This window comes from Mycoplasma milvi, assembly GCF_048284715.1.
In the GTDB taxonomy this organism is placed as follows: Bacteria; Bacillota_I; Bacilli_A; order Mycoplasmatales; family Metamycoplasmataceae; genus Mycoplasmopsis.
This window is the reverse complement of sequence record NZ_JBLWAH010000004.1, coordinates 57,672-101,286: the sequence shown is the minus strand read 5'-3', so window position 1 is coordinate 101,286 and position 43,615 is coordinate 57,672. Positions and strand designations below refer to the sequence as shown.

The following is a 43,615-nucleotide window of genomic DNA, read 5'->3' as shown; positions in this document are numbered from 1 at the left end:
CTCGAAAAAATTGACTGTCATGTACATTGTATATATCTAGTTTTCAAAGAACTTTTTTGTGTTTGTTATTCGTGATAACAAGCGATAATATTATAACACCAAAATATTTTTTAATCAACAAATTTTTAATTTATTTTTCAAAATATTTTTTAGCTTTTAAGGCTATGTGTGTTGGAAATATTGATTAAATAATACCACTATATTATTACATTCCTAATAAAAAAATAAAAAATAACCAAAATGGCTATTTATTATTATTTTGATGCTTCTTCGGCTTTAAATCCACTGATAGTAGACACTAATTCGTTTGATTTAGAATTAGTTTTTAAATCTATTATTTCGTATTTAATAGATATAGTTGTTGCTAAATAAGATTCTGGTTCAACGTTTTTAATAGTTATTTGGAATTCTTCTTTATTGTAGCCCTTAATTTCGATGTTTTCAGCTTTAGCATCTTTAGCATATGTTTCGGCTTTATTACCCTTATATGTAAACTCTAGTTTGCTATATAAAGAAAGAAAAGGTTTGACATCTGGTCCCTTAACTTCTGTGTCTTTAGTTCCACAAGCAACTACAGAAAGAGCTGGTAAAGCTAAAAAAGTAGTTCCAATAATTGAGTTTAATAATAATTTAATCTTTTTCATATATCAAATATTACATTATTTATTGTAAAAAATTGAATATTTGCTAAAAAAAATAAATGTGGAAATTCTTTTTTTCACATTTAAGCTTTTTTTAGGTTTTATTTAAATCTTAGCTAATTACAATGTATAATAACATAACAAAACAATAAGAAGCTAGTGGCTTTTTTTATATTATATGGAGGAACAACATGAAAAAAAACACACATTTAATTATTTTAATTAATGGTAAAAGAAGAAGTGGAAAAGGACTTTTAAGTACTGAACTATCAAATAAATTAAAAGAACAGTTCAATGATAATATTCATATTTTATCATTCGCTCAACCAATTAAGCAAATTACACAACCCATCTTAGATGAAATTAACTGAGATGGTATCGATAAAGAAATTGTAAGACCTTTATGAATTGCAATGGGTGAAGTGGGAAGAAAAATTGACTCAAACGTTTGATGTGCTAAAGTGTTTGATAAGATTAGAGAAACTATGGAAAAATCATCTAAAGAAAACTTAAACAGTTTATTTATTATTGATGACCTTAGATTTCCAAATGAATTAGATTACTTCAAAGGTAATAAAGCATCACTAGAAAAACATGTAAAAGAAGGTGATGAAGTTAAAGTTTTAGCTATCAGAATTGAAAAGTTTATGGATGCAACTAAATTCGTACCCGGAGTTGATGATAACTCAACTGAAACAAGTTTTGATAAATTAGTAAATATTTGTTTCGATGAGATTGTTCCTCAAAACACACTAATCGATTTAGAATGATATCCAAAATTTGACAATGTAAAGGTTATTGCTGATGTTATAATTCGTAATCACATTAATAAATAGTCATAATGACTATTTTATTTTTGCCTTATGTTAAAATTAAATTATGCCTAGAAAATTTTTTAATAAAACAGATTACTTTATAGATTATGAAAAGCAAATTTTAATCTTAAGTGACCAACTATATGACAAGCTCCATTCTGCTGGACAATTTGATAAATATAAGAAAATGGGAGGGAGCTCTATTTCAGACATTTTAATTAAGGATGCCTTTAGAAATGAATTTAGTGCCTTTTGTCACATTACTCGTTTAAAACTACCAGTTCTGACACAAAAATATGTACATGCCGGAGTTGTGCTAGAACCTCGTATTTTTGATTACTTGCGTAGTAAAATGCCAAATACAACAATTGAAAATTATGAAGCAGCAGCATACAATTATGATTTCTTTGCCTCAGATCCAATTATTGGAGGGGTACCTGATGGATATTTACCTGCTAAAAATATGATTTTAGAAATTAAAACTGCTGGTGAAAAGAAAAAAGACCTTTGAGCTAAAGAAGGTGTCGATCCTTCTTATCGTAAGCAAGCTCAATTATATTCATACTTAAAAGGAGCAGATTCTTACTCAATTGTAGCCTTATTCTTACGTCCTGAGGATTATGAACATCCTGAAAGTATTGATTTAAGTCAACGTAGTTTACAAACTTATGCTTTTAAATTAAATAAACAAGATGCCCTTGATGATATCGCTAAAATTAAGAATTGATACAATTTTTATACTAATACCAAAATCTCTCCTCGTTTTGATCTATCAATTAATGCTGATCAAATTGAATATTTAGAATGCGAAAATTTTGCTCAGTGAGAAGCTTTACTTGAAAAATGAAAAGCTCAAGGTAAGGCAGATCCTGATATCAAAGCGTAAAAAAATCCAGTGCTAACAAAATTGTTAGGCTGGATTTTTAAGTTATATGTTACCATTATTAACAGTACTTTTAGCAATATTAATAATGCTATCAACACTATAAGAATTAGATTGATTGAATCCATCTTTTTTTAGTGGTGAATTAAATAATTGATATAGCTCTGCTTTAGGTGTTGTTGCATAATATTGTCTATCAATAGTGAATAAAATTCATGTTAAGAATGTTCTATGAGTATTTCCTAAATTAGGGACAATCATTAAAGATCCGGTTCCATCAGATGATTTTACAAATAGATTTTCAATAATTTTTTGACGTAAATCTTTATATTTGGATTTTATATCTTTGTAAGGATCATTATCATTAATTGGATCTAAGTCTTTTTTAAGAAATGCAGTAACTGCATTAGGGTCTTTTTTGCCATTAACTGTTTTATGATATTGAACTTGTAGGTATTTTGCGACATTTGGAAATTCTGGTCTGGTTGGGTCAGATTCAACAGTTTTTGCTAATGGTGTTTTAGAAATACTTCTTGAAATGTCAGGAAATCCTTTAGTGATTTCATATTCACCCACACCTGTAATTTCAGAATTATTTTTTGCAGTTAACTGGAATCTAACTTTTAAACTCATTTTAGCATATTTAAATGGATCTAATTTAAATTGTGGTTCTAATGCTGGCTTATCTTGCTCATTTAAAATACTGAAAGTAAATAGTTCAGCATCATATTTACTTGCCACAATATTTTCATTTTTAACTTGTGATGGGAAAAGTTTCTTATCATCTACAGTTAATTCAATATCTTTAATATTAGCAGATAATGCTTCTTTTAATTGTTCATCATTTAAAGTTGTTTTATCAGCCTTAAATCCTTCAATATCAAAATTAACAGTTTCTTTTGCATCACTTTCTTTAGATAAAATTAACAAAGTAACTTCTAAAACAGTGTTTATTGCTTTCGGTCTAAAGCTTTCAATTTCAATTTCATATAAATCTTTATATTCTGCATCAGGACTAATTGAAACTATAATTTGTTCTTTTGTAACATCTTTTGTTAAAATTTCAGATTTATTTTCAACACTTAAAGTAATGTTTTTAGCAAAATTGTGAATATTCTTGTTAGCGATTAATGCTTTAACTTCCTCGATCGCAATATTGAAGCCAGATAATTCTCTAAACTTTCTTTGGAACGAAGTAATTTGAATATTTTCTTTATTAAACAATTGAATAGTTAAATCTAAATCATAAGCTGTTGCATCTTTATTTAATTTTTTTTCAGCTTTTGTTACAGTTACACCATATTTTTTACTATCATATTCAGGTGCTGAAATTTCGATTAGATTCGATAATTCTTGTTTATCCATCCCTACCAATTGATCAACAGTATATTGTGATTTATTTTTAATTTCTAAATTAGTAATACTATTAATCATTCTATTTAATTCTGTTTTTAAACTAACTTCTGTTTTTTCTTTATCTTGTGGTTCTTTAGTTTCTTCACCTGGCTTTTGCTCAGGTTTATGGCAACTAATAGCTAGTGCGGGTGTAGCTGCTAGCGTTAATCCACTTAAGGTTAATAAAATTCCTTTTAGTTTCATAATATATCTCCTTTTGTATTTATATTATTTATAAATTCCTCTGCGTCACTCATCTAGCTCTTCTGGCGTTGCTAAAATATAGTGATCATTATTAATTTTAATTCATTGTGGTTGTTTTAAAGAATTATAGCCATGAATTGCTGGGTTATAAGTATACCCAATTAAGCTCCCTTTTTCCCCTTCAATTGAAGGAACAGCATCTAATAATGATTTTGTATAAGGGTGTAATGAATGGTTCATAATTTCATCAGTTGTTCCAATTTCAAGCAATCTTCCTTTATTCATAACTGCAATACGATCTGAAATATATTCAACCATACGTAAATCATGAGCGATAAATAAGATAGTTAAGTTATATTTTTCTTTAAGTTCATTAAAGATGTTTACCACTTGAGCTTGAATAGAAACATCAAGCGCTGAAATAGGTTCATCCGCAATCAATAATGAAGGGCGGAGCACTACAGCACGTGAAATACCAATACGTTGTTGTTGTCCTCCAGAGAATTCTAGTGGATAACGTTTAAGTACAGAGTCATCTAGTCCTACTGATTTTAAGATGTCACGGACTAAAATTCTTTTACATTCAACTTCGCTTAATTTGTTTAATTCTTCACGATGTATTTTGGCTTGCTCTAAGTATTCGCTCGCTTGATTTAATTCTGCATAATTTGATAATTCATTAGCAAGTTTGATATATAGAGCATCAAAAGCTACATTTTCATTTAATGCTATATCAGCATCTAATTGTTTTTTGTATTCACCATAAAATTGTGAATAATTTTCTTCAGGTAGTCATCTTGTATATATTTCTTTTTCAACATCTTGATCGATATTAAATAAGTAAATTTCTTTAGCATTTTTGATGTTTGTTAACCCTTCAGAAACTACTGCTTCAACATTAATGTGTGGGTTTAATGAGTTAGCAGGATCTTGGAAAATCATTTGAACTTTATTAACCATAAAGTTTTCAATTTCTTTATATTCTTTTAGTCTTTTTCCAAATTTAAATCCTCTAGTCATCTTTTTAGGCACAACTTTATCAAAAATTTTAATTTCTCCAAAACTATGTGGCGTTAGTCCGATAATTGCTCTTCCAATTGTACTTTTACCAGATCCAGATTCACCAACAAGACCTAAAACTTCTCCACGATAAATGTTCATATTCATGTCAGTAACTGCACGGAATTCTTTTGAGCCAGAACCATAAGTAATATCAACATTTCTTAAAGTAGCTAGTAAGGTTTTTCCTTTTGGAACTTCAAGCATACCTTCAACGCCTGGTGTGTTAAAACGAATATATTTTTGTTTAAAGAAAAGGAATTTTCTTTTTGTTTCATAATAAGGTTTTTGAGACATATTATTTAGACTTAGCTAAAAACTCCTTTCATAATTTTTGAATGTGTTTAGGTGGCTCATATTCTGGAGCACGTTCATCAAGAAGTGCTGATTTAACTCTATGAGTTTCTGACAAGTAATAGAATTGAGGTTCTTCTACAAAGTCAATTCCTAAGGCGTAGTCATTTCTAACTGCAAAGGCATCTCCAACAATATTATTTAAGTTTGATGGAACCGAACCTCTAATTGTTGCCAAACGATCACCTCTATTAACATCAGGCATACTTAGAATTAGTCCTCATGTATAAGGGTGTTGAGGGTATTGCAAGATTTCTTTTGCAGTTCCCTCTTCAATAATTTGTCCAGCATACATAATTGAAATAAAATCACTAATTGAGGCAACTACTCCAAGGTCGTGGGTAATAAAGACAATTGAAAGATTTAATTTCTTTTGTAAGTCTTGAATAACATCAAGTACTAAAGCTTGTACAGTAGGGTCAAGAGCAGTAGTAGGCTCATCCATAACTAAGATCTTAGGTTCAAGAGCCACAATAGCTGCAATAACTACCCGTTGGATCATTCCCCCTGACATTTCGTGAGGATAAAGTTTCATAACCCCTTCAGGGTCTGAAATTTTAGTTAATTTTAAGAATTCTACAGCTCTGTTGTAAGCTTCTTTTTTATTTTTGACAACTTTATTAATTAGCATACCTTCCATGATTTGCTTTCCAACTTTCATAGTAGGGTTTAAAGTTGACATTGGGTTTTGGAAGACAGCTGAAACAACTCTTCCACGGTAGTGAGATTTTTCTCAATCTTTAAATGTAAATTTCTCTACATTATTATTATATAGTTTTACTTCACCACTATCGATAACAGCATTATCACCTGTTAATCCATAAAGTAAAGAAGTAATAACTGATTTTCCAGATCCTGATTCACCAATAATAGCATGTACCTTTCCTTCATAAATTTGAAGTGAAGGTCCTCTTAAAACTTTATTTTTTTCACCAGGTCTAGATGGGTTAGTAAATGATAACTGTACATCATTGATTTCAGCAGCTATTTTTACTCTTTCCCCATTAGGTAAGACTTTATATTGCACATTCTTTTCGAATTCTTCTCAATCAAATAAGTTGTTTTTTGATGAGAAGAATGAAAATTTATTAGCTAGATAAACAGTAAACTTACGTCATAATTTATGTCCAATTGTGTGTCCTGCAGCTATATCACGTGCACGTTGAATTTCACGTTGACGTTTAGCGATATTTTTTTGATCTTGTGATAAGTGTTCTGATTTCATAATTTCCTATCTTTGTCTTCTTAATGAGTCTTGCACAGAAGCACCAATAAGTTGGACACTAGTTGTAATTAAAATTAGGAAGGTTGCAGGTACAAAGACATATCTTACATAGTCTGGGAATAATTTTTGACCATCTGAAATTAAGTTACCAAGAGTAGGCACATCTTCGATTGCAAGTCCAATGAAAGCAAGAGAAGTTTCAGATAGCACAACTCCAGGAATAGTAAAGACTAATTGAGTAATTAATATCGGTAAGATTACTGGAATGTAGTTTTTAAGAATTTTTCAAGTAGGAGTTCCTAAAATTTTAGAAGCTGATACTCATTCAAAGTATTTAGCACGTTTTACTTGGGCTCTAATTTGGTTGGCCATTCCTGTTCAAGAAGTTAATGAAAGTGAAAAAACAATAACTCAGAAACTAGGTGAAATAATAATAGTCATTAAGATTAAGATAATAATTGTAGGTACAATTGAGATAACCTTAATAATAAATGTCATTATTTTGTCAAACATTTCAAATTGACCCATCATGATTCCGATAGTTAGTCCAATTACAACTTCAATTGCAGTTACCACAAAGGCAAGTGCAATTGAGTAACGCAATCCTCATCATAATCTAGCTCAATAATCTCTCCCAACATCATCAGTTCCAAAGAAGTGATAAATATTGTTTGAATCATATGAGTTAAATGTAAGTGATTTAGCTGAAATATTTGTAGTTGTTGGATCTTGAGTAGTAAATGGAATAATGATTGCTAGTAAAACTAATGTTACTAAAGTAACTAGTCCAAAAACACCAGCAAATGAACGCGAAAATCTATTAATAAATTCTTTAAAAGCTTTAGTTTCTGACCCCATGTGCATGTCAGATTGATAATCCATAATTTTACCAACCAATTTTCAACTTTGGTAGTTAAATGGTTGAGTAATTGGATTAGGTGCTGATAAGTCTTGCATGTTAGCTTCATTTTGTTTTCCAAGTGAAGCACGTGCTTTAATGTTGTTTGCTCATTTTTCGAAGAAAGCTTTAGCTTTAGAAGGTTTTTTTGACTGTTGGTTTTGTTCGTTTTCTTGATTCATTCTAAGCTCCTCTTCTTCTAATTCTTGGATCAATTGCTTCATATAAAATATCACGGAAAGCATATGAAAGCACTGTTAATAAAGCAAACATAACAATTAAGAATAAGATAACATTATAATCTTTGGTTTGAATTGCTTGAAGCAATGTGTCCCCAGACCCAGGAATTAGGAAGATTTGTTCAATAAAGATACTTCCGATAAATGATCCAAAGATAACTGCTGGGAAGAATGTTGCAATAGGGAATAAAGCAGGTTTAAGCGCATGCATTCAAACAAATCTATTTTTTGATACACCTTTTAAGTAAGCAAATTTAGCATGTACAGAATTTAATTCTCTATTTAATTCTGTACGAATGTATTTAATATAAACAATGATACTTCCAAGTGAAAGGGCAAGGCCAGGTAGAATGAAAGTAATAAAGTTGGTGTGATCAAATACATATGGCATACCAATAGCACGACCTAAAAAGACAAGTACTAAAGCAAAAATGATTGAAGGGACTGATGAAAAAATACTTACTATAATAGTTGAAATATTGTCAACTCATCCACCTGGATTTTTACCAATTCAAATCCCAAGAGGTATACCAATCCCTACAGTTAGGACAACTGAAAAGATTCCAACTAAAAATGATTTGTAAAATCTATCTCAAATAAATGAGTTTATTTCTTGACCAGGGAATAATGAAAGTGAAATTCCAAAATTTCCTGTAAATAAGCCCTTTAAATAATTAAAGTATCTTTGAATTAAAGGTAAATTTAATCCATATTTTTCTTCAACAGCTTTTCTTGATGCTTCATCTAAGCCTTGTGTTAAAGGATTCTCTCCAGGCACTGAGTTAATTAAGAAGAAAGTAATAGAGATAACAATAAGTCCAATAATAAAGAATTCTAAAATAATTTTAAATACTCTTCAAAAGGTTCTTAAAAATGGAGAATCAATTGCGAGTATTTTTTGCATTAAAGTTAGTTCATTGCTTCTTTTATTTCTAAAAGAAACTTTTGCATCGTTTAATGCGTAAGTTTCATTATTATATTTTATTTTCTGCATTATTATCCTTCCCTTGTTGTTGGTAGACCATTTCTTGGAGGTCTGGTCATATCATAAGCATATTGAAGTGAGAATCTAAATAGTGAATCTACTCCACCAACTTTTGTAACTTCTCAGTTAGTATCCACCTCCATAAGTGGAACTACAATAGCTGAATCTCTAATCACTTTTTCAAGTGAGCCTATAAATTGATATACAACACTTTGCTCTCAATTTTGATTAATTTCTTCGTCAGAAAAGTTCCCTGTAAAGAATGATGACAATCTAGAAGTGTATTCAAAAGTCGATTCTTCAAATTTAGGTAAAGCTAATTCAATGAATTTATCTCAGAATTTTGGTGCTGTTCTTTGTGCTTGATCATCATCACCGGTGTTAAAAATGTTATCTTGATTAAATTCAAGTCTTTCTTGAGTTGCATTTGTTAAATCAGAAATTTCTTGCACACTCATAAAAGTAGGTAAGAAAAGATTAAAGGCTGAATGTAATCTTGCTTTTCTAATATTAGATTTATGTAATCTTTGTTGGGAACTATCTTCTTTTTTATCAATCAACATTAAGTAATCTAATAAAGCTTTAATGTATTGTTTTGAATATCTATTAGTTATAGAAGCATTAGCATTTGCCACTTCATGTGTAATTTGTTCTAAGTATGCATCACTAAAAGCTAATATTTTATTTGTCTCATTGCTATTTAGCACATCATTAAAGGCATTAGTTAAATTATCATTACTATTAATTACATTCATTATAGAAGCAAGATCACTTTGCAATAAGTTTAAACGAGATACATTTGGATCTTGTTTTCTTAGTTCCTCTAGGACTAAGTCACTTAAATAATCTGCATAAGTAAATGAGCCAACTGGGTTTTCTTTAAAGGCAATGGTTTTTTGGTTAATTGTATCAATTTCGTCTTTTTTAAAGAAAGCCATTACATAATCTTGTGCACCATTTCCACCAATTCTGTCATAGTTTTGATAAATAATATCATACTCTCCTTTTTCAATAAAGCTTGCGAAGATATTTTCTGGTAAACTCTTTAATTCAATATTAATAAAGCCACCAAATGCTTTGTTCATAGCTTCTTTTAAGTATGAACCAGCTTTCTTTTGTTCTTCTTGTCCATTATTTAGAAAACGTAAAGTAATTTGTTTTACTTCAGGATGTTCTTTTTTGAAACGATTGATATAAAACTCAGCTGTAGGAATATCATAAGCTAAATCTCTACGCTTTGTTTTCTCAAAATTAAATCCTTTAGCCATGTGAACTACATATTCATAGTTTTGCAGTGGAAATTCTTTATCATTTTTAGCCTTAGCCTTCATTCCCTCAAAAAACATTTCAAGATTTTTTCCATCAAATGTTTTATATTGACCATATGCTGTTCAAGTGTTTACAGGGAATGAGAAATCTCAACCAACAAATTTTAAGGCGTCATCACGATTAATTGCATAATAAATAGCATTTCTAATATCTTGATTTTGTAAATAGCTATCTCCATTAGTTTCTTGATCTAAATTAAATCCAAAAGCGATAGTTCCATATCCTTGGTTTTTGTTTAAGTACTTTTTAATGTTTTCGTCAGCTCAATAAGTTGTCATCTTAGATGCTGGAATATAGGTTTGTGAAATGTAACCATCCTCGAAGAATAAAGCATTAGTATTCTTATTTGTAGAGAATAAAATTTTAATCTTATTTGACATGGTATTTTCAGCATCATAATATTCTTTATTTTTAACTAAGTTGATGTAACCATTAGGACCAAGCAAGATCCCATCTGCACCTTTTGGTATCACAAAAGGACCTGTAGTTAAGAATTTATCAGGTTCTGAACCATATTTATCAATTCCACCTGCTTCAGTTTCGATATACTTACGGTTAATTGGATATAAGTTATATAAAATGGTGAATAATAAATATGATAAGTCAGGTGTATGATTTTCATCAAAAATTAGGTTGAAAGAATTTTCATCCTTAGCTAATGATTTAATACCACCTTCCAGACCTTTGGAATCTACTGAAAAAGTTTGATATGGGTTAACATAAGGATTTTTAACAATTGTTATGGTTTTTAACTTCTCATCAGAATCATTTTCCTTAAATTTGAATTCTTGAATTTCTTTATCTAGTCTAAAGTTAGGATTATACTTGAGATTATTGGCAATAAAACTATTGTCATAATCTAAGAATAATTGTCCTGTATAGAAACCAAATTCTAAAGCTGCTTGCTTAATAGCTGCAACTTCTTTAGTATCAATTGCTTTACCATTTTTATCAAAAGTTTGTGATTGATAAACTAATGCTTTCGGATCTTGCACATAGGTGTTTACTTCCTTATTTCATACATATGGACGACGACCAAATGGATTTTTGTATGTTTTGTTAAACTTAGCTAAGTAATCTTTTTGTGCATCAATAAATTTATCAGCAGCACGGAAACCATATTTCTTAATAGTATCTAATTTTTGAGAACCTGTATTTAAATCTAAAACATATTCGAAATAATCTCTAATATCTTGTGCAGAAACATAATCACCGTTAGATCATCTATTTTTCTTTGCATTAACAAAACCAGTAATAGCCATATAGTTGTTAGAGTTTCTTGGGTTTCTAAATGCAAAAATAGTTGATTTGTTTTTTAATTCATTCCCGCTAGCAGAATCATCAGCTAGACCACCAACTGTATTAAATTGGTCAATTGAATAATATGAACCTGTAATCCCTCTTGTTCCATTATCTTGAGTTAAAACATTAGCATTCTCTTCCATATATTTGTCAAAATTAGCTGAACTTTTATCTTTTGGGTTGTCCATTACAACAAAATTATAACTTCTTTTAGAAGCTAAAACTCTCTTTAAACTTGTAGTTGGTCCGGTTTTAAGAAAACTATCTACAAGTGAAGGCAAGATTTTGTCCATTGACTTGTATTTTACATAGTTTAAGTTATTAATTGGTTCAGTTGCTAATCCTAAGTCGTAATCAACTTTAATTGATTTATTTCCAATTCCTGATCCTTTTGATATTGCGGATGCCTTTTTATCAGCAGATTGATATCCGCATGCAACAGTTGTAGCAATCAATCCCAAAGGAGCTGATGCTAACAGCAGATATTTTGATATTTTTTTAATTTTTTTAGTCATCACTCTCCTTTCTAATGTGTGATATTAAATTGATAATCAATACTAATAATTGATTTTCCAGTTTTTTCCTCAACTTCAACACCATTTTTAACAACTGTTACCATTTCAGGAATAATTTTAATTGGTGATTGCTGTGAGGCTTTAGCATTTTCAGAAATCGCATCTACATTTCCAAGATCTACATCTTGAATTGCTTTTTTATCATCATTTGCAAATTCGATGTAATATCTATGTTTTGGTTTTAATAAAGCATCTCTATATTTAGCCATTAAAGCATAATCTGTTAATCAAGATGTATAACCATAATCTTCAATTGTTTTCTTAGTTGTTACATCACCTTGTTTTTCGAGTCAGAATATGTTATTTGTTTTATTTGTATTTACTTTTAAGAATTTTTCTTCTTTGGTGTCAACATCTGTAAATTTAATGTATTTTACTTGCGCAGCTAAATCCTTTTTAATATATCCATACATTGCTAATGCATCTAAATCTTTGTTTCTAAAGATACCTGAAATACTTCTTTTTGAAACCCCATAGTTTAATAATTGAGAAATAAAGAAAGCTTCAGGACGTTTTGTAATTTTATTTCCTTCAAAGTCTTTTAATCTGATGTTTTCATCAATTATTGGATTTCTATCAGTATCATATAATTCCATACCGATGGTTTCTTTTTCAAATCTATCCTTGAAGAATCCATTACTGTTTGAAATAAATTTTCCAAAGTAGTTAGATGAAAGATATGAATCTGCATTAAGAAAGTCTTTATCACTAATTTCTTTAAAAATTGGTGTTTTTAAGTCGAGATTTGCTTTAACTTTATTAGCTGTAGCGTTTAAATATGCTTCTTGTTTACTATGTAAATAATTAGAGTAGATATTATATTCGGTAGTATTAGGTTTATATTTAGCTAGTTGTACAATGGCATCTTCATACTCATGTTTTAATTTTGCAATTTGTTTATTTGCTAAAATTTGTGAATCAATGCTTTGTTCAAAATATTGACTTCATCTGCTTGCTTCCAAAGTGGCTTTTAGTCCTTTTGCAATACCTTTAATATCATTACGTTTATCATTTAAATAATTTAATTTAGTTCCATCTACAATATAATCAAGCCCTGTAATAGCTTCGTTTAATCCTGAAAGATAGTCAGGGGTGTTACCAAAATCTTTGGTATCAGGTGAATATACTGTTTGCACATAATCTCTTGTTAAAGTTTCGGCAATACTGTAAATATAATCAGTGAACTTATCATTTAATAAAGGCTCAACTCTTGTATCGTTATAGTTTATTACATCACTTGAAGGTTCTCCTGAAGTAAATCCACCTCAGAAAACATTAAATAATGTAGCATCTTTAGGTTCTAGTAAACCATGGTCTTTTCACATCAAACTATTACCAACTAAACTTAAGAAGTCAGAAAGACTTAAATATTGTGCTTGTTGAGCAAAATTGTGTTCTTTTAATAAGTCTTGTATAAATGTTTGTAATTTAGTAACATCAAAGACTAAATGAGCATTTTCAGTCGCTTTACTTGTATCCTCCATGTAGTATTTATTAAATACTGGATCAATAATAGTAATCCCATATAGTTTTGAAAATACAGCACGGTTAGCAACTAAATCAGTTGCTGGTGAAAAATCAACAACTGAAAGAACTAAATTAGAATGTCTAAATCTATACATTGCATAGTTAGCTAATGCTTGTTTTTTATCCGTTTCACTTCCAGCTTGTTTAATGGCTTTTACTAATTCAGCAGCTTCTTTATTATTATCACTTGCAGATAATGCTTGAATTTCATTCAAATCAAATTTTGATTCAACATAAGCGATGTCTCAGTTGTAGCTTTCACTATCAATTGAGTAGCTAGCTTTAGCATAATTAATTGAAGCAAAGTTTAAAAGTTCATGGAATGAATCAGCACGATATGTTTTTTCAGTTTGTGAGCTACCTGGCAATGATACATTTGCTTGATGTGCATTGTTTTTACCTCTATTAATTGCTTTAAGTAATGCACGATCTGAAGCATTAATTCCAGATGAAAATGGATTAATTACCATTCCACGTACTTGATCTCCAAATTTGTTAAGTGGGTTAGCTGCTAAATCTCTAACTTGCGATGTAGACATTAAAACATCACTTCTGTCAATATATCCAAATAATGTATCTGTTCTTCCTGTAGGATTATTATTGCTTCTAGCAGTTCAGCCACTTGCTTCAAGGAAACTGAATAAAATATGGTTAGATCATCTTGCTTTTGTATCATTTGTCCCATAGTCAGTTGCTAATGATGAAATTCTATTGGCAAATGAATCACGATAATTAGCAATATCACCAAGGAAATAATTTCCACTCATATATGGAAAAACAAATTTATCTATAGTTAATACAGTGTCGTCCTGTGATTCTCTAAAAGCTAAAACTGGTTCAAGTCCGCTATTTCTGTAAATAGAAATCTTAACTGCGTCGCCATTTAGGCCAGTAGCCATATCTGAAATATATCTATTAATATCGTTTATTTCATTTCTTAATCCTGCTCTTAGGGCAAAATAAGTATTAGATTGACGAACCTTATTTTCGCCTTTTGCTAAAGCATTTGCATTAGTAGATGGTTCAATTTCAATTTTGTTTTCACGACCTGTTAAACTTTGTAAAAGTTGATTAACATTATTATCTTGGTTAAATAATGAAGTTGTAAAGAAATCAAACTTACCACCAATTCTAGTTGCATTAGTGTCTCAACCAGAATCGAACATGTCTCTGTTAATTGTAGCTCTAATTGACTCTTCAATCACATGAGCCTGTGTATGTAAGTAATTTAAGCTTTCTTCATCAAGTGGAATATTTAATGGTACATTAATTACTGGTGTATTATCCTTTTTATACATATTAATTTTACGTATAATACTTGGATTTTTTTCATCTGCTTCATAAATCTTGATTGTAAAGTTATTATCATCGCTAAATGTCACAATATTTGTTAGTGGATTTCCATATCCATCTTTCATTTGAGAGATTACTTCACGAGCAGTAATTGGAACTAATTTATAATTATAGTTTCCACTAGCATTTTGTATTTTTTCAAACGCTTTTGCAATTCCTGAAATTCTAGGGTTTAATGTTCCTGAATCAGCATCAAAAGAGTTAGCTATAAATAAGTCACCTAATGCAACATTTCTTTCTTTTGCTGCTTTAACCATACCAGCAAAGTCTTGTAGGAAACGACGTTTTTCATTTTTAAGAACATTAAAAATATCATCATTTGATTTTTTAGTTCCTCAAATATCAGATAAAGCTTCAGTTTCGAATTTTATCACTTTGCCATTTTCATCTAAGATACCAAATCTAAAACGAATAAATTTACCATATTCTGTGGGTTGATTATTAGCATTTACTCTAATTACTTCAATATTAGTTCTAGCCTCTAAGTAATTAACTAAAGCTTCATAAGAATAGTATGAAGATTCATTTGCCCCTCCACGAGTTGATAAACCACCAACAATAATAGGGTTTTTATCATTAATTCAAGCTTGACCTTGATCAAGAGTATAGTGGTGTCCATATTCATGAGTTGCAACATATTTTAAGAAATCTGTTGGTACACCCTTAAAATCTGGAATTAATGCTCCTAATACTAGAGGTAGTCCAATTCTATCTCCTGGTGTTAAACCACGATATGGCCCATCTTGCAATTGATATTGATATACACCATTTTCATCAACAGTTTTTACAATGTGAGGTCCATTTAATTTTCTAAGTAAGTGAGGATATTTGGCAGTTACCTTTTGAATTAATCCTGCATAAGCTTCGTTGTAAACTTGATACTTTCTAGCTGCTAATCCTTCAATTGAATTTCCATTTTCATCAACTAAAGTCTTATCTTCTGGTGTATAAAATAATGTAACAGGACTAATAGTTCCTAAATATCCTAAAGCATCTTTAAATTGTTCGAATCCTTCAGGTTGATAATTATTTGCCTCACTGGCAGAAAATGATAAGTATAGTTCTCTTTTTTGACTGTCATCACTTTGTAATGTAACATTTAAAGTATGCAATTTTACTTCAGGGTTATTTACAATATCCATTTTAACAATTGAATATTTTTTAACTAAAGCTTTTTGTTTTACATAACTTGCTTGTGCTAGTTCAGGAACAGTGTTAATTGCTTCTAAAAAGGAAGCAAAATATTGCATAGGTTGTCCATTACGTGGTTTATAAACAAAGATTGAATCATGTCCATCAGCGTATGAGTCAATATCGTAAAAGTCTAGAAAGTTTCTAATTTTGCTATTTGCAACTTCCTTAAATAGTTTGTAACTTTCATATGATCTACCTTGGATCGTTGCAAAACTAATTGAAGATGAGTAAACATTATTAATTTCTTCTCTTTTAAGTTTTTTCTCAGCAAGCATTGCAGGTGTATCACTTGCAAGATCCTTAATTTTAGCTAGTTCTTCTTCAATTGCTTCAGGAGCTAATTCAGTTACATCTAAATATTTAAAAGTGATATTTAGATGTAAATCTCTTTCAAGCTCTTGAGGTTTATCTTCATTTTTATTATCAACAGCTGTTGTAGCTGAAATAATTTCAACTGGGCGTAATTGTTCAAAAGTAGCATTTTCTAACTCATCTGGGTATTTTGCCTTTAACTCATTAAATTGATCTTTTGTAACATCAAATGGTAAGAATAAAGTTTGATTTCTAATAATTTGACCTTTACTATTAATATTTTGATCAAGTAATGCTTGGAATTTTTCCCCATTAAGTTTACTTGTAATTAAAATTTCTCTATATGAGCTGTAATTTGGTAAGACACTAGCATTTTTAATCGCTGAAGCTAGAGGGATATTTTTCAAGTAATCATCAAGTACTGCTTTAGAAACTTCGTTTTTAAATGTTGTATAAGTTAAAGCATCAGGTGCATTACCTCTTCCTCCATTTAGTGAATGAATAGGTAATGACCCAAAGAAGGCATCTGGGAAGAATTTTATTTCACTAACTTCTTTATGTAATGTTGAGTGAGATCCTAAAGTAATGGCATTTCCATTTTGCTCAACTCCAGGCACAATTCTAAATGAATCTAGAGTTAAAAGATCAGGTCCTCAAGCAACATTTTTAATAAACCAGTTTGAAAATTCAATAAATTGTTCAGGATGCACAGCTAAAACGTACTCATTGTAGAAACTAAATGAGCCATATTTTACTTCTAGAACAAATGCTTCATTGAACTTTTCAAAGTATGCATTAAAGAAATCAGTAAAGTTGTATTTCTTAGATGGCTCTTGAATAAATCAGTATTCAGAAGCATCTGGAGAAATTACAGCAACTTTATTTTTCTTTTGAGGGTCTAAAATTGCTAATTCCGGTTTTAGATTTCCTTCTTTGTCATAAATCTTTGCATAGTCATTGTTAAATAGCATCTTATTTGCTGGTGATAATGGTCCTAATTTTTCATCAGAATTTTCTGCATAGGCAATCATTGAACCAATTGCAATACCAGCGCCAACTGATAAAGTTGCTAATGATAATAAAACTTTTGTTTTTAATGATCAATTTTTAATCATGTTCACATCCTTTTCATAATTTATTTCGGTTTATCTTATATTAATATAATTAATATAAGTATTTTACCATAATTTACAAAATAGGTGGTAAGTAAATTTCCGGTTCTCTTTGTACTAAATTTAATTTATATAGTGGAGGAAAAAATGAACAAATGAAGTAAAAGATTTTTAATTACAGGTGGTGTTACTTTTGGAGCATCTATAATCGTATTAGCCAGTGTGCTAGGCGTATATGGTCAAAAGAAGGCTAAAGTTATTCCACCTGATAATTTACATTTAGATAAGGAAAGAAATGAACCAATAACCCCAAGTGTTGATGAACTTGATGATATAACTTTTAAACCAAATAAAATTCACATCCCACAAAATCCTAAAAAAGCCTTTGAAAATAGAGAATTACTTTATGTTGATTTAGAGTCAAGTACTCCAGAAAAAATCACATGGGTAAGGGATGCAAAAAAGACATACGAAAATATCAGCAATAGTTTTTCTGTTCTTAGTGAAACATCTGATAAGAATTTTAAAGTGATGGAATCTCGCTTATTAGCAATTGAAAATATTAGTCAAAATCGTAATGTATATTCAAAATTAGTATCAGATATTTATTGATGAAATAATAATTATAATTCATTAATAACTCAAGGTACAAATAACATTATCTGGGATAAAAAATACCTACAAGATAGGCTTATTAATACTGATCTAAATAGTAAAAATAGACTCAAAGATGACTTAGCTCGCTATATTATTAGTTTGCATCAATATCTAAGCATTTTTCTAAAAATGCTGCAAACTGGAGATCTTTCTAATGTGCCAAAGATTAATATAGACAATAAAACTATTGATCTAAATAAGTCACTTTCTGGTGTTTTAACCTATCAGACAGCAGCAAAAGAATTTTTAAGCTATCTACAATCTATTGTAATTACAAGTAACAACATTGAAGATGTAATTTGAGAAGTGGATGATAGGATGCTAAAATTAGAAAACTTATTGGCTGATTTATTAGCAACTTTATCAGTTAATGCTCACTATTTATCAATTATAGAAAATCGCGAATTAGCAGCATGATTTAATTTAGCTTATGACAATGCTTTTTTATCAATGTCCAATACACTGGAAACCAAAAACTCTATCTGAGAGCAAAATCTGATTCAAAATCTACAATATGATATTAGTCTATATAACAGGAACTTGACAAATGAAAAGTTTAATTTAGAAGCTTACTTACACTTTTTGAACATTAAATATAAGAAATTAGGTGAAAGTTATATTTCACTTATGCGAAAGAATAATCTTGGAAAAGAAGTTAATGCAGTTATTGAAGAATTTAAACAAAATCAAGACAAAATTGATCAAATTGATCAAAAATATATTAAAAATAAAGTTATTGATCAAATTATTAATTTAAGATATTTAGCCTCAGCTCTAGGGCAAAAAGGTTTAGATACTATTGAACAAAGTAAAAATAAATACTATAACTTTGCAGGTAACAAATTAAAAGAAGCATATCAATTTGCAAAGGAAAATAATGATAAATATTATGAAAATATAACTGAATCTTCACCTATTCAATATACACTTATGTTGCTAAAAGCAAGGCTTAAAACTATAGACTCCTATCTTGAAGGATTAAAGGAATTACAAACAAATGCATCACACTTATCTAGTGAAGTGCCAAGTATTTCAATTAATGTAAAAGCAAAGATTGAACAATATAAGGGCTATAGTGATCGCCTCAAAACAATGATTGAGGAAAATGAAACTATTTTGAAAAATGTTCCAAATGATGATTTATGCAATAAAATAGAAAATAACAACGAGGAAATAGAAACATTGATGGTGGATAGCGAATATGGAATTGATTTTCCAGCTGAGGGCTCTTATGCAATGTTATCGAATAACATCAATAACTTACTAGATAATATAGCCATGGTTAATATGCATATAACTCATGAATTAACTAAAGATTGAAAATTGAGTTGTTCTGTATCAGATATTGATATCGACTATATCTTTAAAGCCTATGAATCAGGCTTAAAAGCTTCTCAACATGAGTATGTTGAATTTCTCAAAAGAACATTTAATAGCATCAATTCAAATAAAGATGAGTTAAATAATCAAATTGAAGCACATAGTGCAGCTAGCAAGGAATTTTTGGCTAAATCATATGAAGTTCAACGTCAAAAAACCTATGCACAGTTAGCACCTCTTGAAAATAAGTTAAGACAAGCACTTGATAAAATGCCTAAAGAAATTAATAAAAAGAAAGTTGACCCACAAACTGCTGATTATTTAGTTAAAGGATATAAAATTATTCTTGATTCTGCTATAGCCTTTCGAACTGAAAAATACATCTATAATTATGGAGAATTAGACGCAAACAAAAAACTGGCAAGCGAACTCAATCTTTATATGAAAAGAGTTGATTTGAATAAAAAGTTAGCTTCTGATCTGATGTATTCATTAATTAAAAATGTTTAAGTACAAAAATATCCCAGCACTACGCTAGGATATTTTCTTATTCATATTGAGGTTGTGAACTTTTAATGAATTCTAATAAATCTTTAACTGAATTGAAATCAGCTAATGCAATTAAAATTTTGGCAGGGTTCTTGCTAATGTCTTTTGAATCAAAATTATAATTTGCAAATGGGTTTAATTCACCAATATATACAATTCCATCTAATTTTGGATTTCTTAATTGTGTATAGTATGCTTCACGAGCAACTTTTAAAGCTTGTTTTAATGGTTCTAGGTTTTGAGCTTTACTATCTAACGCTTTAAAATACTCAATGTTTGCATTGTAGTAAGCTTTTTCTAACTCATTTAGTCGTTTAGCCTCTTCAACTGGATCAAAATCATATTCTGAATCTGGTGTGGTATCAGCTTTAACACCTGTAATATTTCTATATAATTCATTATTTTGTTGAAGATTCTTAAGTTGTCCAGTTGTTAAATCATAAGCAACAGCATCTAGATCTTTATATAGGTCAGTTACTGAATTATTAGTAAAGAAATCAGAATTTGCGATCGCACCTTGTCTCATTAAAATGTAAACTTCGTTTAAAGGTATAAGAAGTGAGTTTTGCTTGTATTCTTTAGCTTTTTTCTTTTGCACACGAATTTGAGTTTCAGCATTATCTTTATCATCTAAAATGTTTCTAATAGGAGTAGAAGTAATATTTAAGTTTTCAGCAGCTTCATATTCATTATCATCTTCATCATTAACATAGAAACTAAGTCCAAGTTTAAAAGCAAGTTCTTTATATGTGGCATATTTTGCACTTATTTCTGCTTCAGGAGTTGATTCAAGTCCAACTAATTTTTCTTTTAATTCATCCACTGAAACAAGTAACTTATCTATTTTTTCATCCATTTCACTATCACCGGCAGCAAAATAGTATTTAGTTTCGCCAAATCCCTCTACTGTAGCTTTAGAAGCTTCTAATTCTTGTTTAAATTTATCAATAATCGCAACATTTGCTTTAGCTTGTTCCTTAATTGCACTAGCTTCAGTTGCATCGAATTTCATTGATTTAAATTTGTTAACAACTTCTACATAGGCATCAATAATTTTTTGCGCATTGTTAAGTTGTTCTTTAAATTGTTCAACTTTAGCGTTAGCTTTTTTACTTTGAGCTTCTAATTTAAGGAATTTACTCATTGTTTCATCATCCACAGTTATATTTAAGTTCTTAAAGTAATTTAGCATTCTGTCAAATGTGTTAACTTGACTTTCAATTTTCTTGAATGCTAGTAACTTATCAAAAGCAGATAATATGTCATTTTCAAATCCATTGTTAGTCTTTGATCTTAAACTAGATAAATGAACTGCAATAGCTTTATACAACTGAGCAGGTACTGTTTCTTCCTTTCCTTCTTCCGCTAAGTCATAGTACATTCTATTATATTTAGAAATAGCTTGATTTGCTTTCACACGTGATTGCTCAATTTGATCTTGAATTTTCTTTAGCTCAGCTTCTGTATCAATTTTATATGAAGCAATTTTGTATTTAAATTGATTTAAGTAAGTAATAATTGATTGCTTACTAAAGAAGTCTTGAATTAAGTTAAATCTTCTTAAGTCAACTAAATCCTTGCTAAAAGCAGTATAGTAGTTTGCATACATTACTGATTTTAAAGCAAATTGGTTTTCTTTATAAAACTTACTGTATAATGGTGCAATTTTATTAGCAATATCTTCAAATTCTTTTAAGGCTTCTTGATCTGTAATTTTGTTTAAAAGTGGAAATACTGAAATTCTGTAGTTAACATCATATTTAGCTTGGAATTCATCTGCAGTTGAAGGGTTTTTAATTTTCTTTTCGAAAGCTTCAACTTCTAGAAGCATATATTTGGCAATTTGGTCTTTTAATGTTGTACCTTCACCTTTAGCTTGTTTATAAGTTTCAAGAATGCTATCAACCACCTTGATATTGTCATTTAATTTATTAATTTTAGTTTCTTTAGCTTTAATATCTTTTTCTTCAGTTGGATTTATTTTTTCTACCTTAGCTAAAGCATCCTTTTGAGATTGAAGTAATTTAGCTAAATCAGCAATTCTTCAGTCAAATAATTGATCCATAAAGGCTTGCTTTGGAAATGGTGATTCAACTTGGATTGCATCTCCTAAAACAATTCTTTGAGCATTACTAAAGGCCATAGCATCTTTAAGTGCATTATATACACGAATTGAGTTAGCGTATGATAATTCAATAGAGTCAGCATCCTTAATAGTTTGTGTAATTTGACTTCTTTGTAGTTCAAACATACGTTTGTTTTCTTCTACATTATATAGATCAGGTTTTAAATTTTTAACACTGTCAATCATAAATAGATTTAAACGACTAACCATTTTAATAGCATCAATGGCTGATGTACCTCTGGCTAAAAGTTTTTTACTTAAAGTTTCTACCTTATCTTTAGCAACATCTAATAAAGCTCTTTGTGTATTTAATTCTTGAGTTAATTCTTGAATTTTTTCAGATGAAACTAGTTTTAATTCTCCACTTTCATTGCTATTTAAAATAGCATCTACATCAACTCCTAAATTCTTAAGTTCTTTAGTAAGTTTATCTACTTTACCTTGTAAAGTAACTACATCACTTTGTGCTTGATCTAATTCATCTTGTACATGTCCAATGACAGTGGTACTCAATGATGAAATTTTGTCGTTTAGTTCTTTAACAAAGTCACGCAAGGTTTTAACATCAAGCTCTGAAATGTTGCTTTCATCTTTCTTGCTTAATTGTGCTTGTAAAAGATCTTTTCTTTGTTTTAGTGATTTGTATTCTGATGGAGATAAGACATTAATTGTGTTTAATTTTCCATCCAGTGTAGCTAATGTAGCTTCTTTTTCAACATTTAATTCTTTTCTTCTTTGAGCACTTTCACCATTGTTGCAAGCTAATGCAGTAAATGGTACTAGTGTTAAACTACCAGCACTAAGGGCCAGTAAAATTGATTTAAATTTTGTCATGATTCTTCCTTATGTTTTATCTTAATATCTTCTGTATATTATATAAAAAGTAAAAAACGCATATACTGAAAAAGTTCAGTAATATGCGTTTACACATAAAAATGTAGTTTTATTATTTAACTACCATACCAGCAACTTCTTCAGCAAAGTTTGATTGAACTTTTTCAATCCCTTCACCTACTTCATATCTAACAGCGCTTACTAATTCACAGTTGTGGTTTTGTAAGTATTTTGCTACAGATAATGAGTCTTCCATAACGAAAGCTTGTTTTTCTAAAACAAATTCTGATAATTGTTTGTTTAATCATCCTTCTGTTATAGAAATTTGAATTTTTTCAGGTTTATTTTCGAAACCAGCTGGTTTAACAAATCCTTCTTTGATTGATTCAAGTCTGTCAGCTGGAATTTCGTTTACAAGAATAAATTCAGGATTCATAGCTGATACATGCATTGCAACATTTCTTGCTGCTTCTGTGTTATTTCCTTTAACAGTAACAACTGCAGCAACTTGTTGGTTTGCGTGAACGTATATTCCTAAAACTTGGTCTTCTTGAGCTTCTACTCTTGTGAAACGACGTAGAGAAATTTTTTCTCCAATAACTGCTGTAGCGTTAACTAAAGCTTGTTCAACTGTTTCACCATTTGCTAATTTAACATCTAACCCTTCTTGTAATGTGTTAGCTTTTGAGTTAAATAAAGCTGTAGAAACTTCACTTAATAATTGCATAAATTTGTCGTTTTTAGCAACGAAATCTGTTTCTGAGTTAATTTCAACTAAGATAGCATGCTTGTCATCTCCAAGAGCTGTTACAGCACCTTCAGCAGTAATACGTCCTGCTTTCTTAGCAGCTTTAACAATTCCATTTTCTTTAAGCCATGCAATAGCAGCTTCAATTTCGTATCCTGTTGCTTCTAAAGCTTTTTTACAGTCAACAAGAGCTGAGTTTGTTCTAGTTCTTAGTTCTTTGATTAATTCCATTTTGTTATCTGCCATGATAACCTCCTAAATTTTTTAATTAGTTTGCTTCTGTTGATTGAGCTTCTGTTTCAGATGTTCTGTTTGAGTTGTTTCCAAATGATGGTAACACAACTTTATCGTCTTCTTGGTAAGCAAATTTAACTTGTCCACCACGAGCTTTAACAATAGCATCAGCTAAAATTGTCATAATTAACATAATTGATTTAGCTGAATCATCATTTGCAGGGATACCAAAGTCAAGTAAATCAGGATTTGAATTTGTATCTAAGATACCAATAACCTTAATTTTCTTTCTTTTAGCTTCTTTAACTGCGATTTCATCTTCGTTTGGATCAGCCACAATCATAACTTGTGGTAAACGTTGCATATCACGAATACCATTTAAGTTTTTGTGTAATTTATCTAATTCTTTATTGAATTCTAATGCTTCTTTCTTTGTATATCCAGCAAAGTTCTTAGCAGCTTTTGCTTCAAGGTCTTTCATTTTTTGTACACTTGACATGATTGTTTGGTTGTTTGTTAATGTACCACCTAATCATCTTTCTGTTACATATAAAGAACCTGTTCTTTCAGCAGCTTCTTTAACAGCTTCACGAGCTTGTTTTTTTGTACCAACAAAAATAAATGATGCACCTTTAGATGCTAATGTGTTTACAAGTGAGTAAGCATATTCTAAGTATTTTTGTGTTTTAGTAATGTCAATAATGTGTGACCCTTTGTTCTTTTTGTTTGGAACAATGAATTCTTTCATTTTAGGGTTTCAAGCATGAGTTTTGTGTCCAAAGTATGCACCAGCTTCTAATAATTTAGTTTTTGATACAATTGGAGTTTTTTGTTCTTTTTGAACTTTTTCTTTTTTGTTTTCTGTTGTCATTGTAATTTTCCTTTAGTTTGTTTTTGCTAAATAAATATTTCGAACACCTAGCACTATGATTAGCACACCCAAGTGAATCCATATTTATTGATTTAGTTATGTAAGATTTATCTAATAAATAATTCTTGTTTATATTTTATAAAAAAGTTTATTTTTTTAAAGCTACTTTTTATTTTTTTTACTGCTACACTATAGTAAAGAAAATAAAAAGGCTATTTCTAGCCTTTAAATTATTTAGCTTCTTTAGCAATTTGAACTAAAACAGAAAATGTTTTTGGTTCATTGATTGCTAATTCTGAAAGCATTTTACGGTTAATTGTAATATTTGCTTTTTTAAGACCATTGATAAATCTTGAATAACTCATTCCTTCAGCTCTAACTGCTGCATTAATACGAGCGATTCATAATTTTCTAAAGTTTCTTTTAACTTGTTTACGGTCTCTGAATGCATATGTTCATGATTTAACAACTGCTTGTTTTGCTACTTTGTAACCGATTGATTTGTGTCCAAAGTATCCCTTAGCTAATTTTAATCACTTTTTACGTCTTGCTCTTGTAACTGTTCCACCTTTAACTCTTGCCATAATTATTCCTTTCTAATAACGTAATTATCTATGTATTTGAAATCTAATTGATTAACAAGATTAGATTAATGCTTTAAATCTTTTAAGATCTGATTTTGACATTTGAGCAGATTTACGTGATTGACGTTTTTGTTTTGTTGTTTTGTTTTGAGCTAAGTGAGAACGATATGCTTGTTCTCTTAAAATTTTACCTGTTCCTGTAACTTTGATACGTTTTTTTAACGCACTTTTAGTTTTCATTTTTGGCATTTAATTCTCCTTCTTTAGCTTCTTGATTTGAATCAAGATTCTTTTCTTTTAAGTATTTTTGAATTTTTTGTTTATTTGGTTGGAGATTCATGTCAAGGAAACGATCGTTAACTAATTTAGGTTCTGATGTTTTTTCAGCAATATCTTGCACTAAGGCAAAAAACTTTTCAATTGTTGCAAAACCTAAATCTTTTCTTCCTATTTCGCGACCTCTTAGTTTTAAAGAAACCTTAATTCTGTCACCTTTTAAAAGAAATTCTCTAGCTTTTCTTGCTTTAGTTTGCAAGTCATTTTCACCAATCATTGCAGTTAATCTAACTTCACGATTTTGAATTGTTGTTTGCTTTTCTTTGAGTTCCTTGTTTTTCTTCTTACGGTCATATTTGAATTTTCCGTAATCTAAAATACGACAAATTGGTTTAGGTTCAACACTAATTAAAACTAAGTCCATTTTATAGCTTTTTGCTATCTCAATAGCTTCAGATGTATATTTAACACCAAGTTTTTCACCATCAGGTCCTAATAAAAAAACTTGTTTAAATGGGATATCTCCATTAATGTAATGTTCTGAAACTGGTTTTTTTCCTTTTGTTTGAATAATAACTCCTTAAATAAAATTTAAATTTAATAAAAAGTGGTTTCCCACTTCATCTACTAAAAAAGGTATCAGAATTATGATACGTTTAATTGTAGCTAAACCCAAGACTATGGTCATCAGGTGAGAAGTGTCTTCTACTTTTCTGCAATTAACTCTATTGCTTTTTAATTTTAACAAAAAAATTCTGATTGTGAAATTTATAAATTGCTTGATTTGGATTTTTTAATAACTTATAAGCCTATATTTAGGTGGGATTCATTTTAACAGTCATTTTGAATGAAAAAAATTTAAAAAAATCAATCGTTTTGAATACAAAAATAATTTTTTATAATTGATTTTATGAAAAAGACACATTCAACTTCATTTAGTTTTGAAGTCAAAAAAGAAGTAATTAATAGTATTAGTAAAAAGCCTGAAATCGTCTCATTTATTAATGGGTTAGTTTTTTGCTCTGGTGAACTAGATAAAAATAATAATTATGTTTTATCCATTAAAAATGAATATTTAATGGATAAGGTAATTCGCAAACTAGATAAAATTCACATGCCTTATCAAAAGCAAGCAAATTGAAAATCCAAACTTGTTATTTTACCTAATGCAATGATTTCTCCAGTTCTTGACTACAAAGACTATCTAACATACTTCTTTGCTGGTGTCTTTTGTGGTGGAGGTAGCATTTCTGGTAAAAATTCAACTTCATATCACTTAGAAATTGCTTCTCACAATCAAGCTCATTTACAACAAATACAAGCAAAACTAAATGAATATGAGTTTAATTTTAACTTTTTAGCACGTGGAACTAAATTTATTATATACAACAAAAATAAAGAAAAGCTAATTGATTTCCTAGCAGCAATTAATGCCAAAAACTCATGATACGATTTACAAAATTTAATAATAAAACGGGATTTTGAAAATGTAACTAATCGAATCAACAATATTGATCTAAGCAATATTAATAAAATAGCCCAAAGCACAATTCGCCATATTGAAAATATTAATTATATCTTTGAGCATAATTTGGAGCAATATTTTGACGAAAATCAACTAGTTGCTTTCCGCATAAAGTCAGAAAATAAATGAATTTCATTAGCTGAATTATCTTATTTATTACAGCAGCAACATAATATTTATATTTCTAAAAGCGGTCTGAATCACTGATTTCGAAAGCTTGATATGGTTGTTAAACAAGATAAAAATTCATTTTAAAAATAGGAGCACTCTAAGGTGTTCCTATTTTTAAAAATTTCCTATTTTTTAAATTTAAGAGATTGTTTTATTATTCTGTGAAAATCTCTAGAAAAGATTATTTTATTTAAAATACGTGTGGGCATAATGCGTTTATTTCTATTAATAAAAATACTTCTTTGGTGACTAAAAGTAATAAAGCCAATATTACCATGATACTTTCCAATTCCACTATTGCCAATACCACCAAAAGGTAAGTTTTGATTATAGATAAATTGAGAAGTTGCATTTCAAGCAATGCTTCCGCTTGATATTCACATTTTTATTGTGTCAAATATTTTTTTATCTTTTGAAAAAACATATGCAGATAATGAATCATCAAGCAGTCTCAATTCATATGCTAATTCATCAAGGTCGTGATAAATTCTTATTGGAAGTATAGGACCAAAGATCTCTTCTGTGGCTAATTTGCTCTCTTTTTGCAATTGGCAAAGGTAAATTTTATGGGCATTATAGTCAATGTCTTGCTCTAACATTTGATTTAAACGACTGATACTATTTGCATTTATCAAGTGTGCAAATTGTCCTTTACCATTCAATTGATTGTCTAGCAATTGACGCAACTGAAGAGTAAACTCTTTACGAAAGCTTTCAGCTATTGTTGCATCAATCAAAATAAAGTCTGGTGCCAAGCATGTTTGACCAGCATTCATTAATTTGGAAAAGATTAACTCTTGACATGTTAAAGCTAAGTCTGCATCCTTAGTAATGATAACTGGATTTTTGCCACCTAATTCAAGCACACAAGGAATCATCTTGCTAGCTGCTTTTTGATACATGATCTTTCCAACTGCCTGAGATCCTGTGAAAAATAAGAAATCTGTTTCATTATCAATAATTCGATTAGTTTCTTCTATGCTGCATTCTACAACTTTTACTTCATCCTCTGCAAAGACATTAGCTATAATTTGCTTGATAATTGCATTAGAATGCTTTGAATGTTCAGATAGTTTTAAGATTACCTTATTCCCAGCTGCAAATGCATTAATTAATGGAATAAATGCTAATTGTAATGGGTAATTTCAGGGAGATATAATAAATACCGTACCATATGGTTCATACTCTATTATAGATTTTGTGCCTAAAAGAGAAATTGGTGCAGCAACACTCTTAGGTCTTGCTCATTTATTGATCTTTCTTATGTATAAATTTAATTCATTAATAATTGGCAAAATCTCTGTCATGTTAGCTTCATTTTTAGATTTTCCTAAATCTTTTTCTAATGCTAAGCACATATCATCTAAATTATTGTAGATTGCTTTTTTTAAATTCTTTAATTTGTTTTTTCTTTGTTTAATATCCATAGTATAAATATTAACAAATTTTAAGAAATAAAAAAAATAACGTTAGAAGTTCTAGCGTTATCTTATTTAAAACTTTTTATAAGATAATTGGTGCGCGAGAAGGGACTCGAACCCTTATGCCGGAGGCACTAGAGCCTAAATCTAGCGTGTCTGCCAATTTCACCACTCGCGCATAAAATAAGGTTTAAAAATTATTGAACATGACGTCCAATAATAGATAAATTTTCCAATTTAAACCAGTTATTGGTGCCGTTTATAGGACTCGAACCTACGACCTACTGATTACAAGTCAGTTGCTCTACCAACTGAGCTAAAACGGCATGGTGGAAGATAAGGGACTCGAACCCATGACATTCGCCTTGTAAGGGCGACGCTCTCCCAACTGAGCTAATCTTCCAAATGGCAGTCTGTACGGGGCTCGAACCCGTGCATGCATGGATGAAAACCATGTGTGTTAACCACTTCACCAACAGACCATAAATGGCGCCGATTATTGGGATTGAACCAACGACCAACTGGTTAACAGCCAGCTGCTCTACCGCTGAGCTAAATCGGCACGCCTTATTTATTTATATCGCTTATATATTATAGCACACATTCAAAATTTAAGAAAAATATTTTTAATTTTTTTCATTCAAATTTTTGCCATGTGTTTAAAAGCAAGAATATTATAGCATGAAAATTAGAAATCATGTATTTTTTATATAAAAAATATTATTTTAATTTATAGACGATTTAGCACGTTAACTGCGATAAAATAAGTCTTAACGTTTAACACAATAAAGAGAATATATAAAATGCACCTAATAATTTTGATCTTTTATTTTTATAAGTTAGGATCACTTTTTTCATTTCCTATTTTTATATTAATTAAAAACACCCCGTGATTTCATTGAAGTATTATATTTATATTTGTTTTCCTTAATATATACAAATTTATATGTTTATAAAAATTAAACTATGATTAAATATCATTTTATTTTGTACTTGTAAATATTGATGTTTAATCTTTACTATATATTATTAATTGGTCAGCTAGAGCAAAAATTTATAGAAAAAAATAAAAATTTAATAATGGGCTAAAAATTGATATAATAATCATGCCATTAGAACGATAACACCCTAACCTGGTCAGGATAGAAATAAAGCAGCCACGTGGGAAAGTATTGTGTCTAGTGGTTTTTTGTTTTGGCTAAAAATAAAAAGAAGCAAACGCTTCTTTTTTTAAAATTATATATAAGAAATTATTCAACTGTAACTTCAGCACCAGCTTCAACAAGAGCTGCTTTAATTTGTTCAGCTTCTTCTGGTTTGATGTTTTCTTTAATAACAGCAGGTAATGTATCAACAATTTTCTTAGCGTCCATTAATGGTAATCCTAATAAGTCTTTAACTACTTTAATAATAGCAACTTTTTTACCATTGTCAGCTTTTAAAACAACTTTAACGCTTGATTTTTCTTCGCTTGCACCTTCTGCTGGAGCAGCAGCAACAGCAACAGCAGCTGTTGGGTCGATTCCGAATTCTTCTTTCATTGCTTCTACAAGTTCCATAACTTCTTTAATTGACATTTCTTTTAATGATTCAATAAATAATTCTTTTGTTAATTTAGCCATAATATAATGTCCTTTCTTAAATTTGATTTATATATTATTCTGATTTACCTTCACTTACAAGTTTAAGTGATAATGAGATTTGTTGTAATGGTGCCATCATTGAACGTGCAAGGATACCAAGTGCTTCTTCATATGTAGGAAGTGTAGCAACTTCGTTAACACCTTTAGCATCAATAACTTTTCCTTCAAAAGTACCAGCTTTAACTACCATTAATTTGTGTAGCTTAGCAAATTTTGTTAATAATTTAGCAGCAGACATATCATCATTGTTTGAAAAAGCAAAGATGTTAGGTCCTACTAAATAATCAGCTAATTCACCGATACCTGTTTCGTTTGCTGCAAGTTTAAATAAACGATTTTTGTAAACTTTGATATCAACACCTAATTTTTTAGCTTCTTTTCTGAATTCTTCTAATTCTGAAACTGTTAAACCACGGTATTCAGCAAAAGCAACAGCTTGTGAGCTTTTGATTTTGTCAACGATTTCTAAAACAACTTCTTTTTTAGCTGCTTTTAATTTTGATTCTGACATATTTTCTGCCCCCTTTCAAAATTTATTGCAATACAATTGAACATTTGAAGTGATACACTCGGTAACCATAAAATTAAGCTTGCGCAGTTACTGTCTTTATGTATTGCTAGTTAATTATAATATAAAAAATCTAAAAGTATAATGAAAATGTATTTTTTATGTTTTAAACTTTTTTGATATTTATCCCATTGTTTAAGTCTTAAAAATTACTTCTCAACTGTTTAAATTTTTGTAACTTTAAAATATTTACTATATTTTCAATTTTAACACTTAATATAAGACTTATTAATATAGTGAAAAGACATTTGAGCTGTGATAACCATTAGTCAAACCAGTGGTTTAAGCATTTATTTATAGATATTTTAATCTAAGAATTTCTATTAATTAAGTTTATTTATTAAAGTTTTACAAAAATTTGCTCTTTTATAATAATTTTTTAAATATTGCAAAATTAGCATTAATTGAGATGACAATAAATTAAATATTATATTCTTATTACAAAAATATTTTAAAAATTTCTTGCTTTACAAAATATGTATTGTTATAATAATATGTGGAGTATGAATGTTAAAGAAAACCAATATATTAATATTAACATTATTAGCTAGTGGTATCAAAAGTCTTGATACCAAATTTAATGCAGTTAAAAATGGTAAAACACATCTACTTTTTGATCTTGAACAAGCATTAAAAATATGACCAATGTCCCTTGTAACAAGAAGTAAAAATGAAAAATATGTATTACCAATTGGCCCTAAATCTGATAATGTTATATTAAATTGTAAATATATTGATATTATTGAAAATTTACCTATAGTTATAAAACTAAAAGGCATCTTTTCAAAAGAAGTTTTTAATGATTTTTTAGATGTTTTTTACTGATATATTGGTGAACCAGTTGTTGAATATCGTGATGCACTAGATTTAAGAATGCTTCGCAACCCAACTGATTACATCGAAAGCCTTTTTGATGGGACAGTAATTAAAAACGAAACAGTCTTTTCTTTAGGTGGCTATGACTTTAATTTTATTAATGATGAAAGTTATAATTATTTGTTTTCATCACCTAAATTTTTCGCACAAGATACAATGGACGATGAGGTCCTTCTTTTGGACTCATTAAATCGTCCATTTTCTTATACAAATTTTAAAGATATTGGTAATTTCTCTAACTTAATAGTTGCTAATTACTCAACACATCTATTTAAATCTCTAAGTGAAGCCAATATTCAGTTTTGCTTACGACTAAACAGTTTACATGACATTTATAAAAATATTTTTACAAAAGGATATAAAATATCTCTAAAACTAATGGAACAGTACAAAAATAATCTTTTAGGTCGCCCCTTTTTGCTCAGGAAGACTAATATAAACTACAAAAAATACTATTTATATTGCTATTTTGTCCCAACTGGTGATGAAGTAAGAACAGTAAAACGTGACTTATTAGTTGATTTTTGATGCTCACCTAAAAATGAAAAACATTGCTTTGAAATATTTCAAGAAACTTATGTAAGATTTTTCTTAAGTACGAAGAAACTAGTTTTAAAAAAATTAAAATTACTACCAGTTTATAATTCGGACCTAGAATGGAATCAATATGTATTAAATAAAGTTAACTATATTTCAGAGAATTTGACTAAAGGTCATACTCCTAAATCAATCTATTATTTAGGATTATATTTACTTTTTGTGGAGGCAGCTTTAAGTGATATAACGAGTCGCATTAATACAATTATGCAAAACATTTATTCTTCAAATCATCATTATAGTTTGAAAGATGTAGTTGAAATATTAAAATTTAATGAATCACTCAGTGGTGTAAAAATGGCTACTTATCAAGTTTCTCCCTCTGTTGCAGTCACATTGGACAAATTACGTTATTACAAAAAGTTTTTAGAATTGCTTGCATCCATTATTAAAATTAATCAATAAATTTTATATAATTCATTACATGAATGGATTAGGAATAGATATTACAAATATTTCACGTTTTTTAAATAAAGGTGAAATATTTTGAAATCGCGTTTTATCATCTGACGAATTAGTTTACTTTAATAAACTTGATACACCTGATTTAAGGGCTAAATTTCTAGCACGCTCATGAGCTATTAAGGAAGCAATTTTTAAAGCTGATAATACTTATATCGATTTTAGAAAAGTGAACATTAAAAAAGATCCAAAATCTAAACTATGAAAATTCAAAGATTTTTTAATTTCAATTAGCTATGCTGATGATTACATTATAGCTGTTGTTACCAAGCAATAAGAAAGGCTTTTATGAAAAAAACTGCATTAAATATAACTTTTAAGAAAATTATTTTATCTCCATTATGAGCTGCACGCTTTTTGAACCTAAAACTCAAATACCATAAATATAAAAAAGATTCCGATCAAATGCAATCTGTCGAGCGTTATAGATATTTACTAAAATTAAGCAAAAAAATTCTAAAACTATACAATATTGATATTGTGATTGAAAATTATGATAACTTACCTGTGTCAGGTAGTGTTTTACTGACGCCAAATCATAAGTCACTTTTTGATCCACTTATTATGCTAGTGGCTTTAGAAAAACAAACTTATGAAGCAAATGCTAAAGAATTAATTCCAACATTTGTTGCTAAAAAAGAATTAGCTGATGCTAAATTTATTAAAAGTGCATTGCATTTACTAAATACATTTTTTGTTGATCGTAATAGTATTAAACAAAGTCTATTGGAAATGAATAAATTTGCAGAATTTATTAAATTAAACAAAACATATGGTGTTATTTTTCCAGAAGGAACTAGAGTTTTAGATCAACCACTTGGTGAATTCAAATCAGCTCCTTTTAAACTCGCACAGAAAGAATATCTTACAATTCAACCTGTAGCTATTTTACATTCACAGGAAGCCGATAATAGTAAACGTAAAGGCAGATTAACGGTAACAGTAAAATTCTTGACACCTCTAAAACCTAATAGTTTTATTACTCAAGATTCTGCTAAGGTTGCAGCTCATGTACATTCAATAATCCTAAAAGAGGTTGATACTGATGGCGCTCAAAACTAATCCTTACTACAGTGAATATACATTTCAGTTACAAGATTTTGACGGACCATTAGATTTACTGTTATCTCTTATTAAAGACAAAAAAATCAGTATTTTTGATATTAACTTGGTCGAACTAGCTGATCAATATTTAAAAATTATTAATCAATTAAAAGATAGTGAAATTGATATTGCTGGAGACTACTTAGTTATGGCTGCTACTTTATTAAAAATTAAAGCTAGCATGGTTTTACAAGACCCAGAAGCTGATGAACCTGCTGAAGTTGTTGAAGAAAAGAAGAAATTGATTCAACAACTTGTGGAATATCAACAATTCAAAGAAATTAAAGAAGCGCTAAGAACATTTGAATCTGACCGTGAAGACATGTTTATCAAAGCACCTTCAAACGTAGATGATTTTATTGTTGATAGTGATGATTCAAGATTAGATGGTCATTCTAACCCAGTTAAACTTATTTCAGTATTAAGAAAAATGTTTGAAAGAGTTTATGCACAACACCTACGGACAACTAAATTAGAAACATTTAACTTATCACCTTCTGATCAATTTCCATTTATTAAAAAATTACTGAAAGAACATGAAATATTAACTTTTGAAATGGTCTTTACTCAACCATCTCTAAATCACTTTGTCGTTACTTTGCTTGCTGTTTTAGTATTGGCTAAACAACAAGTTCTAGTAATTGAACAAAAAGAAGAATTTGGTGAAATAACTATTAAACGAGGAGAGCTTTACAATGAAAAATAAGATTTTAGAAGCTTTATTATATATTCAAGGAGATGATGGTTTAACACTCGAACAAGTGAAAGATATCTTCTCTTTAGCCACTTTAGCAGAAGCTAAAAAAGTTATGTCCGATTTCCACACCTATTTTAATGATATGGAGCTAGGAATCAAGGTTGTTAACTTTAATGAAGTTTATAAATTTGCAACCAGAGAAACATTTAAGGATTATGTTTCAAAAATGGTCTCAATTGTTAAAAAGCAAAGATTATCTAATGCTGCAATCGAAGTTGCAGGAATTGTTGCTTATAAACAGCCAGTTACACGTAGTCAAATTTCAGTAATTCGTGGTGTAGCATCTGATCAAGTAGTTAATACATTACTTGTTAAAGGTGTTATCGAAGAAGTTGGAATTGCACCAACACCTGGAAACCCAGTTTTATATGGTGTTACTAACAAATTTTACGATCACTTCAAACTAACCAGTATGCGTGATTTACCTAAATTAAACGAATTCAACTACGTAGAAGGTGTTGAAAACGAAAACAGCGATTTCGATTTATTTTCATCACAACGTGAAGAATAAGTTGGCGAAGCCAATTTTTCTTTTTTAATAATATAATAATATAAAGAGGTTTTATGCTAGAAATAAAAGCAACAAAAAATGACGCTGGTAGAAGTGTATTTAAAGTAATTAGTAAATATTGTTCAACACTACCACTAAGTCGTATAGAAAAAATCTTTCGTAAGAAAGATATCAAAATAAACAATGATAGAAAAATCACAAAAAATCAAATCATTAATGAGGGTGACTTAATTTCAATTTATGGGATTTTGGAAGATAGTGCTGAATTTAAGGAAGCCCAAGTAAATACAGCTAAACCTAATTTTAAGGTCTTATATGAAGATGAGAATATTTTAATCATCGATAAGCCAACTGGCATAGAAGTTCATGGTGAAGATAATTGCCTTGATAATCAAGTCCTAACTTACCTTAACTTTAAACCTGTAGATAGTTTTAAGCCTTCTCACATTGGGCGTTTAGATAAAGAAACAAGTGGTATTATTCTATATGGGAAAAATTATCAAACAGTTTCATATTTTAATGATCACTCAGATAACCTAATTAAGAAATATACTTTTTGAAGTAATATAAATCTAGAAAAATACACTAGTGTAAATCCGTTAGAAATTACTTTATACTCAGCTAAGGATGAGCCTAACAAGCGTATGAAAGTAAGTCCTAAAAAAATTCAAAACGGAAAAATTACAACTACTTTATTTTACATGGAAGATGGCAAAAAAGTGGCTCAACTTGTTACTGGTCGTAAACACCAAATTAGAGTAACATTGAAATACTTGGGATATCCAATTTATGGGGATAGAAAATACCATGGTCCAAATGCTAAAAGATTACAATTACATTCATATAGTTTAAAATTTCAAAATATTACAGGTGATTTAAAATACCTAAACAATTATGAAGTATTTTCATTACCCAACTTTAAAAAATAGGAGTACAAATGAAGCAAATTTCAAGAGAAAAATTAATAGATATTGTACAATCTTTAATGTTGCGTCCAAATGACGATGTTTTAGATAAAATTTTAGTTTCTTGAGAGCAAATTCAAGCAGACCTTGCTGGACTCAATGCTTTAAATTTAGAAAATATAACACCAATGGAAAGAATTAATGAAGACTTACACATCGATCTCTTACGTGAAGATGTTGAAGATGATTCATATTCAATTAATCAATCCAATATTTTAACTAATGCTCCAGCAACTAGCGGAGAATTTGTTGCACTAACAAAGGTGGTAAAATAATGAGACAATATCGTAATAAAGGAAATTATGCAAAAGCTTATAGTGAAGTAAAAAAAGATACTAATAATGCTGTAGCATACCTATATCCAGAAAAATCTTACCAAGAAAAAGAAACTACATTCAATAATGTTATAGCGACAATTAAAGATGTTTTCGCAACAAATGATGCCCCTACAAGAGCTTCTAGTTTAATACTTGATAATTTTCAACCTTTTTATAATGCAACTGTAGTTCAAAAGCTAATTGATGCAAATGCGAGAATTATAGCTAAAGTTAATAATGATGAATTAGCTCTTGGTGGGACAGGTACATATAGTGCTTATGGGCTTGTAGTTAACCCACGTGATCCAGAAAGATTTGTTGGTGGTTCATCATCAGGATCAGCAGCTACAATGACACCTAATATCGGTTTTGCTTTAGGGAGTGATACTGGTGATAGTGTTAGATTACCAGCTGCCTTTAATGGTTTAGTTGGATTTAAGCCTTCATATGGAGCTATTAGTAGATATGGTATGTTTGCTTATGCTTCATCATTAGATACTGTAGCTTATTTTACACACAATGTTAATGATGCAATAATTGCTGCTCAAACATTATTTGGAAAAGATTATAAAGATATGACTAGTGTTGATGTCAAAATTACCAACGCTACTAAGACAAAACCAAATAAGATTGCTTTCTTAGATTTTAGTCCTTTTGTCAAACCTTATGTAAATCAAGCAATTGGGCAATTTATTGAAAAAATCAAAGCCAATGGAACAGAAGTAGAAATTATTGAACCTAATTTAGAAATTTTAAATGCTATTAATATTGTTTACCGTGTAGTAAGTTTCTCAGAGGCAAGTTCAAACTTAGCTAACTTAACTGGAATTGGTTTTGGTAGCAGAGTGAATGGTAATTCTTGAGAAGAAATTATGCTTAATACTAGATCTCAAAAGTTTGGAAAAATGGTACAAGAACGTTTAGCATTAGGAAGCTACTTCTTATATACAGAAAACCAAGAAGAAATCTTTATTAAGGCGCAAAAAGCACGTAGATTAATTAAGAACTATTACACAGAATTACACGATAAATATGACTGTGTACTTTTTCCAGCCTATTCAGGTATTGCTCCAAAATTTAATGAAGATACTTCAGCAAATAAAGTAATGAACTTTATATTAACAGGGGCTAACTTAACTGGAAACCCTTCAATTACAATACCACTTGGTATGTATGAACATATGCCATATAGCTTTGCACTTGAATCAGCTATTTATAGTGATGAAAAATTACTAGGGTATGCTGAATATCTTGAAGAATTGAGAGGAGAAATCAATGGATAATTTTGAAGTAATTATTGGTATTGAAATTCACGTTGAATTAAAAACCAAAACTAAAATGTTTTCACCTGCTGGAATTGATTTTAATGCTATTCCCAATTCTAAAGCAAATCAAATTGACCTAGCTTATCCCGGAACATTACCTCAAGTGAATAAACAAGCTGTTAAATATGGTGTAGCTCTTGCTAAAGCTCTTAACATGGAAATTGATGACGAATTACACTTTGATAGAAAGAACTACTTTTACCCTGATTTACCTAAGGGTTACCAAATCACTCAATTTTTCAGACCTATTGGCAAGAATGGTTCATTAGTTATTCCTACTAGTTTTGGCTCTAAAACAATTAAAATTGAAAGAATTCACCTTGAAGAAGATACTGCAAGACAACATCACGATGAATCTGGCACCAAATTAGACTATAATCGTGCTGGTATTCCGCTTATTGAAATCGTAACTTATCCAGTTATTCGTACAGCTGAAGAAGCTGCTAACTATGTAGATATGATTAAGAAAACTGTCCTTGCTTTAGAAATTTCTGAAGGAAAACTTGAACAAGGTTCGTTAAGAGCTGATATTAACATTTCGCTTAGACCTTATGGTGTGGAAAAATTTGGAACTAAAGTCGAAATAAAAAATATGAACTCAACTTCTAATATTAAGAAAGCAATTGAATATGAAATTAAATTACAAAGGGAAAAATTACTTCGTGGTGAAGTAATTCTTCAACAAACAAAGCGTTTTGATGATACCAATAATCAAACAGTTGTCATGCGTACTAAGACAGGGACAACAGACTACAAGTACTTTGCTGATCCAAATATTCCTATCATTAAGCTTTCAAAGCAATTTATTGATAGTGTTAAAATCAATGAATTGCCTAATGAAAAACTAGCCAGATATACTAGTTATGGTATTCAAAATATTTATATTCAAAGTCTAATTGATGACTATGATTTAAGCAAATATTTTGATTCAATTCCTTATGAAGATAAAGATAAATTATCAAAGGTATTTTTTGCTGAAGTTGTTTCACTAGCTAACTCAATGTCTAAGCACACTACTGAATTAGCTATTGATCCTAAATTACTTTCTCAAGCATTAGAGTTGCTTCAAGATGAAGTTATCTCTGGTAAGTCACTTAAAAAATTAATACCTTTATTAGTTAACTACAAAGGTCAGTTAGAACCATTACTTGTACAACATAACCTGAAACAAATTACTGATCCAATAATTATCAAAAATCATATTGTTCAAATAATTGATAAAAACAAAGAGATGCTAGCTGAATATAACACTCGTCCAGAAAGAGTTATTAAGTTTATTCTAGGTGCATTGATGAAAGAAACTGGTGGACAAGTGAGCCCAGTACTTTCAAACGAAATTGTTGTAGAATTATTAAATGAAATGACAAAGTAAAAAAAATGATTTTTATTACAAGCTAACAAAAAGCAAAAATAAAAATCGCTATATTAAAAAACAATTTCATCAAAACTTAATTTTTCCAGATCGTTTCGTTATTTTCTTGATTTTATATGAATTTTTAATAAAGAAAATTTTAATTACTTTCTTTGCTAAATTACTTTTAAGAGCCAGAAATGATAGCGAAAATCGTAAGAGAATTAAAGTTATTGATAATGTTTATACAAACTTTAATAGCAAAGAATATAACTTCATTTGACTATCAAGTGCTTTTTACCTTCTAATCTCTTTTGTTCCTGTAATTTATATCGTTTACTTACTTAATCTCTTTGTAAGCAATATTCCATCCTTTTATAACTTTGTTGGAAAAGATTTTGCCACTGAATTCTCTTCACGTACGTTAGGGAGATTCTTGCCTGGGTCACAATCTTATTTAATTAATATTGTCGCAGACCCAAGTGCTGGCTTTTCTTCCAAAACTATTTTGCCAAACTTACTTTTATTCCTTTCATCACTTTATATTTCAAGTACAGGATATGGTAAGCTCATTTCTTCAGCTAACTATATTTATGAACATTATAAAATGGGAACTTATTGAGGAAACAAAATAAAAGGATTTTTTATTGTGCTATGTGTTTCAGTATTGTTTTGAGCTTTCGCTACAGCTGATATTATGCTAGAAAAACGAATTGATCCCAGACCTAATAATTGACTCAATTTAATTGTTTATTTCACATTTACAACTGTCTTTGTATTTGTTTTATTAATTATGTTATTTAAACTAATACCATCATTTAAATTGAATCTAAAAAGCATTTATAAAGGAGCTATGCTATCTGCAACTCCAACTATTTTACTTGTATTACTATTTAATACTATTAATAGTTATTTCAACTATGATAAATTCGGTGGGGTTGTTGGATTCTTTTTCACAATAGCTTTCTTTATTAACTGGTTTGTTTATTTTATGTTTTTAGGAATTACCTTTAACAATGCATATTATAAAAACTATATTAGCACACGGACAATTAACAAAAGACAATGATTATTTTAATTTTATTCAACTTATCATGTTAGTATATTCTGACATGATATTTTTATTTACCACTATAAGATAAGGATGTAAAAAATTAAAATGTAAAAAATATTATTTCTGATTAGAAAAAAATAGTGTATTATATCTATGGGACATGAGAATGTCCTGTATACTGCTTAAATAGTAAACTATTTATTATTTTGTACTAAGTTATTGTGCTTAAAAAGTCGCATTTTAAGCAAATCATTTATATATACATATTTATTTTTTATTTTACAACTTGTTTTTTATTTCTTATATATCTTAATATATTTTATAAATTCTTACACATCCAGTATTTTATTTTTATACATATAATATATAAGGCCACAGATATCTGTGGTTCTTTTTATTATTTACTTTTATATGTTTTTGTTCAATTTGAGTTCTTTTTTATTCAAATTTAATATATAAAATGTATGCAAAAGAAAAAAATCTGACTTTATTTAATTGGGCTTTCACTAGCGGGTGCCATTTCAGGTTTTGTCCTTTCTCAAAGATTGAATCAAGGGCAGATTTCTGAAGGCCAAGACAAAAAAGATAAGCCTGAAAAAATCTATCACTATCGACTTAGCGGTAATATTTTGCATACACATATTGAATCATTAGCTCCACTTACATATCGCGAATTGTTCTTTTTAGCACAAGCTAAGACTGGCTCAAAATTTGATAAATTTAAGCTAGATGAATATGCTGATGATAAAAAAATAATTTTTGTTCCTAAATATGATTGAACACTATATTGAAGTGACATCAAATCAATGAGTGATTTTATTGCCTTTGGAATAGACAAAAAATATGCAAAAATATTATTTGAATATCATGAGAAACATAAACAGGATACAGTGACATGAAAAGATGTCGAATCAATAAAAGGCATTGGCTACAAAACCTTTTTAAAATTAAAAAAATTCTTAATTTTAGAATAATGTGGATCAACTTCTTTATTTGCTTATCTCTTTTTGCCTTAATGATGAGTACAAATCAATGGCTCTTAGCCATCCCAATTGCAATTTTAATAGTCTATATCGCTTGTATAAATTTCAAGTTTATGTGACTTATATGACTATGTTTATTTATTTGGTTTATATTTTGAAATATACATCACTATATCTATTTAATTAATTGATATGAATATAAGGATGTAGTAAATGGACGTTATACAGTAATTGACGTAACTGAGAAAAATGTTTATATCCAGGATCAATACTTACGCAAACTTGTTGTATGAAAAAGTGACCTATATCCTGATATTACTTTGTACTCACAATTTTATGCTAGTGGAAAATTAATGCCTATGGACTATAATTCAAATTATTATGCATCAAACAATATTTATTATATTCTCAAAGTTACTCACTACACTAGATTAGAAAATTGGTGAAATGTGAGACATTGATTTTTTAAATATTATTTACAAAAGGATTTAGATTATTATCAATTAATAATCCCCTTGCTTTTTGGTTTTAATATTCAAGTCCATAATAACATAATTGAATCACTTAAAGATATGGGCGCAGTACACTTAATTGTTGTTAGTGGTTTACATTTTGCCACTATTTACGGACTAATAAAACTATTAACCATTAAAATTGATAAAAGCAAAATACTGTGCACGATCCTAATAATTATTTATTTCTTTTTTGTTAAAAAGTCAATTTCAGTCTTTCGTGCTTTCACATTCTTATTAATTCAACAATTTCTAATAAAAAAACATTGACACCATAGAATATCATTGCATCAGATATTATTTTGAATATCTTTTGTCTACTTGCTATATTCACCAAAAAATGTTTTAAACCTTGGTTATTGATTGTCATTTATTTTAACTTTCTCTTTAGTACTTTATAGCCAAGGACAAGCTAAAATAGAGGAAGAAAAGCAGAAAAACATCACATATATGAAGGCTTTATACTTATTAAAGATTTACTTTCTCTCATGATTTTTATCAGTCACTATAATCTGCGTGCAGCAGCATGCATTTAGTATTTTAAGTTTTCTTTATATTTTATTTTTGACTCCTATTTTTCAATTTGCAATTATCTTTTTTGCTATATTTTTTCCATTAACATTCATCTGTAGTCCAATTTCCTATTTATTAAGCAGGTTAATAAGTTTGCTCCATAGCTTTAATTTACGGGTCGAAATTCCACATAGTAACTATCTTTTAATACTATACGTATTGGACTACACAATCTTGTTGAAACAATCATTAATTTACAAAAAAAGTGAAACAAGAAAGTATAATTAAGTTATGACAATTATCACTGGAACAAATCAATATTTTATCAATCAGAAAATTAAAGAAATTAAGCAGCAATATAGGCCAGATTCTATTTTTGAAATAAAGGAAGACTCATTAGATTTAGACTTACTTAGCAATATATTGCTATCCAATTCTTTATTCTCAGTAGACAAGCTTTTAATTATTTATAATCCAAAATTTTATAAAGATAGAAGCTTCCTTAAAAATAACAAAATCACACTTGAACAGTTAGCTGAATTATTTAATCAGTCAACAACAAAGTGTTTAATTTATCTAGAAGAAATTAAACCAACAGACAACAAATTCCTTTCCCTTTTACACATAGAAAATAAATTCGAATTTCAAGCTTATAATGAAAAAGAATTTAACCAATGAGTTAATAAACGTTTTGTTGAATATGGATTAAAAATTAATTATAGTGACTTGTTATATTTTCTAACAAAAATCCCTAATGATATTGCAATAGCACAGAATGAAATTGATAAACTAGTATTATTAAATGAGCCCATTAATAAGGCATTGATCGATAGCTTTATCACACAATATCCAATTGATGATCCATTCTACTTTTCAAATGCTCTAGGGACAAATGATTTGCATGAAATATATTCAAAATACATATTATTAAGTGCACAAGGTGAAGATGTAACTAAGTTAGTATATACCATTAGCAATACAATGTGCTTACTAAATAGATATTTTTCATATTCTAAAGCTATTTTGCAGCGTGATTTATTAGCCAGCAAGCTAAACATTTCATTAAAACGACTATTTGTGATTGAAAAAATTGCAAATAACTATAAGTCAAATGACGTGATAAGAATTCTTGCTGAATTGGGCGACCTTGACTATAAAATTAAAACTACGGGGGTAGACTCAAATGATTTATTCCAATCTTTCTTGACAAAAAACTTCGGAAAATAAAATTAATTCTTTCATTTTCTTAGACGAAGAAATCCTTAAAAATAATGAATTAATCGTTTCAGTAAAATATTTCGAAAACATCTTAAAGAAATTAGGTGAATTAAGTGCTTTTAACTATGAAGTAGGTATAGTA

35 protein-coding genes, 5 tRNA genes and 1 other RNA gene (1 of these 41 running past the window's edge) are annotated in these 43,615 nt (G+C 29.2%); 19 read left to right on the top strand and 22 right to left on the bottom strand.

From position 1 onward, the window contains the following. Window positions 1-254: 254 nt before the first annotated feature. Window positions 255-644 carry a hypothetical protein gene (locus tag ACNQ13_RS02750; protein ID WP_416741862.1) on the bottom strand — a complete coding sequence of 130 codons (390 nt, stop codon included), beginning with the start codon at window positions 642-644 and terminating at the stop codon, window positions 255-257. 188 nt (window positions 645-832) lie between these two features. On the opposite strand from ACNQ13_RS02750, the gene ACNQ13_RS02745 reads away from it, so the two are divergent. Further along, the gene (locus tag ACNQ13_RS02745) at window positions 833-1,477 is read left to right on the top strand and encodes a hypothetical protein (protein ID WP_416741861.1); all 645 of its coding nucleotides are present in this window, start codon (window positions 833-835) and stop codon (window positions 1,475-1,477) included. A gap of 43 nt (window positions 1,478-1,520) precedes the next feature. Continuing rightward, window positions 1,521-2,342: an MAGa7180 family putative nuclease gene (locus ACNQ13_RS02740; protein WP_416741860.1), complete on the top strand. Its 822-nt coding sequence runs from the start codon at window positions 1,521-1,523 to the stop codon at window positions 2,340-2,342. A 42-nt stretch (window positions 2,343-2,384) separates the two neighbouring features. On the opposite strand, the gene ACNQ13_RS02735 is transcribed toward ACNQ13_RS02740, so the two are convergent. Genes ACNQ13_RS02735 through ACNQ13_RS02705 form a run of 7 tightly spaced genes read right to left on the bottom strand, consistent with a single transcriptional unit; the run spans window position 2,385 to window position 17,405 of the window. Beyond that, complete coding sequence (locus tag ACNQ13_RS02735) at window positions 2,385-3,938, bottom strand: hypothetical protein (protein ID WP_418035607.1); 1,554 nt, start codon at window positions 3,936-3,938, stop codon at window positions 2,385-2,387. Window positions 3,939-3,962: 24 nt separating this feature from the next. Beyond that, window positions 3,963-5,294 (bottom strand): ABC transporter ATP-binding protein, encoded by a 1,332-nt coding sequence (locus ACNQ13_RS02730; protein WP_416741858.1) that lies wholly within the window; start codon window positions 5,292-5,294, stop codon window positions 3,963-3,965. Between the two features lies 1 nt (window position 5,295). Continuing rightward, window positions 5,296-6,576 (bottom strand): ABC transporter ATP-binding protein, encoded by a 1,281-nt coding sequence (locus tag ACNQ13_RS02725; RefSeq protein ID WP_416741857.1) that lies wholly within the window; start codon window positions 6,574-6,576, stop codon window positions 5,296-5,298. A 6-nt stretch (window positions 6,577-6,582) separates the two neighbouring features. Further along, complete coding sequence (locus ACNQ13_RS02720; protein WP_416741856.1) at window positions 6,583-7,698, bottom strand: ABC transporter permease; 1,116 nt, start codon at window positions 7,696-7,698, stop codon at window positions 6,583-6,585. Continuing rightward, window positions 7,658-8,707, bottom strand: a complete 1,050-nt coding sequence (locus ACNQ13_RS02715; RefSeq protein WP_418018786.1) for an ABC transporter permease — start codon at window positions 8,705-8,707, stop codon at window positions 7,658-7,660. Before ACNQ13_RS02715 ends, ACNQ13_RS02720 begins: the two co-directional genes overlap by 41 nt. 2 nt (window positions 8,708-8,709) lie before the next feature. Then, on the bottom strand, window positions 8,710-11,844 hold the full coding sequence (locus ACNQ13_RS02710) for an ABC transporter substrate-binding protein (RefSeq protein ID WP_418034561.1): 3,135 nt from the start codon (window positions 11,842-11,844) through the stop codon (window positions 8,710-8,712). A gap of 11 nt (window positions 11,845-11,855) precedes the next feature. After that, window positions 11,856-17,405, bottom strand: coding sequence for a PDxFFG protein (locus ACNQ13_RS02705; RefSeq protein ID WP_418035605.1), 5,550 nt, complete (start codon window positions 17,403-17,405; stop codon window positions 11,856-11,858). A 144-nt stretch (window positions 17,406-17,549) separates the two neighbouring features. Here ACNQ13_RS02705 and ACNQ13_RS02700 point away from each other — a divergent pair, with 144 nt between their 5' ends. After that, entirely contained in the window at window positions 17,550-19,889 is a 2,340-nt protein-coding gene (locus ACNQ13_RS02700) for a synaptonemal complex protein 1 (RefSeq protein WP_418035603.1), read from the top strand. Between the two features lie 37 nt (window positions 19,890-19,926). Here the strand turns inward: ACNQ13_RS02700 and ACNQ13_RS02695 are convergent, their stop codons facing one another. The 6 genes from ACNQ13_RS02695 to infC form a co-directional block, all read right to left on the bottom strand. Beyond that, window positions 19,927-22,887, bottom strand: coding sequence for a hypothetical protein (locus ACNQ13_RS02695; protein ID WP_418035602.1), 2,961 nt, complete (start codon window positions 22,885-22,887; stop codon window positions 19,927-19,929). 112 nt (window positions 22,888-22,999) lie between these two features. Next, complete coding sequence (gene tsf, locus ACNQ13_RS02690) at window positions 23,000-23,881, bottom strand: translation elongation factor Ts (RefSeq protein WP_416741847.1); 882 nt, start codon at window positions 23,879-23,881, stop codon at window positions 23,000-23,002. 22 nt (window positions 23,882-23,903) lie between these two features. After that, complete coding sequence (gene rpsB, locus ACNQ13_RS02685; RefSeq protein WP_418035600.1) at window positions 23,904-24,740, bottom strand: 30S ribosomal protein S2; 837 nt, start codon at window positions 24,738-24,740, stop codon at window positions 23,904-23,906. A gap of 230 nt (window positions 24,741-24,970) precedes the next feature. Beyond that, window positions 24,971-25,324: a 50S ribosomal protein L20 gene (gene rplT, locus ACNQ13_RS02680; protein ID WP_418018791.1), complete on the bottom strand. Its 354-nt coding sequence runs from the start codon at window positions 25,322-25,324 to the stop codon at window positions 24,971-24,973. A gap of 60 nt (window positions 25,325-25,384) precedes the next feature. Beyond that, window positions 25,385-25,573, bottom strand: a complete 189-nt coding sequence (gene rpmI / locus ACNQ13_RS02675) for a 50S ribosomal protein L35 (RefSeq protein WP_078747323.1) — start codon at window positions 25,571-25,573, stop codon at window positions 25,385-25,387. Continuing rightward, entirely contained in the window at window positions 25,554-26,132 is a 579-nt protein-coding gene (gene infC / locus ACNQ13_RS02670) for a translation initiation factor IF-3 (protein WP_416742033.1), read from the bottom strand. The genes rpmI and infC overlap by 20 nt, the downstream gene beginning before the upstream one ends. Window positions 26,133-26,510: 378 nt before the next feature. Here infC and whiA point away from each other — a divergent pair, with 378 nt between their 5' ends. Beyond that, window positions 26,511-27,380, top strand: a complete 870-nt coding sequence (gene whiA, locus ACNQ13_RS02665; protein ID WP_416741844.1) for a DNA-binding protein WhiA — start codon at window positions 26,511-26,513, stop codon at window positions 27,378-27,380. A 41-nt stretch (window positions 27,381-27,421) separates the two neighbouring features. On the opposite strand, the gene ACNQ13_RS02660 is transcribed toward whiA, so the two are convergent. The 6 genes from ACNQ13_RS02660 to ACNQ13_RS02635 form a co-directional block, all read right to left on the bottom strand. Then, window positions 27,422-28,723 carry an aldehyde dehydrogenase family protein gene (locus tag ACNQ13_RS02660; RefSeq protein ID WP_418035598.1) on the bottom strand — a complete coding sequence of 434 codons (1,302 nt, stop codon included), beginning with the start codon at window positions 28,721-28,723 and terminating at the stop codon, window positions 27,422-27,424. Window positions 28,724-28,811: 88 nt separating this feature from the next. Next, a tRNA-Leu gene (locus ACNQ13_RS02655) sits at window positions 28,812-28,895 on the bottom strand. 72 nt (window positions 28,896-28,967) lie between these two features. Then, a tRNA-Thr gene (locus ACNQ13_RS02650) sits at window positions 28,968-29,043 on the bottom strand. A 1-nt stretch (window position 29,044) separates the two neighbouring features. Continuing rightward, a tRNA-Val gene (locus ACNQ13_RS02645) sits at window positions 29,045-29,120 on the bottom strand. 3 nt (window positions 29,121-29,123) lie between these two features. Next, window positions 29,124-29,199 (bottom strand) — tRNA-Glu (locus ACNQ13_RS02640). Between the two features lie 5 nt (window positions 29,200-29,204). Continuing rightward, a tRNA-Asn gene (locus ACNQ13_RS02635) sits at window positions 29,205-29,279 on the bottom strand. 539 nt (window positions 29,280-29,818) lie between these two features. Here ACNQ13_RS02635 and ffs point away from each other — a divergent pair. Beyond that, an RNA gene (ffs, locus tag ACNQ13_RS02630) (signal recognition particle sRNA small type) lies at window positions 29,819-29,915 on the top strand. Window positions 29,916-29,967: 52 nt separating this feature from the next. Here the strand turns inward: ffs and rplL are convergent. Together rplL and rplJ are read right to left on the bottom strand one after the other, a co-directional pair. Beyond that, on the bottom strand, window positions 29,968-30,339 hold the full coding sequence (gene rplL / locus ACNQ13_RS02625) for a 50S ribosomal protein L7/L12 (protein ID WP_416738676.1): 372 nt from the start codon (window positions 30,337-30,339) through the stop codon (window positions 29,968-29,970). Between the two features lie 34 nt (window positions 30,340-30,373). Beyond that, window positions 30,374-30,871: a 50S ribosomal protein L10 gene (gene rplJ, locus ACNQ13_RS02620; protein ID WP_416738675.1), complete on the bottom strand. Its 498-nt coding sequence runs from the start codon at window positions 30,869-30,871 to the stop codon at window positions 30,374-30,376. Between the two features lie 564 nt (window positions 30,872-31,435). Between rplJ and ACNQ13_RS02615 the strand changes: the two genes are divergently transcribed. From ACNQ13_RS02615 to ACNQ13_RS02550, 14 genes are all read left to right on the top strand, one after another. After that, window positions 31,436-32,806, top strand: coding sequence for a hypothetical protein (locus ACNQ13_RS02615; protein WP_418035596.1), 1,371 nt, complete (start codon window positions 31,436-31,438; stop codon window positions 32,804-32,806). A 19-nt stretch (window positions 32,807-32,825) separates the two neighbouring features. After that, a complete protein-coding gene (locus tag ACNQ13_RS02610) occupies window positions 32,826-33,140 on the top strand; it encodes a holo-ACP synthase (RefSeq protein WP_418018794.1) in 315 nt (104 codons plus the stop codon). Between the two features lie 11 nt (window positions 33,141-33,151). Continuing rightward, on the top strand, window positions 33,152-33,925 hold the full coding sequence (locus ACNQ13_RS02605; RefSeq protein ID WP_418035594.1) for a lysophospholipid acyltransferase family protein: 774 nt from the start codon (window positions 33,152-33,154) through the stop codon (window positions 33,923-33,925). After that, window positions 33,909-34,673, top strand: coding sequence for a segregation/condensation protein A (locus tag ACNQ13_RS02600; RefSeq protein WP_416741836.1), 765 nt, complete (start codon window positions 33,909-33,911; stop codon window positions 34,671-34,673). The genes ACNQ13_RS02605 and ACNQ13_RS02600 overlap by 17 nt, the downstream gene beginning before the upstream one ends. After that, complete coding sequence (gene scpB / locus ACNQ13_RS02595; RefSeq protein ID WP_416741835.1) at window positions 34,663-35,235, top strand: SMC-Scp complex subunit ScpB; 573 nt, start codon at window positions 34,663-34,665, stop codon at window positions 35,233-35,235. The genes ACNQ13_RS02600 and scpB overlap by 11 nt, the downstream gene beginning before the upstream one ends. A 53-nt stretch (window positions 35,236-35,288) precedes the next feature. Further along, the gene (locus tag ACNQ13_RS02590) at window positions 35,289-36,164 is read left to right on the top strand and encodes a pseudouridine synthase family protein (protein ID WP_418027866.1); all 876 of its coding nucleotides are present in this window, start codon (window positions 35,289-35,291) and stop codon (window positions 36,162-36,164) included. Between the two features lie 8 nt (window positions 36,165-36,172). After that, window positions 36,173-36,475, top strand: coding sequence for an Asp-tRNA(Asn)/Glu-tRNA(Gln) amidotransferase subunit GatC (locus ACNQ13_RS02585; protein WP_416741833.1), 303 nt, complete (start codon window positions 36,173-36,175; stop codon window positions 36,473-36,475). Beyond that, a complete protein-coding gene (locus tag ACNQ13_RS02580; RefSeq protein WP_418035593.1) occupies window positions 36,475-37,800 on the top strand; it encodes an amidase family protein in 1,326 nt (441 codons plus the stop codon). The genes ACNQ13_RS02585 and ACNQ13_RS02580 overlap by 1 nt, the downstream gene beginning before the upstream one ends. Continuing rightward, window positions 37,793-39,214: an Asp-tRNA(Asn)/Glu-tRNA(Gln) amidotransferase subunit GatB gene (gene gatB / locus ACNQ13_RS02575; protein ID WP_418018797.1), complete on the top strand. Its 1,422-nt coding sequence runs from the start codon at window positions 37,793-37,795 to the stop codon at window positions 39,212-39,214. Before ACNQ13_RS02580 ends, gatB begins: the two co-directional genes overlap by 8 nt. After that, complete coding sequence (locus ACNQ13_RS02570; protein ID WP_418035592.1) at window positions 39,198-40,271, top strand: YhjD/YihY/BrkB family envelope integrity protein; 1,074 nt, start codon at window positions 39,198-39,200, stop codon at window positions 40,269-40,271. The genes gatB and ACNQ13_RS02570 overlap by 17 nt, the downstream gene beginning before the upstream one ends. A 440-nt stretch (window positions 40,272-40,711) precedes the next feature. Continuing rightward, on the top strand, window positions 40,712-41,221 hold the full coding sequence (locus ACNQ13_RS02565; protein ID WP_416741829.1) for an MAG0490 family ComEA-like DNA-binding protein: 510 nt from the start codon (window positions 40,712-40,714) through the stop codon (window positions 41,219-41,221). Further along, window positions 41,143-42,543 carry a ComEC/Rec2 family competence protein gene (locus tag ACNQ13_RS02560; protein WP_418035591.1) on the top strand — a complete coding sequence of 467 codons (1,401 nt, stop codon included), beginning with the start codon at window positions 41,143-41,145 and terminating at the stop codon, window positions 42,541-42,543. Before ACNQ13_RS02565 ends, ACNQ13_RS02560 begins: the two co-directional genes overlap by 79 nt. A gap of 3 nt (window positions 42,544-42,546) precedes the next feature. Further along, window positions 42,547-43,482, top strand: a complete 936-nt coding sequence (gene holA / locus ACNQ13_RS02555) for a DNA polymerase III subunit delta (protein WP_418035590.1) — start codon at window positions 42,547-42,549, stop codon at window positions 43,480-43,482. Next, window positions 43,439-43,615, top strand: partial view of a hypothetical protein gene (locus ACNQ13_RS02550; RefSeq protein ID WP_418027869.1) — the beginning only. The gene runs 1,065 nt beyond the window's last position; the window shows 177 of its 1,242 coding nt (coding positions 1-177); the start codon lies at window positions 43,439-43,441; its stop codon lies beyond the right edge, outside the window. The genes holA and ACNQ13_RS02550 overlap by 44 nt, the downstream gene beginning before the upstream one ends.